Genomic DNA, 57671 nt, shown 5'->3' with positions numbered 1-57671 from the left:
CTTTTCGTGAAACTAGAAGTGATGAATGGTGAACTCTTACTGGTTAGGCCTAAGGGAAACTGGCTATTTGTGTTATGCCATCAAATAGATAGAAACACGAAAGTCTATGACACCCTGCTCGTAAATGGCGGTAAGCTTTCCTTTGAACGAGTTGATGAACGCAGAGCTCAAGATCTATTCCTGCTGGATTTACCACGGCAGCTTAAAAACAATGAGCATGCTGTTGTTGATTTAGCGTCGAGTGATGCCTTTATTTTTGAAGATACCAAGTATGTAGCACTACCTGAGTATCAACAGTTAGCGAAAGTAATGAGTGAGCTTGCGGACGGCTACGCCAGCGGCATTAAGCGCACTTGGGTTGAAGAATTTCTCGAACGACTTAATGCAGGTGATATTGAAGTGGTTAATCCTAAAATGGTAGCAGATCGCTTGCAAACGCTCCTACTTCGAAATCCAGCCTCAACGACCTTGTATAAAGAGGCGATTTTTAATGATAAAGACAACGCCATTGCCTACAAGGGTAGCCTACAAACCTTTTTCGATTGGGTTGCCGAAGAAAAAGGACTTCGTCTAGCGGCGTCATTGAAAGGGCAAGACTCTGGGCTTATAGAGGCGTCACTAGGTTTTTTCTATAACGATGAAGAAAAGCTGTATTTTGTTGGTGATAAAGACAATGTCAAAAGCTTACCTCGATTCTGCCGAATCAGACGAATTTTGACTGACGCTGCAGAAACCCCGGAGGAGTTACTTAAGATGATGAGAGTTTTCCATATTCGTCATAAGCAGGCAACGGTATACCCATTCCCATTTAAACATTTGAGAGAGCTGGCTTTGGCGGCAGGTACACCATCTCAGCTTAAGCATTGATACCTTTGTTTTTATCACCATGGACGTGTGCCCATAGTGGCACACATCATGTTATACTCTAACTTAAGCAGCGTGACTGCCTAAATCTGGTCCAATAAAAGAAGCTAGCTCTTCTACTGTGACAGCTGTTAGTTTCGGTGCTGAAGAACGGTACGAATTCAAAAACTCAATCGCTCGATCATGTTTCAACAACTCACTTCCGCCACAAACAACTAAGTAGTCATCATAAGAAGATCTCGCAGCGTCCATAACGGTATAGCCAAGTTTCTCTATTGCAGTACCACTGGATTCTTGAAACTTGGCAACAACCTGAATTGTACGCATTGGCGTAAGTACAACAAAGTGCGCATAGTCACTTTTCTCCGGAAAAATGCTCGGATATTTGACATTACGCTGGTATGTCATTGGTTGATTAGACATACTTTCAGAAAAGCCGAGTTCCTGAAAAGTACTAGAAATGTCGTTTAGTAGATCTTTTCTACACATTCGTAGTTACCTCAATAAAATTCATTCCCCCGGATACAGGGACGAATCCGGGGAAAACATGTCGCTCCTTCAAATTTTTGTTAAAGAAACGGCTCGTAATATTGAGGTGAACATTGAAGAAAGGTACTATCATCGTTCTCAAAGGTTGATAGTCTGTTCTTCAATGGACAAACACCTAGGTGTTGTGCCTTATTAGTTCTGTTGGCGCAGAAAAAATAAATCACCTCACAAGAAAAGCACTTTTCAGTCAAACTGATAAGTGCTTTTTTATTTTTCCTTTCTAACTCCTTTAAATGGTTTACCGTCACTTTTGACGTCCATGAATCGTCCAGTGTTTGCATCACGTTTAACCCAATAGCCAGAACCAGTTTGAGTTTGTGAACGTTCACGAACAGCACCATTGCGGCGGTTATCACCGACTTTTCCGTTAGTTGCCATAAGCAACCTCCTATCGTTTTATCCGTTGAAGACCCATTCTCCAACTTTGATCGATGGTATGATCAAAAAATAACCGCGTCAATGGTGACGTTTAATTTTTATAAGTGAAATAAAATAAGATTAATACTAACAAATAGAACAGACGAAAAATAAGCCCTATAAAGTAGACTCAAAATGAATGCTAGAGTAATATTTATATCACATATATAGAGAGAAACACCGACGATGCTTACCTACAAAGAACTTAAAGATAAACATACAAATAACGCAGATCGTCTAGCATATATAGACTTTATGCTGCGCTTTACCGGTATTGTTAAACGTTCTGACATCGGCGAGATGTTTAACTTATCCGACGCTGCCGCTTCAAAAGTTTTAGCAGATTACAGTAATGTTTGTGACAAGAATATTGAGTACAACAGAAGTGTTAGAGCTAACGCTATTGTTAGGGATACCTATGAGCCTCTTATCAATTTAGATGCGGAAACAGCATTGGGGATGCTTGCTAATGGCTTCAATAAGAACAAGCTATCTCAGCCAGCTAAAGCGACTATCCCATTTGAGAAAATAGGTCGGGTACCAAACAAACTCTCAACCAAATTTATAGCAAGAATAACTAGAGCAATTAATGGTAAATACGCAATTAGTTGCGAATATCGCTCAGAGAACAGTGATAATCATGACAGACGTACGATCATTCCACTTGCGATGATGCACGATGGTGTGAACTGGATGTTTAGAGGCTATCATCGGAGCGATGAAAGCAACGTATTCTTTAAGAACTTCCATTTTTCTAGAGCCCAAGAAGTAATTGAGCATTTTGATGATAAAGAATACAAGGCATTGCCTCATGAAAGCCTAGAATCTGACAAGGAATGGAACTTAGTTCTTCCTCTTCAATTGAGAATCCATCCTGATAGGGACGAAGATCAGAAAAGACGAATCAGAACAGATTTTGGTATCCTTGAAGGCAAAGACGATCTAACCACATCTGTACGTTGTGCATTTCTTTGGATTATGGAAAAAGAATGGTTCATCGATAGCAGAACCGATGAACAGAAATTAGACACAAAAACATCGAGATTCTACAAGTTTGAGCTTTTAAATGCGGAAATGCTGAAGCTTGTGAAGGCTAGTAATCTTTAAGTGGAACGCCTTGATTATAAAAGGAATACAAAATACCGATGCTTGGTGCCTCCGGTTTTAGGCAATTAAGTAATGATTAATACCTGTAAGCTCAAGTCTGAATTAGTACTGTTCAAACCGTGATCACCGTAAACAAAGAACTGATGCTCCGATCGACTAAGTACATGTACCCCTTACAAAGAATACATTTCGACATAAAAACAAACTTAAGTACATGTACTACTACATAAAAAACGTTAAGTAGAAATTTTATTTTACATTTAAAATCAAATTGTTACTGAAAAAAACCTTAATTGACGATGTTCAGGATTTTATCGTATCAACATTTCCGCGGTACATGGTTATACCGCTGGCTCTAGGTTAGCCAAAAACTCCGCTACACTCTCGGCAAGAATATCGCGTTTATCAGTACCCAATCGTTCGAGAATAACGTTACCTGTCAGGTTACAAATGGAAATCACGTCCAATTCTGCATCGGTTGCTGCGATGAAAACCGTTGGCTTCAGTTTCAATCGACGCTGAGTGACTAGGTGACCAAGAATGTTTTCCTGCAAACGAACAAAATCTTCATCACTCCATACCTGAAGTAGCGTCAGCTCGTTCCCATTCCAAGTCGCCTCCATATCCGCACTGTACTGCGAACCATAGAAGGTTTTAATGTCTTGATGCAGTGCCAGTTCGATACCGTTTTCAACATTAGTGAAATCCGCTGGATGCTCACGCTCATATGCCTGCCATTCAACGTAATCAGTCTGCTTTTCTTCAACGCAAGGTGACACGAGATCCACCAGCTCTTCGCTTCTTGGCAAATGTCCATGGGCGTCAAGACAGCTCTGACGGTACTTTTCACTGAACGAGCACAGCGCTTGCAAGGCAGTTTCAGCCATTAGATTCTCCAATTGAGTCTTCGAATGTTCGCTTTTAACGACAGGATTGCGTAAAATTCTCGCCATTCTAATCCAAATCTATGCAAAGTATGAGCAAATATTCTGACGCAAAGGAACTGGCGGGATTAACGCTCGGTCAAAAAACCGAATACGCCAACCAATACGACGCTTCTTTACTTCAACCTGTACCACGCAGCTTAAACCGCGATGACCTAAATCTGGGTGATGAGTTGCCATTTCAGGGCTGTGATATCTGGACACTGTACGAGCTGTCTTGGTTGAACGAGAAAGGCCTGCCACAGGTAGCCATTGGCGACGTGTCCATTCCTGCGACCAGTGCTAACCTGATTGAATCTAAGTCCTTTAAGTTGTACCTCAACAGCTTTAACCAAACCCGCTTTAGCTCATGGGATCAGGTTGAACAAACATTAGCGAAGGATCTCTCCCACTGTGCAGGTGAAGAGGTTTCAGTCACTATTCGTTCTGTCGTCGACTATACCGACAGTGTGGTCGTGACAATGGACGGTGACTGCATTGATGATCAGGATATTGAGATTGAGAGCTACGAGTTTGATACCAGCTTGCTAGAAGGTGCCGCCGAACAAGAACACGTCTCGGAAAGTCTGCATAGCCATCTTCTCAAATCCAACTGTCTGATCACTAACCAGCCAGATTGGGGCAGTGTAGAGATTCAGTATCAGGGTCAAAAAATCAATCGTGAAGCTCTGTTACGCTACCTAGTGTCATTCCGTGAACACAATGAGTTCCATGAGCAGTGCGTCGAACGTATTTTCACTGACATTATGAAATACTGTCAGCCAGAAAAGCTAACCGTGTACGCTCGATACACGCGCCGCGGTGGTCTGGATATCAACCCTTACCGTTCAACCGAGCAGGCTCTGCCTACTCATAACCAAAGTATGGCACGTCAATAAGGATTGGACTACAGAATGCAGATTTTGCGCTGGGAACGTTTGTTTGGACTATTGGTTTTGTTGCTATCATCTCAAGTGATGGCGTCAACCGTGTATTCATCGGCCATGCTCAATGAAGCCAGTACCTTGGTAGATATTGTGCCAAAACAGTCCAAACAGCTTGCGACCAGTTATCTCGCTCAGCGCAAACTGACCGACCAAACCGAAAAAAGCCCGTCGGCGATTTCCCGTGATGACTCCGATAGCCGAGTGCGAACGCCCGGCGGTACCATCGATGCACTGAAAATTCTTGCCCGTGCTGAATTCAACTTGGGTAATACCGATGCTGCGCTGAAATATCTGCATGAAGCCAAAGCACTGACAACCAAGTATCGCCTCCCATACTTACGTCTTGATTTACGATTGCTCGAAATTCGCTTGCGCTGGCAAATCGATGGTGATGCAGAAACCGCTAGAAAGGATATTGCGGAGGTTGAGCAAGCGTTTAATGCCATCCAGAATCCAGAACAACTGGCTAAGGGGCTCAATTATCAGCTGACAATGCTCAAAGCAGATATCGTATCTGCTGAAGGCCAGATCGAGCTCGCCAATCAGTTGTACGAGGACGTGATCCCTTATATCGAACAGTCGAATAATAAACACACCGTCATTGCCTACCATATCGCCTTGGGCAAGCACTTTCTGGCTCATAAGATCTACAACAAAGCCTTATCAGAGCTGCTAACCAGCTACTGGAGCGCAATTGAAGATACATCTGGTCTACAGCTGGCTGAAGTGAATCGCCTACTAGGACAACTTTTCTACGAGCGACGCGTACTGGACAAAGCAACGGATCACTTTTCGCAAGCTGCCGATTTTTACGACAACTATGAAAACTCGCCGATTCTGCCTCCAATTCTCAAACGTATGGGCGATATCTATTACCATCAGGGCAGATACAACCTCGCGTTAGTGCACTACTTCAATGCCATCGATCACGAGCGTATCCAGAATAATATTGAAAACGTCATCGCCATTCGTCTCGCACTGGCAGCCACCTACTTGCAACTGGTTAACTTCCCTCTCGCCGAGCAATATCTTGAGCGTGCCGAAGAGCTCCTGAGCTATGTTGATATTCCAAAGCTCAAAGCACAGGCGTTGCTGTTGGAGGCAGGTTTAGCCTCACATCAGAGGCATCCCCAAGAGGTCGTCGCCAAAGCCACCAAAGCATTAGACATCGCAGTCGAGCTCGAGGATCTCTCGATACAGAAAAATGCCTATCAGATGCTTAACGTAGGTAATGAACTACTGGGTAACTACAAAGCCGCGTTGCAATATCTCCAGCAATACAACGCGCTGGCGAATATTGAACAGCAAGAGTTGGATTTGATAAACGAGGATGACTTTCGACAGCAGAAAGATGTAGTGGAGCAAACACTGCACCTCGTGGGGCAAAAACAACAACTGGAGCAAACTGAAAACGAGTATCGCAAATTCCAGAAAATCTCTTTCACGTTGTTTGTCACCTGCGCACTGCTGTTTATATTTTTGCTCCGCCGTGGTCACATCATGAGTGTGCAAAAAGATGAAATCGATGAACTGAATGATGATCTCTATACTCACTCCCGTTCTGGCCTGAAAAACCTGCGTATGCTCAACGCCAAGCTTCCTGCATCGTTGGAGGCGAGCAGCCACAAGTTTGAAAAGTGGCATGTGGGTGAACTGATCCACGAACCACTGAATGATCGACTGCGCTTTGTGATGATAGATGTACCCTTCCTGCGCAATATGTACTTACAACATGGCTACTCAGATGGACTCAAGATTGAGAAAGCCTTCGGTCAGTACCTCAGAGAGAAGGTACAACGCCCAGCAAGGGTGTATCATTTCTCTGATGCGAACTTGCTCTACATAGAGCCGAACAGTGATAGCATGGCCGACCCAGAGCTGGTGTTTGAAAAGATTCAAAGCTGGGTAGATGAATTTGCGCAGAAGTATGGGCTAAATAACATCATTCGTATGGGCATGGCCGATTACCCGTTTTTGCCTCGTGCTTACACTGCAATCAATGACAAAGAATTGCTGGATATTTTGCTCATGTCGACCAGCGCTGCTCGTACTTTGAGTATGAAAGAACATTCAAGCCAGTGGGTGTATCTGAAAGCGATAGAGAATGCGCCTGCGGCCAGCCTAGCAACCGGTAATATTCGCAAAGCGTGCAAACATTCCATCAGTCAGGGGCTGATAAAAGTTCACTCTTCTTACAAGAATGAGGAGAGCATCAAAAAATTATTAAAAGATGAGTAAAAGCTGCTCAAACAGACCGTGTTGAACGTGACGCGGTAATTTTATTTGTTATTATCGTTTGATTAATTAATAAGATCGTCTTCGATCTTATCTTCATAAGCATAGATTTTCATGGGCGTCCTCGAGCAAGATATTCAGTCACAGCTGCACAATCTGAAATCTCAATTAGAGCAAGTTCGATTGACACAAAGAGATACCTCGTTCAAATTTAAAAGAGAACAAAAGGTATTGAAGCGCATCATTGCATCACTGAGTGATGCATGCGGCGGTGAAGATCCAAGACTGAAGGCAGGGCTAACCGAACTTAGACAAGCCATAGAGCAACAAAAAGATGTCAGTTCTCTTATCCCGAAGTTGGCAGTACTTGAGCGCTTGCTTAAGCAACAGAGTGTGGCTATGGAAAAACAAACGGAGCATCTGGATTCCCAGATAAAACACAGCGGTGAAACCCTGTTACGTGTGACTGGGCTACCTGCCAAAGTAAAGCGTGACCTGCGTGACCTGCTCAGCTACTCCAACGGTGTCGAACGCCCGAAAGCCGATTCGGCAATGAAGCTGCTTGCCATTTACGAACGCTCCCTGAAAATCATCACCTCCAACCCTGATACTGCCATCAATCAAATTACCAATAGTGCTGATAAAGAACTGCTATTGCGACTTTCTGATGAACTTCAGCATGTCATTACTGAGCTGGACTTTGAAGGCGAATCTGGTGACTTACTGACAGATATCCGCGCTAAGCTGCTCCTCGGTGTCAATACACACGTGTTGATTGAACTGACTCTGCAAGTACTTAAGCTGGTTATCGAAGGCACAAAATACGAGCGCAAGACCTCAGAACAATTTCTCGAGCAAGTTAATGCTTCCCTCTCCTCAACGCTGAAAAGCTCTTCGCAGAATGTTGATCAAAGTCAAACCTACTTTGAACATCGTCAGGAAATGAATGGCGAACTGGATGAATTAGTTGCTGAGACTAAGGCCAAAGTCGACGCGGCTAGCTCTCTCGATTCGTTGCAAACTCAACTCAACCCATTATTAGCCAAGCTAAGTTCTCTTTCTGAACGTCTTCATCATGCAGAGCAACGTGAACAAGCGCTGATCGAACGTATGGGCTATGGCAAGAGTCAGTTAGAAGCTTTATTCGAGGTGACACAAGATTACCGTCGACGTCTGGAAGACCAAGCTCAACGCGTCCTCTTAGATCCTTTGACCAAGGTTTACAATCGCACAGCGTTTAATGACCGCTTAGAGCTGGAATATCGACGCTGGATACGCTCGCAGAACAACTTGCGTATTATTTTGCTCGATATTGATGGCTTTAAAGCAATTAACGACAGCTTCGGCTACACTGCCGGAGACAAGGCGTTAAAAATCATCGCTCGTACCATCAAGAAAGAACTGTCTGACACCGACACTGTCGCCCGCTTTTCAGGTGAAGAGTTTATCGTACTGATGCCAGATAGCTCAGATAATGATTGTTTTAATACTATCCAGAGCATTCAGAGCAAAGTGGCCAAACTGCCGTTCAAATTCCGCGAACAAAACCTGGTCATTACCATGTCAGCATCCAGCACTGGTTTCAAAGAATCCGATACGCCAGAGGAAGTACTGGAGCGTTTAAATCGCGTTCTCAACGAAGCCAAAACCATTGGCCCTAACCAGCTTGTTTGGAAATAACCCTCAACCTTCCCCTTCAAAAAGCCATTCATGCAGTGATTGATGTAGATATATCAATCAGTTAGCCTTTTATATCCGTCAAAGCGTGCTAAGCTTGATAGTACCTCTCGCGATTCCATCGCTTGATTAGCAGCCATTATCGCGCTGAGGCACAACAACAATAAGAAGGGTTTTGTAGAGAAGTTTTCTCTCATCAAGGAGGTCACTATGATCACTCACATCAGTCCGGCTGGTAGTATGGATCTGCTTTCTCAACTCGAAGTTGAGCGTCTTAAGAAAACTGCCGCCAGTGATCTGTATCAGCTCTACCGAAATTGTACGCTTGCGGTGCTGAATTCAGGTAGCCACACAGATAACTCCAAAGAACTGCTCGATAAATACAAGTCGTTTGATGTCAACGTGGTTCGCCGTGAACGCGGCATCAAACTCGAACTCAGTAATGCCCCTGAGCACGCTTTTGTTGATGGGCACATCATCAAAGGGATTCAGGAGCATTTATTCTCCGTGTTGCGTGACATTGTCTACGTCAACATGCACCTTGCAGACAACCAACGCCTCAACTTAACCAATGCTAGTCACATTACCAATCTAGTGTTTGGCATCTTGCGTAACGCAGGCGCCTTAACCCCTGGTATTGAGCCTAACCTAGTGGTCTGTTGGGGTGGTCACTCCATTAATGGTACGGAATATCAGTACACGCGAGAAGTCGGCCATGAACTAGGCCTGCGCGAGCTTAACATCTGTACAGGCTGTGGCCCTGGTGCGATGGAAGGCCCAATGAAAGGCGCTGCAATTGGTCACGCAAAACAGCGTTACTACGATCAACGTTACTTGGGCCTGACAGAGCCATCTATCATTGCGGCTGAGCCACCAAACCCCATTGTCAACGAACTGGTCATCATGCCAGATATCGAAAAGCGTCTCGAAGCGTTCGTGCGTATGGCACATGGCATTGTTATCTTCCCTGGCGGCGCAGGGACAGCAGAAGAGCTGCTTTATATTCTTGGCATCATGATGCACCCAGATAATGCCCACCAGCCTCTGCCTATCGTCCTAACAGGTCCAAAGGAAAGTGAAGAGTACTTCCGCTCCATTGACCGTTTCATTGGCGAGACATTAGGCGAAGAAGCTCAGCGCCATTATGAAATAGTGGTTGATGACCCAGAAAAAGTCGCGCAAATCATGAAACGTGGCATGAGCGATGTTCGCCAACATCGTAAAGACACAGGCGATGCTTACAGTTTCAACTGGTCGCTGAAGATTGAGCCAGAGTTTCAGCTGCCATTCGAACCAACACATGACAATATGGCCAGTCTGGATCTGCATCTCAATCAGCGTCCGGAAAACCTGGCAGCGGCTCTAAGGCAGGCCTTCTCAGGCATTGTTGCGGGTAACGTCAAAGCCGAAGGGATTCGTGAAATTGAACGGCATGGTCCATTTGCCCTTGATGGCGATGCTACGCTAATGAAGAAAATGGATAAACTTCTGCGTGACTTTGTCGAGCAAGATCGCATGAAATTGCCTGGTGGAACCGCGTACGAGCCTTGTTACCAAATCAAGACCTAGTTTAACAACTAGCAATCTCCCCCCCATGCTTTACAATAAGGGCTTCTCAGCCCTTATTTTTTGATTTTCATGTCTATTCATCTTGTTATTATCGACGCTCTGAATCTCATTCGACGTGTCCACTCAGCGCAACCAGACCCAAACGACATAGCAAGAACCATTACCACAACGACACGAACACTGAATCGAATCATCAACGAATCGCAACCAACGCACATCATCGCGGTATTCGATCATCACCTCCAAGAAAGAGGTTGGCGTGCTGACGTCCTCCCTGAATACAAGCAAAACCGAAAACCCATGCCAGAGCCGTTACTTAACGGCTTGGATGCAATTCAGCAAGCATGGTGGGAACTGGGGATTGATTCTCTGCTGTCTGAAGGCGATGAAGCAGATGATTTGGTGGCAACATTGGCAATGAAAGTGGCGAGCCACAAAGAAAAGGTGACGATCATTTCAACAGATAAGGGCTACTGCCAGTTGCTGTCACCAACTTTGCAGATCCGCGATTACTTTCAACATCGCTGGCTTGATGCACCTTTTATTGATAAAGAATTCGGCGTCAAACCCTCTCAGCTGGCTGACTACTGGGGGCTGGCAGGCGTGAGTTCTAGCCAAGTGCCAGGAGTTCCAGGTGTTGGCCCGAAGGCGGCCAAAGAAATCCTTACACAGTTTGAAGATATTGAACAAGCCTATACATCCGATGAGCTGGTTGCTAAATATCGCAAGAAACTGGATGAGCACATTGATTCAGCCCGCCGATGTAAAAAAGTTTCTGCACTGAAAACAGACATTGAGTTAGGTTTCAATCTACAAGATATTCGCTTTACCGGTGCCAATACTCCAACAACCTAACGCCTGACTAACATCAAGCCTTTGATTATAAAACAATGTTTATAAAATCTGTTGTGAAATCCTTTGCTTTCACACAGTTAACATTCATTTAATCAATACCAGATTAAGTGTTGATTAAATTTCAATCAACATCACAGCACTACTGACTAATTTCTCTATTTTTCATAGCTCCAATAACAAGGAGCATAATAATGAAAAATACTATTTTACTAAGTCTTGCTGTTGTCTTTTCACTGCCAGCCGTAGCACAAACCTGCGGTCAGCACCTCGACGTTGGCTTACCTTCCTATCAATCTGATCAAATCCTTTGCCGCGACGGCTACGCGGTAGGCTACAACTACCAGATGAAAAACGCAGACTGGGTTGCTTACCACATTACGGCAGACAGTGTGAACACCAGCTATAAACGCAGCAACAACTTCAAAGAAGATACTGAACTGCCTGATTACGCACGCTCAACCCTCGCCGATTACAGTGGCTCTGGTTACGATCGTGGACACCTTGCCCCTTCCGCGACAATGGACTTTAGTCAGGAATCAATGATACAAAGCTTTTTGATGAGCAATATGTCACCTCAGCTTCCGGGCTTTAATCGAGTCGGCTGGCGTATTTTGGAGGAACATGTCCGCGATCTCGCCAATGAATATAACGAACTGTACGTCGTTACTGGGCCAATTTATCAAGGCGGTGAAAGCAGCATTGGCGACAATGTCGTGATTCCAAGTGCATTCTATAAAGTCATTCTTGACCCCCACTTCAACGATGCAATTGCGTTTGTAGTCCCTCATCGTGATGTTTCCAGTAGCGAACTGGCAAGCTTTGTCACCACTATTGACGATGTCGAACAACAAACCGGGCTGGACTTCTTCTCACTACTTAGTGATAGCGTTGAGAATTCAATGGAGTCTCAGCTTTGGGAGATGTGGCCGACATCTGAGTAAATGTAAAAAACGCTCCCGAGGGAGCGTTTTCTTATCTGGGTGAGATGTTTGATAAGCACTGAACATGTACCGTGATCTCTTCACGATCATGGTAAAGGTGTTTCGCCTGAAGCTTAAATTTCACTTTGTTCTCAATCAGGAAGATCTTAAGATTTTCAATATCTTCCAGAACTTCATCGTAACGACCTTTCATAGGCAATTTCAGGTTAAATAACGCTTCTTTGGCCCATCCGCTGATGATCCACTCGCCCATTAATTGAGCAACGCGAGACGGCTTCTCAACCATGTCACAAATAAGCCAAGTCACGTTTTTACGTGCAGGTTCAAATTTGAAGCCATCTTCCTGATGATGCTTAACCTGACCAGTTTCCATCAAGCTGTCGGCCATCATGCCATTATCCACTGCATGAACAAACATCGATCGCTTAACCAACTGATAAGTCCAGCCTCCTGGACACGCGCCCAAATCGACACCCCACATACCAGCAGCAAGACGTTCATCCCATTCTTCTCGTGGAATGAAGACATGAAACGCTTCTTCTAACTTAAGCGTTGAGCGGCTTGGTGCATCTGCTGGGAATTTGAGACGTGGAATCCCCATAAAAAACTGTGAGTTATTGCTCGGCAGAGAGTAACCAACAAAGCAGTGGCCAGGAGCAACAAAACAAATATGCAGTACAGGCTTTTTAGGGCTGTCTTTCGGGAACAAAACACCTTTGCCACGCATGGCTTGGCGCATAGGAACCGTGAACTTACGACAAAACTTAAGCAGCTCTTTCGCTTCATTGGTATCCGGTGTTTCGATGCGGATATCGCCACAACGCGGGAAAGACTCAACCTCGCTGAGTTCCTCTAAAATAGGAGAAATACGATCTTCACGTGGAAGGTCTTTAATCTCCACCGCAACCGCAAACATCTGACGTGCGAAAATCAGCAACTTAAAGTCGAGTTCTTTCGCCAGACGTTCTGCATCACCCGGCTGATAACATTCAAACAGTACGTAACCAGTGTTATTTTTTACACGAGGGAAGCCAAACACTTCAAGTTGGGTAGCGCGATCCTGAATCTCTCCAGCACACTCTTTTTCAAAACCAGCTCGGCAGTAGAGCATTAAGTGTTTCACTGATTCACCTCTTTAATCTGTAACGCTGCGAAAACAAACAGTCCCCAGCCAAGCATAAAGGTTAAACCGCCAAATGGAGTAATAGGTCCAAACCATTTGATTCCGGTTAATGCAAGGGCATAGAGGCTGCCACTAAAACAAAAGATGCCGATGATAAAGCAATTTGCAGCAAGGGCGAAATATTTTTGCGCTTTCTCAGCCATCCCCATCGAGAGTAAGACTCCACAGAGCAAAATCGCTAGGGCATGAATAAATTGATACTGGACGCCTGTATTAAAGACCTCCAGTAAATAAGGTGACAATGATTGCTTTAACCCGTGTGCGGCGAAAGCGCCAAGTGCGACGCCAACTCCGGCAAATATTCCACCAACGGTAAGTAACTGCTTACTTTTCACCATAACTCTCCAATATAAAATCAGCTAAATGCTCAACCGCCAAAGCGATATTGCCCGCTTCGGTGTGACCAGAGCTCTTTCTAGGTTTGAAACTATGATCACCATCAGGGATAAATTTCACCTTGATGTCATCTGAGAGAGCGAAATCTTTGAACTCTTCTTGCTTACCAAAAGTATCCCTCTCTCCTTGAAGGATTAAACACGGCTTATCTAGCGTCGCTAGATGCTCACCTTTGTACTTTTCGGGCTTACCCGGCGGGTGAAAAGGAAAACCTAAACAAGCAATCGCTGCTACATTACCGTCTTCAGCAAGCAAGCTAGCCATGCGCCCCCCCATGGATTTCCCGCCAATCACAACTGGCACATCAGAAAACTTGGCAATCACAGCCTGATACGCTTCCAAAAGCTTAGGCGCTCGATCTGGCGGGCGGCGTTTTCCATCTTCAGCACGTTTAACCATATAAGGGAAGTTAAAACGGACAACTTGTATCCCTTTATGCGCTAACCCTTTTGCCACTGCCGCCATGAAATCATGCTCCATGCCAGCTCCCGCACCGTGAGCAAAAATAAAAACAGGGTTGCCTTGCTCACCATCAATCAGGAAATCAGTCATCAAGCAACTCCTCTTGCTCACTTTGTGCCTTGGCAAGCATCCAGTCACGGAATGTAGCAATACGCCCCATGTCGGCCTGTTTATCATGGCACACCACGTAGAACGCGTTCTTAGACACTAACACTTCATCAAATGGCGCAATCAATCGCCCAGCTTCCATTTCCGGTTGAGCTAACACGTTGTTGCCTAGCGCTACCCCTTGCCCGTGAGCAGCGGCTTGTAACACCATCGTAGAGTGGCTAAAGATAGGCCCGTGGTTGACATTGATCCCTTCAATACCATGTTCTTTCGCAAACTGTTTCCAGTCTTTACGTGAAGTGTCATGTAGCAAAGTATGTTTCTTCAAGTCAGTTAGAGTTTCTAATGGTTTATTGCTCAATAACAGGGATGGTGAACAAAGCGGAATAAGGAATTCCTGATAGAGTTTATCCGCACGCAGACCCGGCCAATTTCCTCGACCATAGTAAATTGCCACGTCAACATCGTCGGTAAGGGAGCCTTCATCCATATCCACCGCTTTAATACGAACATCAATATCCGGTTCCTGCTGATTAAAGTCAGCCAGACGCGGAACCAACCATTGGATCGCAAAGCTTGGCGGCAAACTGATCGTCAATGCGCCCTTCTCACTGCGCTCTAGCACTTTATCTGTGGCTTCTGAAAGAGAAGTAAAAATATCTTTTATATCCAGAAAATAGCTTTGACCTTCTTCAGTCAGCAGCAATGAACGGTTGCGTCTCCTAAAAAGCTTCAGGCCAAGAAACTCTTCTAACGCTTTGATTTGATGGCTAACTGCAGCCTGAGTCACAAATAACTCCTCCGCAGCTCTAGTAAAGCTCAAATGACGTGCAGCAGCTTCGAACACTTTCAGGGAGTTCAAAGGTGGCAATCTTCTAGACATGGTGCCCTTCCATAAATTGGATTAGTTTTTTTAATCTGAAACATTATAAAATGTCCATTGCCTGACGACCAGAGAAATTCTATATTTCCTCCCGCAGCAAGAGCCAGAACGGCTTGATTCCTTCGTGGAATCAATTGGCATATTGTTGCGATGTTGTGTTTGCAAACTCGTATTTCGAGTTAGGTAGGTTTCTACCAAGTTTCGCCTCTCTAACTAGAGACGAAACACATACTTCCTGTATTTATTTTGACCTGTCTGTCAAATTATTTAGCACCGCCTTATGGCGGTGTTTTTTTATCTGTTTAACTTACCCTAGATACCATTTTGGTATCATGACAAAGTCATCAAAAAGCCATACAAATAAAAAAGCGCAAACCGAATGAACGATTTGCGCTTTCTAGACTCGTAAAGCCTCTATTAAGGGCGGTAAACCTTAACGTTAGCAAAACCTTGCTCTTGAAGGTATAACGCTTGTAGGCGGCTCATGACGCCACGATCACAGTACAGCAGGTAAGTCTTCGACTGATCTAAATCACCAAACTGTGTACCCAACTTATAGAAAGGCAGGTGTTTCACTTCAACACCGTCAATCTCAAGTGGATTATCTTCTTCTTCTTCTGGGCTACGGATATCAAGAACAATCGCGTGTTGCTCAACCGCCTGCACCTGCTCTACTTCCGGTGCTGCCGCTTCCGTTTCTTTAGCAATATCACGGATGTCCATCTGACGGGCATCACGAACCACTTGCTCAAGAATACTGAAATCGAACTTGTCTTCTTCTGCATCAAGTTTAGCTTTGACTGCTTTCACTGTTGGCTTCTTCGAAATCACACCACAGTACTCAGGCATAGTCTTCGCGAAATCTTCAGTACCGATGTCGCGCGCTAGGTTGATGATGTCTTCTTTATCCCAGTTGATAAGCGGACGCAGAATCAACGTATCTGTCACGTTATCAATATGGCGCAAGTTCGTGAGCGTCTGGCTTGATACCTGACCCAATGCTTCACCGGTTACCAAAGCTTGAATACCAAACTTCTCAGCAACCATACCAGCGGCACGCATAAACATACGCTTGAGGATAACGCCCATTTGACCATCATCGACCTTCTCAAGAATCTCAGCCACAACTGGCTCAAAATCAATAGAGATAAAACGTACCTTGGCAGAAGAGCCGTACTTGTTCCAAAGGTAGTGAGATACCTGCTTAACACCGATTTCGTGTGCTGGACCACCAAGATTGAAGAAACAGTAATGAACTTTAGAGCCACGTTTGATGTGCAGATAGCTTGACACACCAGAATCAAAGCCGCCGGAGATCAGGCTCAATACGTCTTCCTGAGTGCCTAGCGGGAAACCGCCCAGACCTTTGTGACGTTTAATTACTTGGTTGAGCTTCTCGTTTGCCACTTCCACTTTAACCGTCACATCTGGGTTACGCAGTTTCACGCTCGCGCTTTCAATCGCTTGGTTCAGACCACCACCAACATAACGCTCTAGTTCAATAGAAGTGAAATCATGCTTACCACGACGCTTAGCTCGAACAACAAAGGTTTTGCCCTCAAGGCTAGGACGATTGAGCTCAAGTACTTGCTCGAAGATATCGTGCAAATCTTTAAACTCTGATTGCTGAACTTCCAGAACATGATGAATACCTGGAGTTTGAGTCAACACTTCCACTGTTTCTTTGTAGAATTCATCCGTTTCAGATGTGACTTCAATATGGTCGCGACGATTGAAAACAGCTACAGACTCTGTACGACTCTTAATAATGTTACGAATATTACATTCAAGAATCTTTGTGAAGCGCTTACGCACAGACTCACTTTTTACAAAAATTTCTGGATGGGGCTTTACGATAAATTTCATAATTCACTTCACAAGTTAACTGTTTCGCTATTTTCACGCTCTACGGAGCCTAGCAGCTGGGTTTAGCTTTAAGCTGCCTCTAAGGGCGCAAGATTATACATGAAGCAAAGACCATAAAAAAGACGAGCATTTCGCTCGTCTTTTCTTAATTCGTACTTGGTAAGGATGGAACTTCATCACTATAGAGAGGTTCCCCTTGCATAATACTTATTTCAACGCGGCGGTTACGTGAACGCTGCGCTTCAGTATCATTTGGCCCAAGCGGCTGCGTATCTGCCATACCGCGGACTTGAAGACGCTGATGAGAGAAACCACGAACTTTTTCCATCTCCTGTGCGACTGATACCGCTCGTTGAGCGGAAAGATCCCAGTTGGAGCGATACAACTCAGAGTCAATGCGCTGGTTATCGGTATGACCAGAGACACGCACTATCCCCGGAATATCTTTGACTAACTCCGCAATCTGTCTGACTAGCGGACGGAACTTAGGCTGAAGGAATGCAGAGCCTTCAGGGAATGCCCCTTTCTCACGAATACGGATATCAATCTGCTGGCCTAAATTCTCAACTTCAATCGCGCCTTGCTCAATTTCACGTTCTAAAGCTTTCTTGATGCTTTCCATCAGAGTTTCAAGTTCCTGAGAAAGCTCAGCTGACTGCTGCTGCTCGCTATCTGATTCCGAGTTTTGACTATCCTGTGTCGAAGTATCCGGTGATTTACCACCTGTTTGCTTACCCTTATCACGCTGCGTACCACCAGCACGATCAGATTCACCTTCGTGAAACTCCAGAGTCTGCTGGGTAATATCAATGGTTTGCTGCATGATGACATCAATCGGGGTCGGCTCAGGTCGGCCTGGGCGAAACTCCTGCGCAATGATACTGGTGCCCTTAGGAATATCTTTTACTTCCAGTCGGTTCTGTACACCGAACGCAAACTTCATTGAACCTGCAATCTGCTTGAACTTCAGTACGTCCATCTCAGAGAATGACAACAGAAGTACGAAGAAGCACATCAACAGTGACATCAAGTCAGCAAATGTTCCCATCCATAACGGTAAACCGGGGGGCGGGCATTTTGGTTCTTCCTCTTCCATACCAGCGACCTTACTCGTTATCTACGTCAAGAGCACGCTTACCTTCGTTGAGGTAATTCTTCAGATAGCTGTCGATAACGCGTGGGTTCTGTCCATCCTGAATAGCGAGCACACCATCCATGATTAGACGACGGTTGAGTTTTTCCTGATCGCGGCGCAGTGACAGTTTGTCTGCAATAGGGAAGAACACCATGTTAGATAAGATTGCACCGTAGAGCGTCGTCAGAAGTGCGACCGCCATTGCTGGGCCGATCGCTTTCGGGTCATCCATGTTGGACAGCATGGCAACCAGACCAACTAGCGTACCGATCATCCCCATTGCAGGAGCAACGTCGCCGAAAGCTCGGAATACACTAGCACCAAAGTCATGGCGCTCATCAGTCAGGACAATATCTTTTTGCAGTGCCGCACGCACGACATCAGCATCATGGCCATCGACCAGTAAATCAATGCCTTTTTGCATGAAGTTGTTAGTGATCTCCATTTCTTCGAGAGCCAGAAAGCCACCTTTACGTGCTGCGTCCGCCATTTCGACCACTTTAGCAATCAGATCTTCAGGTTCATCGACTTTGAACATGAAGGCTTTGCCCGCAATCTTAGCCGCGCCGAAAAACTGCCCCATGGTAAATTTCATCAGGACAACGAAGGTCGAGCCACCAACTACGATTAGAATAGAGGTCACATCGACGAACATCATTATGCTTCCGCCCAGAATCATCGCCATGATTACGAAAGCAAAGCCGCCAATGAGCCCTATCAGCGTTGCTAAATCCACAAAGCACTCCTCATGCTATCTTTTAAGCTTCTGGTAAATTATATCGGCAACATCTTCAGATCTTTAGTGTTTTATTGGTATCGCACTCACACAAATATAGATGTTATGGCGACAGAGTAAACTAGACTAAAGCAGTGACGTGACCTTTATAGATAATATTGACCGCGCCAACTCGATTTTTCTGTCAATTTTCCTCGGTTAAATTTGACCATCATTACCTGCTAAGGTAACTTTCGTGCATCTTTTCAAATGTAGAAATATTATGGCGAGCAAGAAACCTGAAAACATGTCCTTTGAGGCAGCAATTGAAGAACTCGACTCTATTGTTGAACACCTTGAAAACGGTGATCTGGCTCTTGATGACGCACTGAAAAAGTTCGAACGTGGTATCGCACTAGCTCGTGAAGGTCAAAGTAAGCTAAGCGATGCAGAACAACGTGTCAGTATCTTACTTCAGAACGACGATGAGACCCCGCTTTCAGAGTTCTCGACTCAGCCAGAATAATTACCACAGAAGAATTGCTCCTATGCACGAGGCGTTAACCTCTCTACAACAAAGAAACAATCGACAATTAGAGCGCTGGCTAAACCAGCTTCCTCATCAGGAACAGCCTCTGATTGAAGCCATGCGCTACGGCCTGCTATTAGGTGGAAAACGCGCGCGCCCGTTTCTGGTCTATATCACAGGCCAGATGTTGGGCTGTAAGCTGGAAGAGTTAGATACCCCAGCATCGGCGATTGAATGCATCCATGCATACTCGCTTATCCACGATGATTTACCTGCGATGGACGATGATGAGCTTCGTCGTGGACAACCAACCTGCCATATCAAATTCGATGAAGCCACAGCGATCCTGACTGGCGATGCCCTGCAAACCTTGGCATTTACTATTCTTGCCGATGGCGAATTGAGCCCTGAGGCAGAAACCTATCGTATAAAGATGGTGAAAGCACTGGCAGAAGCATCCGGCGCAAATGGTATGTGTCTAGGACAAGCTTTGGACCTAGCGGCAGAAGGTCAAAAGGTATCGCTTGCAGAGTTGGAAAACATTCACCGTAATAAAACCGGTGCACTAATGAAATGTGCAATCCGGCTTGGAGCGCTTGCTGCAGGGCAGAAAGGCTCTGAAATCTTACCTCAGTTAGACCAGTTTGCTGACGCTATTGGCCTAGCGTTTCAGGTTCAAGACGACATTTTAGATATTATCAGTGACACAGAGACCTTAGGTAAACCTCAAGGTTCTGATCAGGATTTAGACAAAAGTACTTATCCTGCACTGCTTGGATTAGAAGGCGCTATTAACAAAGCTCACACTCTGTTAACGGAAGCTCTTCAAGCTTTAGAAGCAATCCCATACAATACAGAATTACTCGAAGAGTTCGCCCGATACGTCATCGAGCGCAAGAACTAAACTAAAAGCGCGCATACATATGACTCTTGATATTTCGAAATATCCAACACTGACTCTGGCAAATACTCCAGATGAACTACGTAGCCTTCCTAAGGAAGCTTTGCCTACGCTGTGTGACGAATTACGCACCTACTTACTGAACTCTGTCAGTCAATCCAGCGGTCACCTAGCCTCAGGCTTAGGTACTGTGGAGCTTACAGTGGCGCTTCACTATGTGTACAACACCCCGTTTGATCAACTGGTGTGGGATGTTGGCCATCAAGCATATCCGCACAAGATTCTGACAGGTCGCCGAGACCAAATGTCGACTATCCGTCAGAAAGACGGGCTACACCCTTTTCCTTGGCGCGAAGAAAGTGAGTATGACACGCTATCTGTCGGTCACTCATCAACCTCTATCAGCGCTGCGCTAGGTATGGCTATCAGTGCGGAGAAAGAAGGTGAAAACCGCAAAGTGGTCAGCGTGATTGGTGATGGTGCAATTACCGCTGGTATGGCATTTGAAGCTATGAACCACGCAGGCGACGTTCATTCGGACATGCTAGTCGTGCTGAATGACAACGAGATGTCGATCTCTGAAAATGTCGGAGCACTGAATAACCACCTTGCTCAGGTGCTTTCAGGCAGCCTCTACACCTCTATTCGTGAAGGCGGAAAAAAAGCACTGTCAGGCGTTCCACCAATCAAAGAACTGGTTCGCCGGACTGAAGAACATCTTAAAGGCATGGTCGTACCCGGCACTCTGTTTGAAGAGTTGGGTTTTAACTATATAGGACCAGTTGACGGTCACGATGTTAACGAACTGGTCAAAACATTGAAGAACATGCGTGAACTAAAAGGCCCGCAATTCCTTCATATCATGACTAAGAAAGGCAAAGGTTACGAGCCTGCTGAGAAAGACCCTATCGGTTATCACGGCGTGCCTAAATTCGACCCTGCTCATACTTCATTGCCAAAGAGCAGTGGCAGTAAACCAACCTTCTCAAAGATTTTCGGTGATTTCTTGTGTGATATGGCCGCTCAGGACCCTAAATTGATGGCCATCACACCAGCGATGCGTGAAGGTTCCGGCATGGTTCGCTTCTCTAAGGAATACCCACAGCAGTATTTTGATGTGGCGATCGCGGAACAACATGCCGTCACCTTGGCAACAGGTATGGCGATTGCGGGCAACAACCCAATTGTCGCGATTTACTCTACTTTCCTTCAACGCGGTTACGACCAGTTAATTCACGACATCGCCATCATGGATCTCCCAGTGATGTTTGCGATTGACCGTGCTGGGTTAGTCGGTGCTGACGGTCAGACTCACCAAGGAGCGTTTGATCTGAGCTTTATGCGCTGTATCCCAAACATGGTCATCATGGCGCCAAGTGATGAGAACGAATGTCGCCAAATGCTCTACACAGGGCATAAACACACAGGGCCAAGTGCTGTACGTTACCCTCGCGGCAGCGGCATCGGCACTGAGATTGAGCAAGATTTCACTGCGTTAGAAATTGGCAAAGGTCGAGTCGTACGAAAAGGTGAAAAAGTGGCGATTCTCAGCTTCGGTACCTTCCTGGGCAATGCACTGGAAGCGGCTGAAAAACTCAATGCGACTGTTGCTGATATGCGTTTTGTCAAACCACTTGATGAAGCTTTGATCAAACAGCTTATTGATGAGCATGATGTGATTGTCACATTAGAAGAAAATGCCATCGCAGGCGGTGCTGGTGCTGGTGTGATTGAGTTTATGATGCAAGAAAAACTCATTAAACCAGTACTGAACCTAGGCCTTCCTGACCAATTCATTGCTCAAGGAACTCAAGATGAGCTGCACCAAGCGCTCGGATTAGATGCCAAAGGCATTGAGCAGTCAATTCGAAATTACCTCGAAAAATAGCGCTCAGTTCAACTTACATTACTGCTAAAAAGCTCTCTTTCGAGAGCTTTCTTCATTCTATTCAGGCATCTGCCAAGCAAACTCATCGCAAATCTTCTGCCATGTATCATCGACTTTCGCTTTAATCAGCACCGTCTGGTTAGTAAACGGGTGTACAAACTCCAAGCTTGAGGCATGCAGAAGCAAGCGGTGGGAGTCATACACTTCTCTAAACAGTTTGTTGTGCTTGCCATCACCATGCGTGGTATCACCGACTATTGGATGACGAAGGTGAGCCATATGGCGTCTGAGCTGATGTTTACGCCCAGTCAGAGGCTTTAATTCCATCAAACAGTAACGAGTCGTGGGAAACTTTCCTGTTGAATAAAGGATCTCTGCTTTTGCCAATGTGTGGTAATCGGTGATCGCCTCCTGAGCCTCCTTCTCTTGGCTCGCATGCTTATCGGCGATCTTATCCAGCTCAACCTTTAAGGCATAATCTAATCGTCCCGCCTCTTCAATCCAACCTCGCACAATGGCGTGATAGGTCTTGACCATTTCATGGTTGGCAAACATAGGCATCACTTGAGAGGCCACATCACTCGACAAGGCAAAAATCAACACTCCCGATGTCGGTCGATCAAGACGATGGAGTGGAAATACATGTTGACCAATTTGGTCACGCAATGTCTGCATCACAAACTGAGTTTCGTGTTTATCTAACCAACTACGGTGAACCAACATCCCAGCAGGCTTGTTCACGGCAACAAAGTACTCGTCCTGAAAAACAATATCTAATATCACGCACAGGCCTCATCTATCGCTCTAAGTAGATCAAGTAATGGAGTATATGCCCCATGCTCTTTCCAACACTCTTCAAAGTAAGGCGTAATCGCAAAGCCCGCGGGTAAAGGCATCTTCTGCTCGAGAAGATATGCCATTTTTGGTAAAAATACCCACTGTAACCATTGTTCTGGTTGTAACGTATCGACCGCAAAAGGTTCAGCACTTTGTAGTGCTTGGTCAGCAGGCTTGTGTCGTTGCCATAGTTTTAGCTCGCGCATGACAGAGGGTAACTGGTCTAGAAGTGGTACTAATTGCTGTTCTTTTGTCATAAACCTGAGGGGAAACCTTGAAATTAGGCATAAGAGTACCATTTATAGAGGAAAGAAAGTTAGGACTATTCAGCAATGGACACCATTCATACCCTCAGCCAGTTATTAACCAATAGTGAATGCCAATATCAGGTTTACGATCTAGGGCGCCGAATCAAACACATAGACAGCAAAGTGTTTGCCGATGTAGAAAAAGGCCTTCTACCCTATCCGTTCCCTTTACAACGCAAAGCGCATCTCGCGATTGCTTACTGGAATGAACACAAGCAACCGTGGATTTGGTTCTTAAAGTTTGAGCTGGATGAGCGTGGTCTATTGAAGCAGGCTGATGTAGGCAACTTCATTAAATATGTCGTTGAGGCGATGGGAACGCGCTTGAGTCAGGAAATGACGGAAGAGCAGCAACAAAAGCTATCGAATAATCCTTATACCTTTAAGCCTGCTGAAGATAAAATGGCTGTGTTTCACAGTCAGATAAGAGCTCAACTCGACTTACCATGCAGTCAGTACTATGAGCACGCACAGCACTACTTTTCTGGAGGTCTCGGCTGGGACAAATGGCAGACCGTCGGCCTTCAAGGTGTAACCGATATCTGTGCTCGCCTTGGACACAACCAAAACGGCGTCAACTTACGTAAAGCACTAAAGTACCTGCCTAATGAGCCCCTTTATGCCTTGTTAGGAGCGCTGGAGCACACTCCTTTGCCGGATAAACTGGCAGAGCGTCTACAAGAAATGGCCCTTGAGCAGATAGACAGCAATGACCCAGATATCTTCCTCCTCGGCGCTCTCGCACGAGCACTGTCTGGAGCTAACACGACGTATTCAGGAGTGATACTCGACAATATACTCGCGTCTCCTCGCTTAAGTCATCAAGAAGTGTTGATTGGTGTAGCAGGCCGCAGTTGGCACCTTCTCCGCGACCCACAACGTGCGCAGCAATTTCTTCTGCGTTTAGCTCAGACTGGAAATCAGGCACTATTTAATCAACTGTTTGCCGATCTGGTGATGCTGCCTGAATTGAGAATGGTGTTATTACCCCTGCTTCATTCTGCACCATCTCAGGAGCTGGCAGAGGCACTGGTAAAACTTCAACAAGCGACTAAGGGCTAAAAGATGATCGGTGACCTTCTAGCCATTCTGGGATTGGTATTCGGCTGTTTTTTATTCTGGCAACAGAGAAGACAAGCTGAGTTAGCCAAATCAATCGCGGCCAACAAATGTAAGCAGCTCGATCTGCAATTGATCAGCGTCGCGCTAAAAGGTCATAAACTGAAAACGCCAGACGGAATCTGGCGTTGGCACTCTGTTTATCAATTTGAGTTTTCATCGCTTGGTGATGACTGCTACCAAGGCAAGTTGGTCATGCAAGGCTTTCGACTGATAAAGGTCGATCTGCCACCTCATCGGATGTAAATACATACTCATTATACGGGCCAAATGCATCACGATTTTGACCGCATAACTCAAAACCCAGCTTGCCTAGAATACGAATCGATGGCGTGTGCTCAATGTTGGCTGTTGCTGATACGCGAGTTAAATTGAGATCCCGCACCGCCTTAGGGAAAAAGGCCTTCAGTACTTCACTGGCGTATCCCTTCCCCCAATAGGCTTTATCAAAGATATACCCTAATTCCGGCCCACTATCCAAATGATAGATAAATACATGCCCGATATATTCTCGTGAATGACTGTCTAAAACAGCCAACGCATAAATGGTGTGATCATGTAAAACTTGCTGGAAAAGTTGTTTTGCTGAAGAAACAGTGTGCGGTCCATTCATCTCAGCTCGATTCTTGGCACAACAGTTAAGCATCAAGAATTCTGACTGTAATGATTCATTGTATGGCACCAGTAATGTTCGGCGAGTTACGATAGTCACAACACATCCTTATTGACAGCATGCCCCCGAAGCACAGGGGCTATTTTTTGTTTCCAAACGTAGAAACAAAGCCGAAAAGTTATACCAATTGATAGGTTTAGTTATTGATCTAGATTGTTATTTTGACGTTGTTAGTGTGAGTTGTGCCTAAGGTTAAAGAAAAGCCCCGATACGCAAATATCGGGGCTATAGTCTTACTCGTAGCAGTCCGGCCACAAAAGGTGCTCCATGCATCTTCCTTAATAGTCACAGAATCTTTCAGTGTTATCCTGGCTTCGCCGTCCTAGCGGTGTCCTAATCGTCCTGATAGCTAACTGACCTGTTAGCGCACGTCACTTGTTCCTTGAGCGGTGTCCTTTGTATCATCCTGATACTGTCACGCCTCTTCCCAGAGAAGTCCTATCCGTCCTTAGTACTGAATTCCCATCAGTAGCTGCTTCCGTACAGTATCCTTTGCTCCTTGCTGACTAGCACTCCTTACTAGCCAAATCTTCGTCCCGAAGATGTTCAGTCCTTAACGTTCCTGTTCCGTGTCAGCATCCCGTCCAACACTTGGTAATTTACCCTACCTCTTTCTATAAGCAATGCGATAAACGAATGCTCAGGTTACGTGAATACGCTATTTAGATTTAATATCAAACAAATTCAACAACATAAAATAACAATGCGTTTATCACACCAGTGTAAGACTGTTTTATCGCACACTAAGCGTAAGAGATCTCGCACATTGCAAGCGTGCATTTTCTATTCGCATTCACAGGATACGTTGAGTATCATGACGCTAAACGCATTCAAGGAGGTCACATGCTCACTCAAGATGTTAGTCAGGAGCTTAAGGAAGTTTTAGAACAGCTCCAAAAAGAGGGTAAGGAGCCAACCGTCGCCTTGGTGAAAGCACGCCTTAGTACAGCCATCCCTATGCCCGCTCTTATAACGACAATTAAAAGCTGGAAAAGTGCTAACCGTGTACCCAAAGTAGAAGTCGCTGCTAAAACAGCTAATGACGCATGCAGAATTACTGAGCTGGAAAAACAAGTCGCTGAGTTGACCACTAGGTTGGCACTATTAGAAGAGAAGATGGCGAACTCGTAAGTGAGTTTATCTCGCTGATAAGACCCAGAATAAAAAAGGCTTGGCGCAATGCCAAGCCTTTGTTTGTTTAGGCAGATTGGTGAATTACCAACCTGTTACTTCACGTAGACCTTTACCGATGTCTGCTAGAGACTTAACCGTCTTAACGCCTGCTGCTTCTAGAGCTGCAAACTTGTCTTCCGCTGTACCTTTACCACCAGAGATGATTGCACCAGCGTGGCCCATACGCTTACCTGGAGGCGCTGTAACACCAGCGATGTAAGAAACAACAGGTTTAGTCACGTTCTCTTTGATAAACGCCGCTGCTTCTTCTTCTGCTGTACCACCGATCTCACCGATCATTACGATAGCTTCAGTTTCTGGATCTTCTTGGAACAGTTTTAGGATATCAATGAAGTTTGAACCTGGGATTGGATCACCACCGATACCAACACAAGTAGACTGACCGAAACCTTCATCTGTAGTTTGCTTAACCGCTTCATACGTTAGAGTACCAGAGCGAGAAACAATACCTACTTTACCTTTCTTGTGGATATGACCAGGCATGATACCGATCTTACACTCGTCAGGAGTGATTAGACCTGGACAGTTAGGACCGATCATGCGAACGCCAGTTTCTTCCAGCTTCACTTTCACGTCGATCATATCTGTTGTAGGGATACCTTCAGTGATAGTTACGATAAGCTCGATACCTGCATCAATCGCTTCTAGGATTGCATCTTTACAGAAAGGTGCTGGAACGTAGATAACTGTTGCTGTTGCGCCAGTTGCTTCTACTGCTTCACGTACAGTGTTGAATACAGGAAGACCAAGGTGCGTTTGACCACCTTTACCTGGAGATACACCACCAACCATCTGTGTACCGTATGCGATAGCTTGCTCAGAGTGGAAAGTACCTTGACCACCAGTAAAACCCTGACAGATTACTTTGGTGTCTTTATTAATTAGTACAGACATTATTTGCCCTCCGCAGCAGCAACAACTTTCTGAGCTGCGTCAGTTAGTGACTCAGCAGCGATGATATCAACATCAGAATTAGCAAGAACTTCGCGACCTAGGTCTGCGTTAGTACCTTCAAGACGAACAACAACAGGTACGCTTACACCTACCTCTTTAACTGCACCAATAATACCTTCTGCGATCATGTCACAACGCACGATACCACCGAAGATGTTTACTAGTACTGCTTTTACATTGTCATCAGATAGGATGATCTTGAATGCTTCTGCTACACGCTCTTTAGTCGCGCCGCCACCTACGTCTAGGAAGTTAGCTGGCTTGCCACCGTGTAGGTTTACGATATCCATTGTGCCCATTGCTAGACCCGCACCGTTAACCATACAGCCAACGTTGCCATCTAGAGCAACATAGTTCAGTTCCCACTGAGCAGCATGTGCTTCACGCTCATCTTCTTGTGAAGGATCGTGCATTTCACGCAGCTTAGGCTGACGGTACATTGCGTTTGAATCGATGTTAATCTTGCCATCTAGACAAAGCAGGTTACCTTCACCAGTAACAACTAGTGGGTTGATTTCTAGTAGTGCTAGATCGTACTGAGCAAACATAGAACCAAGACCCATGAAGATCTTAACGAACTGCTTGATCTGGTCACCCGCTAGACCAAGTTTGAACGCAAGTTCACGACCTTGATAAGCTTGAGGACCAACCAATGGGTCAATCGCAGCTTTATGGATTAGCTCCGGTGTTTCTTCCGCAACTTTCTCAATCTCTACACCGCCTTCCGTTGAAGCCATGAAAACGATTTTACGGCTTGCACGGTCAACAACCGCACCAAGGTAAAGTTCGTTAGCAATATTAGACGCTTCTTCAACAAGAATTTTTGTAACAGGCTGACCATTTGCATCTGTTTGGTAAGTTACCAGGTTCTTACCTAGCCATTTTTGCGCAAATTCTTTTACGCCATCTTTTGTGTCATGTAGCTCTACACCACCCGCTTTACCGCGGCCACCAGCGTGAACCTGACATTTAACAACTTTTTTCTCTGTGCTAATGCGTCCCGCAGCTTCGAAAGCTTCTTGAGGGGTATCACACGCATAGCCTTCCGGTACAGGCAAACCGAATTCTGCAAACAGCTGTTTGGCTTGGTATTCATGCAAATTCATTTTGATATTCCGTTTGTTTTCCCTTGAGGGATTATTATGTCCATGACGCTTTGATCGAAACGACCTAACGTCTGTAGGGTCTTCTCAAATAAACCACTAGCTATCCAATTCAATAACGAGTGCTTCAAATGAAGGCTGAGCGTTGAGCGTGCTCAGCCTTAGAAACTTTAGGCACCAGATTACCAAAATCAATCCGGTGCCTGAGTTAATTACACGTCAAGAAGTAGACGTGCTGGATCTTCCAGTAGCTCTTTGATGGTAACCAAGAAACCAACTGACTCACGACCATCAATCAAACGGTGATCGTAAGAAAGTGCAAGGTACATCATAGGTAGAATTTCTACTTTGCCATCAACAGCCATTGGTCGCTCTTGGATCTTGTGCATGCCAAGAATCGCTGATTGCGGCGGGTTGATGATTGGCGTAGACATTAGTGAACCAAAGACACCACCGTTAGTGATAGTAAAGTTACCACCCATCAGCTCGTCTACTGTCAACTTGCCGTCACGACCTTTGATCGCTAACTCTTTGATGCCTTTTTCTACATCAGCAAAACCTAGTGTATCGCAATCTTTTAGGACTGGAGTAACTAGACCACGAGGCGTAGAAACCGCCATACTGATGTCGAAGTAGTTGTGGTAAACAATGTCATCGCCATCAATAGAAGCGTTTACTTCTGGGTAACGTTTCAGTGCTTCGGTAACCGCTTTCACGTAGAAAGACATGAAACCAAGACGGATGCCGTGGCGCTCTTCGAATTGATCTTTGTACTGCTTACGAAGATCCATGATTGGCTTCATGTTTACTTCGTTAAACGTAGTCAGCATTGCCGTGTTGTTTTTCGCTTCAAGCAGACGATTTGCAACAGTTTTGCGCAAACGCGTCATAGGAACGCGTTTCTGGCTGCGAGCTGCTGCTGGCGCTTCGGCAACAGGAGCGTCTGCTTTCGGTGCAGCTTTGGCATTCGCAAGGTGCGCTTCAATATCTTCGCGCGTAATACGACCACCAACACCTGTACCTTTCACTTGGCTTGCTTCCAAATTGTGTTCAGCAAGAAGACGACGTACAGCTGGGCTCAGCGCATCGTTGCTTTCTTCACTCAGAGACGCTTTGTGACGCTTATCTGGAGACGCTTCCGCTTCCTCAGTGGTATCTTTTGTTGGCTCACCAGCAACAGCACCAGGTTTAAGTTTGGCAATCAGTTGCTTAGAAAGAACGGTAGCACCTTCTTCTTCGATGATAGCTTCTAGAACACCCGCTTCAGGAGCTGGTACTTCTAGAACTACTTTATCAGTTTCAATATCAACCAGAACTTCGTCACGCTCTACCGCGTCACCTGGTTGTTTGTGCCATGTTGCTACTGTCGCATCAGCAACAGATTCAGGTAAATCTGGAACCAGAATTTCAATTGTCATATCTGTTTCTTCCTTTCACTTCAGTTCTTAGTCTGAAGCTTTTGTATTCACGGTAAGTGCGTCTTCAACCAACGCTTTCTGTTGTTTCAAGTGTACTGACATGTAACCTACTGCAGGTGATGCTGACGCTGGACGTCCAGCGTATTTAAGATCTGCACCTGCCGGAATAGCAGCACGGAAGTTGTGTTGGCTTGAGTACCAAGCGCCTTGGTTTTGCGGCTCTTCCTGACACCAAACGAAATCTTCTACATTTGTGTATTGCTCGATGGCAGCTTTAACCTCTTCCAGAGGGAATGGGTAAAGTTGCTCAATCCGCACAATCGCTACATCTTCTTGCTCGTTGTTACGACGTTGTTCCAATAGGTCGAAATACACCTTACCCGAACAGAAAACGACGCGTTTCACTTTCTTAGCATCCAACTTGTCTATCTCAGCAATCGCTGGCTGGAAGGTACCTTCCGCAAGCTCTTCAATCGATGAGGTACATAGAGGATGACGAAGCAATGACTTAGGAGACATCACGATAAGAGGACGGCGCATCGGGCGCACAACCTGACGGCGAATCATGTGGTACACCTGAGCTGGCGTAGATGGCACGACAACCTGCATGTTTTGCTCAGCACAAAGCTGTAGGTATCGTTCCAAACGTGCGGAAGAGTGCTCTGGTCCCTGACCTTCATAGCCATGTGGCAGCAACATTGTCAGGCCACACAGACGCGCCCATTTTTGCTCACCTGAGGATATGAACTGGTCAATCACTACCTGAGCACCATTAGCAAAGTCGCCAAATTGCGCTTCCCAAATAGTTAGACCGCTTGGCTCTGCTGTGGCATATCCATACTCAAATGCCAGCACGGCCTCTTCTGACAAAACAGAGTCATAAACTTCAAACGGACCCTGCTTGTCATGAATATTGGCCAATGGCACAAATGTACTTGCATCCGTTTGGTTGTGCAGAACTGAGTGACGGTGGAAGAAAGTACCACGACCCGAGTCCTGTCCAGAAATACGAATACGTTTACCATCATCAACAAGAGTCGCATATGCCAGTGTTTCTGCCATACCCCAGTCAATCGCTTTCTCACCACTTAACATCGCTTTACGATCATTGTATAGCTTGTTAACACGGCTCTGTAGCTTGTGGCTTTCTGGGTACTGACAAATGCGCTGTCCCAACTCTAGCAAACGTTCTTTTTGGAACTCACTGTCCCACTCAACGTCCCAATCATGCCCAATGTACGGAGCCCAGTCGACAGAGTGAAGTACCATTGGACGCCACTCTTTAACAACGACTTCACCACGATCCAGAGCATCACGATATTCATTTACTAGCTGAGTCGCAGTATCAATACCAAAGTCCCCACGCTCAATTAACACGTCAGCGTAAAGCTTACGTGGCGTTGGATGCTTCTTAATTTTTTGATACATCAATGGCTGAGTAGCGTTTGGCTCATCCGCTTCGTTGTGACCATGGCGACGGTAACAAACCAAATCAATCACAACATCACGCTTAAACTCGTTACGATAATCAAGAGCAATGCGAGTCACGAATGCAACTGCCTCTGGATCATCAGCATTAACGTGGAAAATTGGTGCCTGTACCATTTTCGCAATATCAGTACAGTACATAGTCGAACGCGTATCGTTCGGGTTTGACGTAGTGAAACCAACCTGGTTGTTCACAACAATGCGAACAGTACCACCAACCCGGAAACCACGAGACTGAGACATGTTAAATGTTTCAGCAACAACACCCTGACCTGCAACTGCAGAGTCACCATGAATAGTGATAGGAAGAACAGTACTTCCCTCAGTATCACCAAGACGATCTTGACGCGCGCGAACCGAACCAATAACTACTGGATTAACAATCTCAAGGTGAGACGGGTTGAAAGCCAGTGCTAAATGCACATCGCCGCCTGGGGTAGCAAAATCTGCAGAGAAACCTTGGTGATACTTAACATCACCAGTACCCCATGTTTCGTCATGTTTACCCGCAAACTCGTCGAACAGATCCTGAGGCTTTTTACCTAGAACGTTGACCAGCATATTCAAGCGACCACGGTGTGCCATACCAATAACAACTTCGCGCATGCCGTTTTTACCCGCGTGGCGGATTAGTTCTTTCGTCATTGGAATGAGCGCATCACCACCCTCTAGCGAGAAACGCTTCGCACCTGGGAACTTAGCGCCCAAGTATCGCTCTAGGCCTTCTGCAGCGGTCAGCTCTTCAAGAAACTCTTGTTTCTCTTCTTTTGAAAAAGAAGGCTTACCTACCACTGATTCTAAACGTTGCTGGATCCAACGTTTTTGCTCAGTGTCTGTCATGTGCATGTATTCTGCACCAACGGAGCCACAGTAGATTTTATTGAGAGAGGAGTAGATGTCTTTCAGCAACATGGTCTCTTGACCAATTGCAAAAGAACCGACGTTAAACGATTCTTCGAAGTCATCTTCGGTGAGATTGTGGAATGCTGGGTCTAGCTCCGCCACTGTTGGACGTTGCCATAAACCGAGTGGATCAAGTTCTGCAGCTTCATGACCGCGGAAACGGTATGCGTTAATAAGTTGAAGAACTTTTACTTGCTTAGCGTCGACATCTGGATCACTAACTTGGACATTGTAATGCTTTGTTTCTTGAGCGAGTCGTCGGAAGTAGTCGCGGACACGCGAATGAGGCTGCTCAACAACCTCTTCAGAAGGCTTGGGCAAGCCATCAAATACACGTTTCCACTCCTCACTTACCAGATCGGGATCACTTAGATACAGTTCGTAGAGATCTTCTACATAAGTTGCATTGGCGCCAGCCAAGTGTGAAGACTCGAGCCATGCCTTCATCACGCCGTTGTGCATATTTTCCCTTAACCAGTAGTTTTCACGTTTGCTTCGGTCTATGCCGAGCTATAAAGAGCCGATCACCAGAGTGATCGGCAATTTTTATTGTTTATTAAACCGAACGATTGACCAGCATTGTCTTAATGTGACCGATAGCCTTCGTTGGGTTTAGTCCCTTAGGACAAACACTTACACAATTCATGATGCCATGGCAACGGAAAACGCTAAATGCATCATCAAGATTTGACAAACGTTCATCTGTTGCCGTATCGCGGCTGTCGATCAGCCAACGATAAGCAGCAAGCAACCCTGCAGGACCGATAAATTTATCTGGGTTCCACCAGAACGATGGGCACGAGGTAGTACAACATGCACACATGATACATTCGTACAATCCATCTAAATGAGCACGCTCATCAGGAGATTGAAGGTTCTCGCGTGATGGTGGCAACGCATCATCATCAATCAGGAATGGTTTTACCTTCGCGTAGTTATCGTAGAACTGAGTCATATCGACAATCAAATCACGAACAACTGGTAAGCCCGGTAACGGACGAATCACTAGCTTATCGCCTGCTAGCGCAGACAGTGGAGTGATACAGGCCAAACCGTTTTTACCATTCATATTAAGGCCGTCTGAACCACAAACCCCTTCACGACATGAACGACGGAATGCAATTGTTGGATCTTGTTCTTTGAGCAGAATCAAGGCGTCCAAAACCATCATGTCAGAGCCTTCGTCTACTTCAAGGATATAATCCTTCATGTATGGCTTATCATCGACATCTGGGTTGTAACGATACAAAGAGAAGTTTAGTTTCATCATTTATTCCTCCCTTAGTATGTACGTACTTTCGGCGGGAAAGCTTCACGATGAACTGGCGTCATGTTGACATCACGTTTAGTCATCGCTTCTGTTTCCGGGTTGTAAATAGAGTGACATAGCCAATTCTGGTCATCACGCTCTGGGTAATCAAAACGAGCATGTGCTCCACGACTCTCTGTACGGTAGTTTGCCGCAACTGCTGTCGAGAACGCTGTTTCCATTAGGTTGTCTAGCTCCAGACACTCGATACGCTGAGTATTGAACTCAGACGATTTATCGGCAAGATGTGCGTCTTTCAGGCGCTCACGAATAACTTTTAGCTCTTCTAGACCCGTTGCCATTGCGTCACCTTCACGGAAAACCGAGAAGCTGTTTTGCATACAAGTTTGTAGATCTTTACGAATCTGTACTGGATCTTCACCACCTGTGCTGTTTTCCCAACGCATAGTACGCGCTAGAGAGGCTTCAATATCAGATTCTGTCGCAGGACGAGCTTCTGTTTGAGCCGCCAACGTTTCGCCAAGGTGCAAACCAGTAGCACGGCCAAATACAACCAGATCAAGCAGTGAGTTACCACCCAAACGGTTAGCACCGTGAACAGATACCGAAGCAATTTCACCACAGGCAAACAGACCTTGAACTTCAGATTCGCTGCCGTCAGCCGCTTGTTTAATCGCCTGACCTGAAACCTGAGTTGGTACACCACCCATCATGTAGTGACAAGTTGGAATAACCGGGATTGGTTCTTTAACTGGATCTACGTGAGCAAACGTACGTGAAAGCTCACAAATACCTGGTAGGCGAGACTCAAGAACATCTTTACCTAGGTGATCCAGCTTAAGCTTAATGTGAGGACCCCATGGGCCATCGCAGCCACGGCCTTCACGGATTTCGATCATCATTGAACGTGCTACAACGTCTCGACCCGCAAGGTCTTTCGCGTTAGGCGCATAACGTTCCATGAAGCGCTCACCATCTTTATTAAGAAGATAACCACCTTCACCACGACAACCTTCGGTAACCAGTACACCAGCACCGGCAATACCTGTTGGGTGGAACTGCCACATTTCCATGTCTTGCATTGGCACACCTGCGCGCAGTGCCATACCAACACCATCACCGGTATTGATGTGTGCGTTAGTTGTTGAAGCGTAGATACGACCAGCACCACCAGTGGCTAGAACGGTAGCTTTAGATTTGAAGTAACAAATCTCACCCGTTTCCATACAGATTGCAGTACAACCCATAATGGCACCGTCTTGGTTCTTAACCAGATCAAGCGCGTACCATTCAGAGAAGATAGTGGTTTTGTGTTTTACATTTTGTTGGTACAGAGTATGAAGCAGTGCGTGACCAGTACGGTCAGCGGCAGCAGCGGTACGAGCGGCTTGCTCGCCACCAAACTCTTTCGACTGGCCGCCAAAAGGACGTTGGTAAATCGTTCCGTTATCAAAGCGAGAAAATGGAAGACCCATTTTTTCTAATTCAATAACCGACTCAGGACCATTCTTACACATATACTCGATAGCATTTTGGTCACCGATGTAATCCGACCCTTTTACTGTGTCGTACATGTGCCATTGCCAATCGTCTTTGTGTGAGTTGCCCAGAGCTACGGTAATGCCGCCTTGAGCAGATACAGTGTGTGAACGAGTAGGAAATACTTTAGATAGCAAAGCACAGGTCAGGCCTTGCTCAGAAATTTGTAGCGCAGCACGCATGCCTGCACCACCAGCGCCGATTACTACGGCATCAAATTCGCGAACTGGAATAGACACTTACGCACCCCACAGAATAAATAGACCAGAGAAGAAGTAACCAAATAGCACTGCAATAACACCTAGCTGTAGAAAGCCGCGAAGCTTAGCGCATTTGACGTAGTCTGTAAGAACTTGCCATAGACCAATCCAAGCGTGGATAAGAACGGATACCAACGCAAGCATGGTAAAGACTTTAGTAAAAGTCCCACCAAAGAACTGTGTCCAAGATACGTAAGAAATATCTGAGAAAGCACAGAAGCTCACCAGATAGATAGTATAAAGCGTCATAATGATTGCAGTCGCACGAATTAGTAGGAAATCGTGCACACCATTACGACCAAAAGATGAAATGTGTTTTACCATACCAGAATCCCCGCAAGTACAGACAGAACGGCCGTCGCTGCGAATGCAACCTTAGCGCTCATTGCGCCAGATTCCAGCTCTTCAAAATGACCTAGGTCCATCAACAAGTGACGAATACCACCTGCTATATGGTAGGCCAAAGCCGTCAAAATACCCCACAAAATAAATTTCACAAAGAAACCGTCAACGATGTCGACAGCTTGTGCGTAACCTACAGGGGAAGACAGGGAAATGGATAATAACCAAAGAAGTATCCCGATCGCGACAAACGTAATTACACCTGAAACTCGGTGCAGGATAGATGCGATTGCTGTGATCGGAAAGTTGATAGTCTGCAAATCTAAATTAACAGGTCTTGACTTTCTTTCTTTCACGGGCTTGCTCACTCAGCTCCATTGAAGCATTTATTGTTATGAACGAAATTTGATTGCAAACCTACAAAAGTTAACATTTATTTAACAACAAGCAGGCAAAAAACCGGGGTAAATTTGTAAAATATTTGTTAACAACAAGATTTGAAACATCACCTCACATTTGTTTCAAACCTTGAATTTATAAGGTTTCCACCAAAATTTACGGCGCCACTATACGGCTGGAAACATTTTAGCACAATTGATGTAACAATTTTTGCTACACAGAACAGATTTTTAACCTTATACGTATAAAAAATCAAAACAAGTGCACAAGTCGGAGGAGAAAAATTGACTTTGATAACGAACACACGTACAAAAATGTCACACAAACATCCTGGACGGATTAAATAATAAACAAAGGAGATTGTTATGGCAGATAAGAAAGCGACCCTTCATGTTGAAGGTCAAGCGCCTATCGAACTGCCAATTATGGAAGGTGCCCTTGGCACGCCTGTAATTGATGTTCGTAAACTTGGAGCAAATGGTTATTTCACTTTTGACCCAGGTTTTCTTGCCACTGCATCCTGTGAATCTCAAATCACCTACATCGACGGCGGCAAAGGTATCCTTTTGCACCGTGGTTACCCTATTGATCAGTTAGCTAATAATGCTGATTATTTAGAAGTATGTTACATCCTTCTTTACGGTGAAGCCCCTACACGAGAACAATACGAGCAATTCAAAGTTACTGTCACTCGCCATACTATGGTGCACGAGCAGATCGCGAGCTTTTTCCACGGATTCCGCCGCGACGCACACCCAATGGCAGTAATGTGTGGTGTAGTTGGCGCTTTGGCAGCCTTCTACCACGATTCACTAGACATCAACAACGACACTCACCGCGAGATCACGGCTTATCGTCTACTGTCGAAAATGCCGACGCTTGCTGCAATGTGTTACAAGTACTCTATCGGTCAACCATTTATCTACCCACGTAACGACCTAAGCTACGCGGAAAACTTCCTACACATGATGTTTGCTAACCCATGTGAAGAATATGAAGTAAACCCAGTGGTTGCGCGTGCGATGGATAAGATCTTCACCCTTCACGCAGACCACGAGCAAAACGCTTCAACATCAACGGTTCGTCTTGCTGGTTCTTCAGGTGCAAACCCATTCGCATGTATTGCCGCGGGTATCGCATCACTTTGGGGCCCTGCACACGGCGGTGCTAACGAAGCGTGTCTGAAGATGCTGGAAGAAATCGGCAGTGTCGACAACATTCCTGAGTACATTGATCGTGCTAAAGACAAGGATGATCCATTCCGCCTAATGGGCTTTGGTCACCGTGTCTACAAGAACTACGATCCACGTGCGACAGTAATGCGCGAAACGTGTCATGACGTACTGAAAGAACTGAACATTGACGATCCTCTACTGGATGTGGCGATGGAACTTGAGCGTATCGCTCTGTCTGATGAGTACTTCGTATCTAAGAAGCTGTACCCGAACGTAGATTTCTACTCAGGTATTATTCTGAAGGCGATTGGTATTCCGGTTTCTATGTTCACGGTAATCTTCGCACTTTCACGTACGATTGGTTGGATCGCTCACTGGAACGAAATGCACAGTGATCCACTGAACCGCATTGGTCGTCCGCGTCAGCTTTACACTGGTGAAACTCAGCGTAACTTCAAGCCAATTCACGAACGCGAATAAGAAGCTAGAAAATTAAGGGTTGATGCTTTCGCATCAACCCTTTTAATATTTTTGGAGTTATAAAGCGAGGTTTGAATCGCTTCGCCCATATTGGAGACTCTTTTCATAAGTATAGACTCCGATTGGTTCTGCTCCTTTAGCGATTGTGAACCTTAAACTGGGTTGTTAATATCGATAAACTCAACATCCAAGTCGTGTTCTTTAGCTAACCACTCACCAAGAGCTTTGATACCATAACGCTCTGTTGCGTGATGCCCTGCTGCAAAATAGTGTATATCCATTTCTCTGGCTGTATAGGTAGTGCGCTCAGAGATTTCACCCGAAATAAACGCATCCAGACCATGTTTTACTGCTAACTCGATAAAGTCTTGCCCACCACCGGTACACCAACCTACAGTTTCAATTACTTTATCTGCATTGTCAGGTGAAATATGTAAAGGATTACGACTCAGTACTTTTTCTATCTTGGCTGAGAAGTCTGCACCAGTCATCGGCTGTTCCAGACGACCAAACATTGCCACTGATTGCGGATGTCCTTCCAGGCCACCTTCCACGTCAATCTCTAATAATCGTGCTAGCTCTGCGTTGTTACCGAGTTCAGGATGAATATCCAAGGGCAAGTGGTAGCCGAACAAGTTGATATCATTTTTGATTAGCGTTCGGATGCGATTCCCTTTCATTCCACGAATAGGCTCAGGTTCTCCTTTCCAGAAGTATCCATGATGAACGAGCAATGCATCCGCCTTCAACTCAACCGCTTTGTTAATCAGAGCTTGAGAGGCCGTCACCCCCGTTACCACACGTTTAATGTCTGTTTTACCTTCGACCTGTAAACCGTTCGGTGCGTAATCTTTGATGAGTTGAGGAGCAAGCTTTTCGTTAAGAATCTGTTCCAGCTGTATATTGTTCATTGTAACTTCCAGTAACTGCACGATTTGCAAAGTGTATTGCAACTATATAAAGGATGCTAGTTTCAATCGGTTGCGGTTACAATAGCGTCAATTTTGTTTTAAAGGATCAGAGATGAATCAGCTACAGCGTTTTTACCATTGGATTGCCTCTTCACCATCTCTGTTTACTCTAACTCCACCATTCGAGTCTCTGCAGACTTTGCCAATACATCCCTTAAATGACCCAAATTATCACGGTAACCCTAGACTCGGTTTTCTATACCAACATTTATGTACCCAACTTCTCGTCAATAGTGGTCGATATTCTGTAGAGCTAGAAGAGGTCCAAATCCATCGGGAAAATGGCCAGACACTTGGGGCCATCGATCTGATTTTGAAAAATGAAAGTTCGAATCAGTTAGAGCACTGGGAAGTGGCAATTAAATTCTATTTATTGCATCAAGGCATTTGGTACGGCCCTAACGCCCATGACCAGCTGGATAAAAAACTCGATCGCATGCTCTCTCATCAATTAAAAATGAGCAGTTCAAAGCAATTTTCATCTAAGTACCCAGAATTAGACAATTTAACTGAGCATCTCCTGCTTCAGGGGAGGCTCTATATTAATCCATTTTCCACCGAGCCCATTCCCACACACTGCCTAGGCTATGAGATCGACACAACCCAAATATCAGGGTTTTGGTGCTATGAAAGCCAGTGGGAACTCATTGATGAGCCTTTATACCAGCTAGACAAACCTTTCTGGGCAACAGGTAGGCAAGATTTTGAGCAGCCAATTACCAAACCTGATGGCCGATTTGTTCACGCACAAACTGAACAAGGGCAATTTTGGTTTGTGGTTCCAGACCACTGGCCTAACGGATAGCCAAATGAAGCACAGTTCTCTCCATATAATGAGAGTTCTAACCCGCAAAAAAGAAAAGGCTGACACTCGGTCAGCCTTTTCTTAAGCTTAAGTATTTAATTTACAAGCCAGCGTCAGCAAACACTTGATTCACGATCTCTTGCGCTTCGGATTCAATGTGCTTTAAGTGCTCTTCACCTTTAAAGCTTTCACAGTAAATCTTATAGATATCTTCCGTACCTGATGGGCGCGCCGCAAACCAACCGTTATCAGTCGTGACTTTGAGGCCACCAATCGCAGCACCGTTACCCGGAGCATGCGTCAAGCGAGCAGTGATCTTATCTCCCGCCAACGTCTCTGCTTTGACCATTTCTGCAGACAGCTTTTTCAGCACCTCTTTTTGAGGCCCACTTGCTACGGCTTGAATACGATTATATTGAGACTCGCCATGCTTAGCGGCCAACTCTTCATAATACTCTTGTGGGTTCTTGCCAGTGACTGCCGTAATTTCAGCAGCTAGCAGACAAAGGATGATGCCGTCTTTGTCTGTTGACCATGGTGTACCATCTTTACGCAAGAACGAAGCGCCTGCACTTTCTTCACCACCAAAGCCGAACTTACCTTGATATAAGCCATCAACAAACCACTTGAAGCCAACTGGCACTTCACACAATTCGCGGCCTAAGTCTGCCACTACACGATCAATCAGTGCACTGGAAACTAGTGTTTTACCCACTGCAACTTCACTTCCCCAACCTTGGCGATGGCGATACAGGTAATCAATGCACACAGCTAAGAAGTGGTTCGGGTTCATTAAGCCTTTAGGCGTCACGATACCGTGGCGGTCATAATCGGGATCATTACCAAAAGCGAGATCATACTCGTCTTTCAGCGCCAACAAACCAGCCATAGCGTAAGGTGACGAACAATCCATACGCACAACGCCGTCCTTATCCAGAGACATAAACTGGAAAGAAGGGTCAATCGCTTCACTAACTAGAGTGAGATCCAAGTTATACGCCACTGCAATTTGTCGCCAATAGTCGATCCCGCTGCCGCCAAGTGGATCAACCCCGATCTTGAGGTTTGCTTTTTGGATTGCATCCATGTCAATCACATTCACAACATCGTCAACGTATGGCTTAACTAAGTCTTTCTCTGTGAAAAGCGCTGATGCTTTTGCTTCCGCTAATGGCATACGCTTAACACCTTGTAAGCCTTCAGCAATCAGGACATTTGCTCGGTCTTGTATCGCCTGAGTCAATTCACCTTCTGCCGGACCACCATGCGTTGGGTTATACTTGATACCACCATCTTGCGGCGGGTTGTGCGATGGCGTGATAACAATGCCATCAGCTTTATCTTGATGTTTAAGGTTATGAGTCAAAATCGCGTGTGACACCCCTGGCGTTGGCGTGTAACCATTGTCCTGCTGTACAACAACTTCAACACCGTTTGCAATCAACACTTCCACAACACTGGAGAAGGCAGGCTCCGACAGAGCATGCGTATCTTTGCCTACAAATAGAGGCCCGGTCGTTTCTTTCTCAGCACGCACCTCCGCTATCGCTTGAGCGATCGCCAAGATATGATTTTCGTTGAAGGTAGATTTATCCGCTGTACCGCGGTGTCCAGAAGTGCCGAATTCAACTTTGTGTTGTGGATTAGCAGGGTCAGGTTGAAGTAGGAAATAGTTCGCGACAAGTGCAGGAATATTATGCAGGTCCTGCTGTTGGGCTTTTTGTCCCGCGCGTGGGTGCATAGCCATTTTGACATCCTTTCTTAAAAATTATCAGAAACAAAAAAACCTCATAATACTCAGAGCTATTTGAACATTATGAGGTTTAAATCAGAATTCTTAAATTGAGTTCGTGACCTTCTCAATTAAATCAGCGGGGAAGTTCATTCTCGCCATCAACTGATCAACCATTTGGCGCTTGCGACTGGTGTTGTTGTTAGTAATCACCCAGAAAGGCGAGCCAGGAATCGCTTTTGGTTTTGTCGTGTTACCGCTCTCTAGCAGCGTTTGCTCATTGTTAGCAAAATACACACGCTTACGACCTTTGACTTGAGTTGCTTCTGAAAATCCCTGCGGGTCAATGCGGTTCAGAGTCGACAATACCAACATGAATCGATCGATGGCCTTTTTCAGACCAGCAAACTCATCAGAAATGAGCAGCGAGCGCATTGCTTTTACGCTGTCTACTTTCTCTTCTTTTGCAGCATCACGGCTTACCACAATTCCTTTAGGTTGTGCGGCTTGGACTACAGGTGTTGATGGCTTATTCTGCTCATCAACCGCGAGAAGGCGACGTAAAATATCTGATGCACTTTCACCAATGTGTTGGGTTTGACCTGCGATGTAACGGTATAGATCCTCATCAACCTCAATTGTTTTCATTCGCTTTTCACAATCTCTATGTTTAAACTCTGTGGGATTATATACCCAAGTCCCCTCAATATGCGAGTTCCAGATTTGCTATCTGAAGCAGATCAATGGCCGAATGAGGCACTACGTTAAACCAGTCACGAATATAGTAAAATGTCACAACTGCTCAACTACAAGATCGAAGGTGAGGGTCACACCATAGTTTTGATCCACGGCTTATTTGGCAACCTAGATAACCTTGGTCTGCTAGCCCGAGATTTACGCCAAGATTTTCAAGTGGTCAGCATTGATCTGCGCAATCATGGTTTGTCTTTTCAATCTTCTCAACACAATTATGAGTTGATGGCTCAAGACGTGTTGGACACGCTGCAACACCTTGGTCTTCAACGCTACATTCTGATTGGTCATTCGATGGGCGGCAAAGTCGCAATGAAATTAGCAGGGCTTGCCCAAGCTCAAGTTGAAAAACTATTGGTCTTAGATATGGCGCCGGTCGCTTACCGCCAACGTCGACACGACAATGTTTTTGCGGGCCTAAAAGCAGTCCTTGAACAGAAACCGACTTCACGTAAGCAAGCTCTGGACATTCTCGCGCAGCATATCGAGATGGAAGGCGTCAGGCAGTTTCTTGGCAAGTCGCTATACAACAATGGTGAACATTTAGAATGGCGGTTTAACGTTTCAAGTCTTTGGGACAATTACTCTCAGATTCTAGGTTGGAATCCAATAGATAAAATCACCACTCCGACTCTAATGGTGAAAGGTGGAGATTCAGACTACCTCACGGCAGAGCATCAAGGTGAAGTGCAAAAACAGTTTGCTAACGTAAAAGCGCATGTCGTCGCCAATACTGGTCATTGGTTACACGCAGAAAAGCCTCAGGAAGTTCTGCGCGCTATACGCAAATTTATCGCTTAAAAACAGAATGAGAGGTCTGTTGCGCCCTGCCCGTTAACTTTATCTTTTAACAGTGGTATAGTGCGGCGCAAGTAATCTGGCATAAAGGGATTCCATGCTTTACGACTATATGAACATGCTCGAGTCAATTGGTCTCGATTTACTTTTTGCGTCTATCTTCTTCTTTATTGGTATGGCGATAAAAGATGTCCTCAAAGCGGGGAATGTTCCACCTTTCGGTCGTCGTATAGTTTGGCTCGTTCTATTCCTTGGCTGCGCTGGTTTTGTCGCTAAAGGCCTCATTCAGCTGAGCTGGGAAGGAACTGGGTTGGGTTGATCCCTCTTTGATTGGCCACAACAGAAAATAGTAAAGGTAACGAATCTATGGCAAGTGTAGGTATCTTCTTTGGTAGCGACACAGGTAACACTGAAGCTGTTGCAAAGATGATTCAAAAGCAACTAGGTAAACAACTAGTTCACGTACAAGATATCGCGAAAAGCAGTAAAGAAGATATCGATAACTTCGATCTTCTGTTGCTTGGTATCCCAACTTGGTATTACGGTGAAGCACAATGTGACTGGGATGATTTCTTCCCTGAGCTTGAGCAAGTCGACTTCTCAACTAAGCTTGTTGCTATCTTTGGTTGCGGAGACCAAGAAGATTACGCAGAGTACTTCTGTGATGCAATGGGCACCGTACGTGATATCGTCGAAGCGAAAGGCGGTACTATTCTTGGTCACACTTCGACTGAAGGCTACGAGTTTGAAGCTTCAAAAGGCCTAGTTGAAGGTGATGATAGTCTGTTTGTTGGTTTATGTGTCGATGAAGATCGTCAGCCAGAATTGACTGACGAACGCGTGAGTAACTGGTGTAAACAGATTCACGAAGAAATGTGCCTAGCCGAACTAGAAGGCTAAGCCCGAAATTTTGAAAAACCTCCCCCTGCGGAGGTTTTTTTATGCCACTTGTTCTTCACCTTCATCGTCTTCACGGTATTGGGGCTTCTTGCGAACATACAGTTTACGTTGGACTTCAGAAACGACATTGCCATTTTTGTCTTTGACATAAATGATGAACTCTGGGAAACACTTATCGCCGTTGGCCGTTTGACTTAAGATGTCATCAAGTAAGTCTTGAGGAACAATAAAGTCCGCATACAGATCGCTTTGTCCCGGTTTAATAAAATTGATACTCGCTTCTTTATCCCACACAAAATAGCGCTCACCTAAAATTCCCATCAGCATCAGCGAGTAGACAGGGTCAGTGAGAGAAAAGATACTTCCGCCATATTGGGTCCGATTGGCGTTCTTGTTCCACCAACGCAGTTTAAGTTTCATCTTTACCTGACGGAAATCTTCGCTGATGGAAATGATCCGAATCCCAGCCCCCCAGAAGGGCGGCCATATGTTAAGGGCAAATTTTACGATTCCGGGCTTGTATATTTTTGCCAGCGATTTATTCATTCTTCCATCCCTGAAAATAGAGTGTTAACAACAAGATGTTAATTAATTGTAACTGGTCTGATGTGTTTTATCAGTGACGTTGCGCGAGTTTACAAAAAAATACTAGTAACCCTTTGAAGTTCGTGGTTTATTGTTATCTTGTACTACCCTATAATGATAGGAATATTGAACTCTGTTATTTACTGCAGATCATCAACAGGAAAGTATATGTCAGACAATAACCAAGCTCTTAAGGACGCTGGTCTAAAAGTTACCCTTCCGAGACTGAAAATTTTAGAAGTATTACAACAGCCGGAATGCCAACATATCAGCGCCGAAGAACTGTACAAAAAGCTTATTGATCTTGGTGAAGAGATCGGCCTGGCAACAGTATATCGAGTTCTGAACCAATTTGATGATGCAGGTATTGTCACTCGCCACCATTTCGAAGGCGGCAAGTCAGTGTTTGAACTGTCAACTCAACATCACCATGATCACCTTGTATGCCTAGACTGTGGTGAAGTTATTGAGTTTGCGGACGACATTATCGAAGAACGCCAAAAAGAGATCGCTTCACAATACAATGTGATTCTGACAAACCACAGTTTGTACCTTTACGGCAAGTGCGCAGATGGTAGCTGTCGAGATAATCCAGACGCTCACAAGAAGAAATAATAAAACGCTCCCAATCGGGAGCGTTTTTCTATGCAACGTTTTTTACTTGTTGAGAACCTTCACTGACCTTGAGTTCACGTTCTCAGACAAGGAGAAATGCTATGTCGCCACACGACAAATTTTTGGATAAAAAATGCCCGTACTATGACGGGCATTTTCATTGTTTAGTATTTATTAAACGAAGTTTATTTCGCTTCAATCTTAGCCCAAGTATCACGTAAGCCAACCGTGCGGTTGAACACTAGAGCTTCAGGTTTAGAGTCTTTCGCATCAGTACAGAAGTAACCCATACGTTCGAACTGGTAACCTTTCTCCGCTTCAGCAGACACTAGGCTTGGCTCAACAAAACCCTTCATCGTAACTAGCGACTCTGGGTTGATTGTTTCTGCGAAGTTATCCGCCGCAGCTGGGTTAGGCACTGTAAATAGACGGTCGTATAGACGAATCTCAGCAGGCAGACCTTTATCAGCCGATACCCAGTGAATTACGCCCTTCACTTTACGGCCATCTTCTGGGTTCTTGCCTAAAGTATCGGCGTCATAAGTACAGAAGATTGTAGTGATGTTGCCTTCAGCATCTTTCTCGATGCGCTCAGCTTTGATCACGTACGCACCGCGTAGACGAACTTCTTTACCTAAAACAAGACGCTTGTACTTCTTGTTAGCTTCTTCACGGAAGTCTTCACGTTCGATCCAAACCTCACGAGTGAACGGTACTTCGCGCTCGCCCATTTCTGGTTTGTTAGGGTGGTTAGCTACGGTTAGTGTTTCCACCTTATCTTCATCGTAGTTTTCGATAACAATCTTAACGGGATCAAGAACCGCCATCGCGCGTGGCGCGTTCTCGTTAAGATCATCACGAATACAAGATTCTAGCGAACCCATCTCGATCATATTGTCTTGCTTAGTGACACCAATACGCTTACAGAACTCACGGATTGAACCAGGCGTGAAGCCACGACGACGCAAACCAGAAATCGTTGGCATACGTGGGTCATCCCAACCGTCAACGAGGTTTTCAGTCACAAGTTGGTTTAGCTTACGCTTAGACATCACTGTGTATTCAAGGTTTAGACGACTGAATTCGTACTGATGCGGCTGGCAATCAATGGTGATGTTTTCCAGCACCCAGTCATACAGACGACGGTTATCTTGGAATTCCAGCGTACACAAAGAGTGCGTAATGCCTTCCAGCGCATCAGAAATACAGTGTGTGAAGTCGTACATTGGATAAATGCACCACTTATCACCTGTCTGGTGATGTTCAGCAAAACGTACACGGTAAAGAACCGGATCGCGCAGCACAATGAAAGATGACGCTAGGTCAATCTTAGCGCGCAGACACGCCTTACCTTCTTCGAAACCACCAGCGCGCATTTTCTCAAACAACGCTAAGTTTTCTTCAGGAGTACGATCACGATATGGGCTTGGCTTACCTGGCTGGGTAAGAGTACCGCGGTACTCACGGATCTGCTCAGGACTTAGCTCTTCAACATACGCTAAGCCTTTCTCAATTAATTCAACCGCGTAGCCGTAAAGCTTATCGAAGTAGTTTGATGAGTAACATACTTCACCATCCCACTCGAAGCCTAACCAGCTCACATCATTCTTAATAGACTCAACGTATTCGACGTCTTCTTTTTCCGGGTTAGTGTCATCAAAACGCAGATTACACTGACCCTGATAGTCCTGAGCAATACCAAAGTTTAAGCAAATTGACTTAGCGTGACCGATATGCAGGTAACCGTTCGGTTCCGGCGGGAAACGAGTATGCACGCTAGTGTGTTTACCATCCGCTAAATCTTTATCGATGATTTGGCGAATGAAGTTCGATGGACGAGCCTCAGCTTCACTCATCTATAGCACCTCAATTGTTTAGTATTGTCAGATAAAAGTTCTCTGGGACAGCTCTTAGCAATACCAGATATATAACGGCTAATGATCCACAATTCTTTGCAGTTACACAACTATAACCGCAGTTTAAATGGCAATAATTAGCAAATTGATAGGATTGTTTACCGGCTTTGCTCAGGAATTCATCAGTTCGGCACTTAAGGCTAAATGCAAAAAGCCTCCCATGAAGGGAGGCTTTTGTCTTATCCAGTGTAATTCAATGTGATTATGGCAGTTTTACGTCAGATAAATCTTCGTTTACACCGATGGCTTTCATCTCACCAGCCACAATTTCTGCCAAAGGACCAAGAATAACTTGAAGGTTGTTCTCACCCAGTTTCACTACACCTTTAGCACCAAGTTTCTTCAACACATCTTCATTTGCAACTGAGCGATCTTTCAGCGTCAGACGCAGACGTGTGATACAAGCATCAATCGTTGTTAGGTTCTCGTGACCACCTAACGCTTTTAGGTATTGGCGAGCTAGGTCACCTTTACCTGCGTCACCGCTTGCAGTAGCCGCTACTTCTGTATCGTCATCTTCACGGCCTGGAGATTTCAGGTCAAATGCGCGAATCGCGAACGTGAAAGTGAAGAAGTAAAGCGCACCAAAACCAAGACCAATCAGTAGTAGTGTGAATGGCTTAGTTGCTAGACCCCAGTTCAAGATGAAGTCGATTAGGCCCGCAGAGAAACCGAAACCATGCAGAGTACCGAACATGTTCGCTACAACCAGTGACAGACCAGTAAACACAGCGTGGATTGCATACAGTGCAGGCGCTAGGAAAACAAACATGAACTCTAGAGGTTCAGTGATACCTGTAAGGAAAGAACAGAAACCCACAGAGAACAACGCACCGCCTACTTGGCTGCGCTTTTCAGCAGGAGCCGCTAGGTACATTGCGAGTGCTGCACCTGGTAGACCAAACATCATTACAGGGAAGAAGCCGTTCATGAATACACCAGCGCTCTTATCGCCGCCGAAGAAACGGTTTAGATCACCAGACTTGATAGTTTCAGTTACTTCTTTCACTGTTGCTGTAATTTCTGGTGTTACAGAGTTCACAAATTCGAAGGTGTGAGTCTGACCAGCAACTAGAGTCTTAGCAATGCTTGGGTCCACACACAGCAGCTGTAGAGAAGGAAGAGCTTGACCTGCCGCCTGAGCACCTGTCACCAACACTTCTTGACATGTACCCATACCGAACCAGAAGTAAGAGTTAAGTACATGGTGAAGACCAACAGGGATTAGCGCACGGTTTAGCGTACCGTAGACAAATTGACCAATCGCACCAGAAGTAGAGACTGCGTGCGCCAATGTATCTAGACCGCCCTGAATCGTTGGCCAAACAACGCCAGAAATAGCACCCGCGACAACTGCGAACAGGCCAGCCATGATAGGTACAAGACGTTTACCCGCAAAGAAGGCTAGCCACTCTGGAAGACGTGTTGCATGGAAAGCGTTGTATGAGTGACCTGCAATGATACCCGCGAAAATACCACCGAAGAATGACATGTTAACTGAAGCATCGATTGTCGTTGCTGTTGCAGTTAGAACAAAGTAAGCAACCGCACCTGCTAAACCCGCAGCACCAGAGCCATCTTTAGACAGACCAATCGCGATACCTAGGCCGAATAGCAACGGCAGGTTACTAAAGATTGCGTTACCAGCTTGCGCCATGAACGCAATATCAAGAAGGTCTGGTTGACCTAAGCGTAAGAGCAAAGCCGCAACTGGAAGCGTTGCGATAGGTAGCATAAGAGCTTTACCTAACTTTTGCGCATATCCAAGAATATTCACCTTAAGTTCCCCCTATAGGATTTTGTATTTTGGCTGAGCTACTTTTTTTAGTCGCTCAATTTAGTCCTGCTCAGTTTATGCCATTAATTTTGCCCCGCAAATTAAAACCTTATCAATTGTGATCATAATCACCAGAAAACGGCATAGTTCAAGGATTTTGCTAGCGAGATCATAAAACTTATTTTACAATACAAAAAAATAGCAACGCACACGCAATATTCACGGTATTCTTAAGGTGTACTCATCAACATCACGCTGATAGAGCAAGGGGTTTACCAGATTTCATATCGGTTATCGTCTCTATACTCAGCAGGCTCTTAGATGAGGATAAAACTAATTTCATATAGAATATTTTCTGCTTGCTAAAGATATTTTGCGACCTAATTGAAGCTCACAAATAAAGTATAAAGATACGTGGTAAATGTTTCAGTTGGACGAATAGAAGTATTAAAAATCAAACTTATAAGGATTAGCTAACCATGTATGCGCTAACTAACTGTAAGATCTACACCGGCAACGACGTACTTGTTGACCACGCAGTAGTCATCAAAGACCAACTGATAGATTCAGTATGCCCGGTAGCTGACCTTCCTCAAGGCCTTGAAACTCTTGATTTAAATGGCGCAAATGTCAGCCCAGGCTTCATTGACCTACAACTTAATGGTTGTGGCGGAGTCATGTTCAATGATGAAATCACCGCTGAAACAATGCAGGTTATGCATAAGGCGAACTTAAAGTCGGGTTGCACCAGTTACTTACCGACTCTTATTACATCCTCTGATGAAGACATGCGCCAAGCGATTGCAGCCGCGCGCGATTATCATGCGCAGTACCAAAACCAATCTCTGGGTTTACACCTTGAAGGCCCATATTTAAACGTAATGAAAAAAGGTATCCACAGTGTGGATTACATCCGTCCTTCTGACGACAGCATGATTAACTTCATCTGTGAAAACGCAGATGTCATCACTAAGGTTACACTGGCTCCTGAGCATAACGCCCCAGAACATATTCAACAGCTTAAGGATGCAGGCATCATCGTTGCTATTGGTCACACCAATGCGACATATGCTGAAGCAAGAAAAGGCTTTGAGTCAGGTATTACGTTTGCCACGCATTTGTTTAACGCCATGACCCCGATGGTGGGCCGCGAACCAGGCGTAGTTGGCGCTATTTACGACACACCTGATGTCTATGCCGGCGTCATCGCGGACGGGTTCCACGTCGATTATGCAAACATTCGTATCGCTCACAAAATTAAGGGCGAAAAATTAGTATTAGTGACAGATGCCACAGCTCCTGCAGGCGCTGACATGGATTACTTTATTTTTGTTGGTAAGAAAGTATATTACCGAGATGGTAAGTGTGTTGATGAAAACGGCACACTAGGCGGCTCAGCACTGACAATGATAGAAGCAGTACAGAACACCGTTGAGCACGTCGGTATCGCTCTGGATGAAGCACTTCGTATGGCAACCTTATACCCCGCGAAAGCAATCGGGGTCGAAGAGCAGCTAGGCCGAGTTAAACAAGGCATGGTTGCAAATTTGGCCATATTTGATCGTGACTTCAAAGTTCAGGCGACGGTTGTTAATGGACAATACGAGCAAAGTTAAGAATGAATGGCGGACAAATAGGTAACGTAGACTTAGTAAAACAGCTAAACAGCGCAGCAGTTTACCGGCTGATTGATCAGCAAGGGCCAATATCGCGAATCCAAGTCGCCGACGTCAGTCAGTTGGCACCTGCGAGCGTTACAAAAATTACCCGCCAATTACTCGAGCGCGGCCTTATCAAAGAGGTCGCTCAACAAGCCTCTACCGGCGGACGCCGAGCAATCTCACTAACCACTGAAGTCGAACCCTTTCATTCTGTCGCAGTGCGTCTAGGTCGCGATTATATTCAGTTCAGTTTGTATAACCTTGGTGGCAAAGAACTTGTATCCGAATATCAAGAGTTCTTCTACACCACTCAAGAAGACTTAGTCGACGGTCTGACTTCTCACCTAAAAAGTTTTATTCAATCTAACCAAACCGTGATCAATCAGTTGATTGCGATTGGTGTTGCCTTGCCTGGCCTAGTCAACCCAGAAACTGGGGTTGTCGAATACATGCCGAATATCAGCATCGATAACCTTGCGTTAGCAGAGCTGATCGAAAACACCTTCCATGTTCAATGTTTCGTCGGTAACGATGTGCGCGGAATGGCACTGGCTGAGCATTACTTTGGTGCCAGCAAAGATTGCCAAGACTCTATCCTAGTCAGCGTTCACCGCGGTACTGGTGCTGGTATCATCGTTAATGGTCAGGTTTTCCTTGGCTTCAATCGCAACGTCGGAGAGATTGGTCATATTCAAATAGACCCTCTTGGTGAACAATGTCAATGCGGCAACTTTGGATGTTTAGAAACTGTTGCAGCTAACCCGGCGATCGTTGATCGAGTGAATAAATTGATCAAGCAGGGTTATGAATCAAGTTTGACCGAACTCGAAAACATCACCATCCAAGACGTTTGTGACCATGCCAATATGGGTGATGAGTTATCTAAGCAAAGCTTAGTTCGTGTTGGCAATCAGCTCGGTAAGGCGATTGCTATCACGATCAACTTGTTCAATCCGCAGAAGATTGTTATCGCAGGGGACATCACTCGCTGCGAAGAGATTATCTTTCCAGCGATTCGTCGCAACGTGGAAAACCAATCACTGACCACCTTCCACAGCGGCCTGCCTATTGTGGCTTCAGAAATTGATAAGCAGCCTACCATTGGCGCCTTTGCAATGATAAAACGTGCGATGCTTAACGGCGTTTTGTTACAAAAATTGCTCGAAGATTGATCTAGTAAGCAATCAGTTGAGCTACAATAACGGGTTACAATATGTAGCCCGTTTTTTATTAGGACAAGAATAAGAATCATATGGAACTCATCTTAATCTCTGCCGCATTTCTGGCCGGATTCATAACGCTCAAATGCAACTTGCCACCTTTAGTTGGCTTCTTACTAGCTGGTTTTGGTTTGCATGCTGTCGGCTTCGAGAGTAACGACACCATAGTGACATTGGCTGATCTTGGCGTCACTTTGCTGTTGTTCACCATTGGTTTAAAGCTCGATATAAAAACCCTGTTGTCTAAAGAAATTTGGGCTGGTGCAACTCTACATAACCTTTTATCTACTCTACTTTTTTGCGCTGCCCTATTCTGTTTTAAATTTCTCGGTGTCAGCTCTCTAGCCAGCATGTCAATTGAGCAATTATTGTTGCTTGGTTTCGCTCTCTCTTTCTCCAGTACCGTATTTGCCGTTAAATCACTGCAAGAAAAAGGCGAAATGAACTCAACCTACGGTACGATGGCCATTGGCATTCTAGTCATGCAGGACATCTTCGCAGTAGTCTTCCTGACAGCTTCAACTGGCAAGCTACCTGAGTGGTACGCCATTGCACTCTTTGCTCTGCCATTATTGCGCCCTGCTTTTTATAAGATGCTCGACTGGGTTGGCCACGGTGAAATGTTGGTCCTATTCGGTATTTTCTTTGCGCTTGTCGTAGGAGCTGGGTTGTTCGAGCTTGTAGGCATGAAACCTGATTTGGGTGCTCTGATTCTAGGTATGCTTCTCGCTGGGCACCATAAGGCCTCTGAGCTGTCCAAATCGCTATTTAACTTGAAAGAGCTATTTCTAGTTTGTTTTTTCCTTAATATCGGACTCGCAGAACAGCCAACCATGTCAGGTTTTGCTTTAGCAATCTTGTTCCTGCTATTACTGCCTTTGAAAGGCATCCTGTACTTTGTGGTACTCAACGCGTTTAAATTCCGCGTCAGGACCTCACTTTTGACCACCTTAAGCCTATTTAACTTTAGTGAATTTGGCCTGATCGTAGGTGGACTGGCCTTTAAAATGGGCTGGATGGGAGGCGACATACTCGTCGCTTTAGCATTGGCAGTCTCGATTTCCTTTGTTCTGGCATCACCACTTAATCGTAAAGGTCACGAGTTATACCGCCGCTCTGGTCGTTGGTTAAAAGAGCATGCAGCAGAAAAGCTCCACACACGAGATCAGCTTATCAATCCGGGGAATGCGCAAGTGCTTATCCTCGGCATGGGACGCATTGGTACAGGTGCCTACGATGAGCTGCGTGCGCGCTACGGCAAAATTAGCTTAGGTATCGAGGTAAGAGACGATGCAGCACTCCAGCATCAAGCGGAGGGTCGTAACGTCATTGCAGGTGATGCGACCGACCCAGACTTTTGGGAGCGTATTCTCGATACTGCCAACGTAAAATTGGTGCTTCTCGCTATGCCTCATCACCAAGGGAACCAAATTGCACTAGAGCAGTTACAGAAAAAAGAGTTTAAAGGACAGATTGCTGCTATTGCCGCCTACCCTGACCAACTCGAAAGCCTGAATGAGGGAGGCGTTGACGCGGCGTTCAACATCTACAGTGAAGCGGGCAGCGGTTTTGCTCGACATGTGTGTGAACAGCTTAAACCAACCTTCAATACCCCCTAATTTCTCTTTTATAAAGGCAGCACTCACGCTGCCTTTTTCTTTACTGACACCTCAAGTCGTTCAAAAAACGAACCAAACATAGATTTCATTCACCAGGCGGTGGTTAATATTAGATAAAATTTAACAACAACCTTACTAGTTAAACTTTTTCATCAGTGACTGTTGATTTTTTTAATCAAAATGGCAAATTGAAGTCAGCAGATTAAATAAGGTTTATAAGGAAGTTGTATGTGTTCTATCTTCGGTATTCTAGACATCAAAAGTGACGCTCAAGCTCTTCGCCCTGTAGCGCTAGAAATGTCTAAGAAACTTCGTCATCGTGGCCCTGACTGGTCAGGTATCTACTCTTCAGAAAAAGCAATTCTAGCTCACGAACGTCTAGCCATTGTTGGCTTGAACAGTGGCGCACAGCCTCTGTACAGCGCCGATAAGAAACACATCCTTGCTGTAAACGGTGAAATCTACAACCACAAAGAAATCCGTGCGCGCTATGAAGGTAAGTACGATTTTCAAACCGACTCTGACTGTGAAGTCATCCTGGCGCTTTACCAAGATATGGGTGCAGACCTTCTCGAAGAGCTCAACGGTATTTTCGCATTCGTCCTATACGATGAGGAGAAAGACACATATCTCGTTGGTCGTGACCACATTGGCATCATTCCGCTTTACCAAGGTTACGATGAGCACGGTAACTACTATGTCGCTTCTGAAATGAAAGCACTGGTGCCAGTATGTAAAACCGTCAGCGAGTTTCCTCCTGGTTGTTACTACGGCAGTGGTGATGCAGAGCCTCAACGCTATTACATCCGTGACTGGAATGAGTACGCGGCAGTTCAAGGCAACTCCACCAGCAAAGAAGAACTGACTGAAGCACTTGAAGCTGCAGTTAAGCGCCAGCTCATGACAGACGTACCTTACGGTGTACTTCTCTCTGGTGGCCTGGATTCTTCTATTACTTCAGCGGTTGCAAAGCGCTTTGCTGCAATGCGTATTGAAGACGATGAAAAATCAGAAGCATGGTGGCCGCAACTTCACTCGTTTGCGGTAGGTCTTGAAGGTGCTCCAGATCTAAAAGCAGCACGAGAAGTGGCAGACAAGATCGGCACGGTTCACCACGAGATGACCTACACGATTCAAGAAGGTCTCGATGCCATCCGTGACGTTATTTATCATATTGAAACCTATGACGTAACAACCATCCGTGCTTCAACGCCAATGTTCCTAATGGGTCGTAAGATAAAAGCGATGGGCATTAAGATGGTACTGTCTGGTGAAGGTGCCGATGAAATCTTCGGTGGTTACTTGTACTTCCACAAAGCGCCAAACGCAAAAGAGTTCCACGAAGAGACGGTTCGTAAGCTGCTTGCTCTCAACATGTTCGACTGTGCACGTGCGAACAAATCACTTGCGGCATGGGGCGTTGAAGGTCGAGTGCCTTTCCTAGATAAAGAATTTATCGATGTGGCAATGCGCCTAAACCCAGAAGATAAGATGTGTGGTAACGGTAAGATGGAGAAACACATCCTGCGTGAGTGTTTCGAACACTACCTACCAGATTCAATCGCATGGCGTCAGAAAGAGCAGTTCTCTGATGGTGTCGGATACAGCTGGATCGATACACTCAAAGAAGTGGCTGAAGCAAAAGTCTCTGACCAGCAAATGGAAACGGCTGCTTACCGCTTCCCTTACAACACGCCGACCACAAAAGAAGGCTACGTGTACCGTGAAATCTTTGAAGAGCTGTTCCCGCTTCCATCAGCGGCAGAATGTGTCCCTGGTGGCCCATCAGTAGCTTGTTCTTCAGCGAAGGCGATTGAATGGGACGAGTCATTCAAGAACATGGCTGACCCATCAGGTCGTGCTGTACAAAGTGTTCACAACGACTCATATTAATCAAGATAAATTCTAGAGAGGCTCATTGAGCCTCTTTTTTTATTGCACTACAAACGTATTCAATCACTGAAGCACAACCCGTTTGCTCACTTCCCAATCGCCTTCTCTCAGCACCACCTACTTCTGTTTGCTTTCTAATGTGACAGCGTATTGTAAAAATAATAACCTCGATTTTGGAAACTAAGTTTGTAGCACGTTATTTTTCAAGCAACCCAGAAAAATATCTCTTTTATATCAGCAACTTAATTTAAAACCATAAATAAAACTTATAACCCAAGCTATTGCAGATATATCCACTGAGGAGTATACGTAACAACAAATAAAATCTTTAATAACAATCATTAGTAATACTTATGACAAACCAACATCAACAATTTTTTGGCCACCCTCGTGGCTTGTTCCTTTTGTTCGGTACCGAGCTGTGGGAGCGTTTTTCCTACTATGCAATGCGTGCAATCCTTGTTCTTTACCTTACCGATGCAACACTTGACGGTGGTTTAGGCTGGTCGACTAAAGATGCTTTGGATCTCTACGGCATCTATACTGGACTCGTTTACATCACTCCACTTATTGGCGGATGGCTAGCCGATAACTACCTCGGACAACGCCATTCTATTCTTATTGGTGGCGCTTTAATGGCCGTCGGCCAATTCACCTTAGCCATGCCAGCAGATATGTTGGGACTAGGTACTGTACACACCTTTTACCTCGGCCTTGCGCTTTTAATTGCGGGTAATGGCCTATTTAAGCCAAACATCTCAACGATGGTGGGTGACCTGTATCAGGAAGGTGACAATCGTCGCGATGGTGCGTTTACCATTTTCTACATGGGCATTAACTTAGGTGCGCTGCTAGCGGGCGTCATTGCAGGTTCTGTTACTGATGAATTTGGCTGGAAATCTGGCTTTATTGTCGCGGGTATCGGTATGCTTATTAGCCTGGTTATGCAGATGACTCTTGCTCAGTCATGGCTTGGAGACATTGGCCGCGAGCCAGCTGCCAAGAGAGATTTGGCAATCAAAAAATCCTCTAAAAAAGAGCCACTGACGAAAGAAGAATTTGACCGCATCAAAGTTATTTTAGTGATGAGTCTGTTCACTATTGTCTTCTGGGCTGGTTTTGAGCAGGCGGGTGGCCTGATGAACATCTACACCCAGCAGTACACAGATCGTATGATTGGCGGCTTCGAAGTGCCTGCGGCTTGGTTCCAATCCCTCAACCCATTCTTCATCATTACACTTGCTCCTTTGCTTGCGGTGCTTTGGGTTAAGCTCGGTAAACGTGAACCTAACTCACCAGTCAAATTTGCACTCGCTATGTTCTTCCTCGCACTTGGCTTCCTATGTATGGTCGGTGCCGTGATGGAGCAAGGTGGCGACACCACTGTCAAAACCTCCATGCTATGGCTAGTTGGCGCTTTCTTCTTCCATACCCTCGGTGAGCTTTGCTTGTCTCCAATCGGTTTGTCATTAGTCACTAAGTTAGCCCCACTCCGTCTGGCCTCTCTGATGATGGGCGCGTGGTTCGGCTGTAATGCGATTGCTAACTATGTTGCTGGCTACGTTGGCTCACATGTTGGCGAACTTGGCGCATTTGCTATCTTTAGTGGCATCGCGGTAACCGCGATCATATCTGGTGTCATTTTGCTCTTGTTCTCAAACACACTAGTTCGATGGATGCACGGCGCAGAATCGCCAATCAGCAATGCTGAGCAAATCGAAGAGCAGCAAACTCAAATCGCTTAGTCGCTGCTTCAGATATAAAAACGCCCGGCCAATAAGTGGCCGGGCGTTTTTGTTTGCCTTTCCCCTACCGGAAAGGGAGAGAAATCATTTCACGCTAGTCACGCGGCTTGTCTTCTCGCCTGTTGCAGATACAGAGCGAATAAACACTTCACCTTCCACATTTGGACGAGCATTATCTGCATAAGTTAGCCAGTTTTTGCCGTCTAGAGAGTATTGAAGCTTCACACCAGGGAACTGAACGTTCATTGAAAGCGTTCCATCTTCTACTTTCGCACCTGGTACAGGTAGGCGGTAGTCGATACCTGATTTCTCTAGCTTAGCCAGTTCACGTTGACCAAGTACGTTCGCAAAGCGGTTGTAGTCTTGTTTTAGCGCAGCTTTGTCTACTAGGTTAGAATTTTGCGAGTATTCAACACCCACTTTGTAGTCGTTTTCCCAATCAGCATGGTGCCATGCACGCTCAGCGGCTGCTAGTACGCGAGGGAATACCATGTACTCGTATTGCTCATCGTTACGTACTGTCTCAGACCAAAGCTGTGCTGATAGACCGTAGAAAGGTTTCGCTTCGATTTCACCTTTACCAGTGAAGCCATTGCCATCACGGTCTACAGAGGTTTCTGCGTTCTGAGGCATGTTCTCTGGTGCAAAACCAAACATCTTACGAGTATCTGTTGCACGCGTTGCCCAGTAGTAACCACGCTCTTTCGGGTCAACTTCGTATGGCATGTCCATGTACACGTAGTCTGGGTTAGAAACGATCACGTCGTAACCTTTCTTAGACCACTCGTACACTGATGATGTGCCACCCCAGTAAAGAACGTCCCAGAAGTTAACGCGCGTGTTTTCTGTTGCGAACGCTTTCTCACCTTCACTGTATTTAAGGCCATCTTGCCAAGCTTGGAAGTTTGGAATGCCCTTCTCTGCCACAATCTTAGACACTTCTTCTGCAAAGTGGCTTGGTAGATGAGCAAAGTCGCTTACTGTACCGTCTGCAATTAGCGTCTGACATTGTGGAGATTGTGCGAATGGCTTGTCTTGTTTCGACAGGTCAATCGTACCCTTCCAACTT

General features: G+C 45.4%; 53 protein-coding genes (2 of these 53 only partly in view). 25 read left to right on the top strand and 28 right to left on the bottom strand.

The annotated features are described in order from the left end of the window. Positions 1–867 carry the 3' portion of a hypothetical protein gene (locus tag IX95_RS02945; protein WP_038156630.1) on the top strand. Its footprint begins 1113 nt before the window's first position, so only the last 867 of its 1980 coding nucleotides appear in the window; its start codon lies off the left edge, out of view; the stop codon is at positions 865–867. Between the two features lie 63 nt (positions 868–930). On the opposite strand, the gene IX95_RS02940 is transcribed toward IX95_RS02945, so the two are convergent. Both IX95_RS02940 and IX95_RS26610 read right to left on the bottom strand, forming a co-directional pair. After that, entirely contained in the window at positions 931–1353 is a 423-nt protein-coding gene (locus tag IX95_RS02940; RefSeq protein ID WP_038156627.1) for a PD-(D/E)XK nuclease superfamily protein, read from the bottom strand. Positions 1354–1620: 267 nt separating this feature from the next. Then, complete coding sequence (locus IX95_RS26610; RefSeq protein ID WP_200876929.1) at positions 1621–1791, bottom strand: hypothetical protein; 171 nt, start codon at positions 1789–1791, stop codon at positions 1621–1623. Between the two features lie 225 nt (positions 1792–2016). Between IX95_RS26610 and IX95_RS02935 the strand changes: the two genes are divergently transcribed. Continuing rightward, positions 2017–2937 (top strand): WYL domain-containing protein, encoded by a 921-nt coding sequence (locus tag IX95_RS02935; protein ID WP_038156625.1) that lies wholly within the window; start codon positions 2017–2019, stop codon positions 2935–2937. 341 nt (positions 2938–3278) lie between these two features. Here IX95_RS02935 and syd read toward each other — a convergent pair whose 3' ends face one another. After that, on the bottom strand, positions 3279–3824 hold the full coding sequence (syd, locus tag IX95_RS02930; protein ID WP_038156623.1) for a SecY-interacting protein: 546 nt from the start codon (positions 3822–3824) through the stop codon (positions 3279–3281). Between the two features lie 89 nt (positions 3825–3913). Here syd and queF point away from each other — a divergent pair, with 89 nt between their 5' ends. From queF to IX95_RS02900, 6 genes are all read left to right on the top strand, one after another. Next, a complete protein-coding gene (queF, locus tag IX95_RS02925) occupies positions 3914–4759 on the top strand; it encodes an NADPH-dependent 7-cyano-7-deazaguanine reductase QueF (protein WP_038156677.1) in 846 nt (281 codons plus the stop codon). Positions 4760–4774: 15 nt separating this feature from the next. Further along, positions 4775–7045, top strand: a complete 2271-nt coding sequence (locus IX95_RS02920; RefSeq protein WP_038156622.1) for a tetratricopeptide repeat protein — start codon at positions 4775–4777, stop codon at positions 7043–7045. A 111-nt stretch (positions 7046–7156) separates the two neighbouring features. Further along, complete coding sequence (locus IX95_RS02915; RefSeq protein WP_038156620.1) at positions 7157–8722, top strand: GGDEF domain-containing protein; 1566 nt, start codon at positions 7157–7159, stop codon at positions 8720–8722. 207 nt (positions 8723–8929) lie between these two features. Further along, positions 8930–10288 (top strand): nucleotide 5'-monophosphate nucleosidase PpnN, encoded by a 1359-nt coding sequence (gene ppnN, locus IX95_RS02910; protein WP_006959551.1) that lies wholly within the window; start codon positions 8930–8932, stop codon positions 10286–10288. A 69-nt stretch (positions 10289–10357) separates the two neighbouring features. After that, positions 10358–11143, top strand: a complete 786-nt coding sequence (xni, locus tag IX95_RS02905) for a flap endonuclease Xni (protein WP_038156618.1) — start codon at positions 10358–10360, stop codon at positions 11141–11143. A gap of 191 nt (positions 11144–11334) precedes the next feature. After that, the gene (locus IX95_RS02900) at positions 11335–12084 is read left to right on the top strand and encodes a DNA/RNA non-specific endonuclease (RefSeq protein ID WP_038156616.1); all 750 of its coding nucleotides are present in this window, start codon (positions 11335–11337) and stop codon (positions 12082–12084) included. A 31-nt stretch (positions 12085–12115) separates the two neighbouring features. Here the strand turns inward: IX95_RS02900 and rlmM are convergent, their stop codons facing one another. The 7 genes from rlmM to pomA all read right to left on the bottom strand — a co-directional run bounded on the left by rlmM (position 12116) and on the right by pomA (position 18853). Further along, entirely contained in the window at positions 12116–13207 is a 1092-nt protein-coding gene (gene rlmM, locus IX95_RS02895) for a 23S rRNA (cytidine(2498)-2'-O)-methyltransferase RlmM (protein WP_038156614.1), read from the bottom strand. Next, a complete protein-coding gene (locus tag IX95_RS02890) occupies positions 13204–13602 on the bottom strand; it encodes a DUF423 domain-containing protein (protein WP_029236195.1) in 399 nt (132 codons plus the stop codon). Before IX95_RS02890 ends, rlmM begins: the two co-directional genes overlap by 4 nt. Beyond that, positions 13592–14215 carry an alpha/beta fold hydrolase gene (locus tag IX95_RS02885; protein ID WP_038156612.1) on the bottom strand — a complete coding sequence of 208 codons (624 nt, stop codon included), beginning with the start codon at positions 14213–14215 and terminating at the stop codon, positions 13592–13594. The genes IX95_RS02890 and IX95_RS02885 overlap by 11 nt, the downstream gene beginning before the upstream one ends. Then, complete coding sequence (locus tag IX95_RS02880; protein WP_019276541.1) at positions 14208–15116, bottom strand: transcriptional regulator GcvA; 909 nt, start codon at positions 15114–15116, stop codon at positions 14208–14210. Before IX95_RS02880 ends, IX95_RS02885 begins: the two co-directional genes overlap by 8 nt. Before the next feature lie 417 nt (positions 15117–15533). Next, positions 15534–16982, bottom strand: coding sequence for a tRNA uracil 4-sulfurtransferase ThiI (gene thiI / locus IX95_RS02875; RefSeq protein ID WP_021456494.1), 1449 nt, complete (start codon positions 16980–16982; stop codon positions 15534–15536). Between the two features lie 145 nt (positions 16983–17127). Then, the gene (locus tag IX95_RS02870; protein WP_019276543.1) at positions 17128–18078 is read right to left on the bottom strand and encodes a flagellar motor protein MotB; all 951 of its coding nucleotides are present in this window, start codon (positions 18076–18078) and stop codon (positions 17128–17130) included. A 10-nt stretch (positions 18079–18088) separates the two neighbouring features. Then, positions 18089–18853, bottom strand: a complete 765-nt coding sequence (gene pomA / locus IX95_RS02865) for a flagellar motor protein PomA (protein ID WP_019276544.1) — start codon at positions 18851–18853, stop codon at positions 18089–18091. Positions 18854–19115: 262 nt separating this feature from the next. Between pomA and xseB the strand changes: the two genes are divergently transcribed. Genes xseB through dxs form a run of 3 tightly spaced genes read left to right on the top strand, consistent with a single transcriptional unit; the run spans position 19116 to position 22150 of the window. Further along, entirely contained in the window at positions 19116–19358 is a 243-nt protein-coding gene (gene xseB, locus IX95_RS02860; protein WP_006959561.1) for an exodeoxyribonuclease VII small subunit, read from the top strand. Between the two features lie 22 nt (positions 19359–19380). After that, positions 19381–20265, top strand: coding sequence for a (2E,6E)-farnesyl diphosphate synthase (gene ispA, locus IX95_RS02855; protein ID WP_021456493.1), 885 nt, complete (start codon positions 19381–19383; stop codon positions 20263–20265). A gap of 19 nt (positions 20266–20284) precedes the next feature. Further along, positions 20285–22150: a 1-deoxy-D-xylulose-5-phosphate synthase gene (dxs, locus tag IX95_RS02850; protein ID WP_038156610.1), complete on the top strand. Its 1866-nt coding sequence runs from the start codon at positions 20285–20287 to the stop codon at positions 22148–22150. Positions 22151–22207: 57 nt separating this feature from the next. Here the strand turns inward: dxs and truC are convergent, their stop codons facing one another. Further along, positions 22208–22930: a tRNA pseudouridine(65) synthase TruC gene (truC, locus tag IX95_RS02845; RefSeq protein WP_038156675.1), complete on the bottom strand. Its 723-nt coding sequence runs from the start codon at positions 22928–22930 to the stop codon at positions 22208–22210. Then, on the bottom strand, positions 22930–23244 hold the full coding sequence (locus IX95_RS02840; protein WP_006959565.1) for a YqcC family protein: 315 nt from the start codon (positions 23242–23244) through the stop codon (positions 22930–22932). The genes truC and IX95_RS02840 overlap by 1 nt, the downstream gene beginning before the upstream one ends. Before the next feature lie 75 nt (positions 23245–23319). Between IX95_RS02840 and IX95_RS02835 the strand changes: the two genes are divergently transcribed. Together IX95_RS02835 and IX95_RS02830 are read left to right on the top strand one after the other, a co-directional pair. Beyond that, positions 23320–24357 carry a DUF3549 family protein gene (locus IX95_RS02835; RefSeq protein ID WP_038156608.1) on the top strand — a complete coding sequence of 346 codons (1038 nt, stop codon included), beginning with the start codon at positions 23320–23322 and terminating at the stop codon, positions 24355–24357. A 3-nt stretch (positions 24358–24360) separates the two neighbouring features. Further along, complete coding sequence (locus IX95_RS02830) at positions 24361–24660, top strand: DUF3301 domain-containing protein (protein ID WP_038156606.1); 300 nt, start codon at positions 24361–24363, stop codon at positions 24658–24660. Here the strand turns inward: IX95_RS02830 and IX95_RS02825 are convergent. Continuing rightward, complete coding sequence (locus IX95_RS02825; RefSeq protein ID WP_038156603.1) at positions 24608–25126, bottom strand: GNAT family N-acetyltransferase; 519 nt, start codon at positions 25124–25126, stop codon at positions 24608–24610. The genes IX95_RS02830 and IX95_RS02825 overlap by 53 nt on opposite strands. A gap of 804 nt (positions 25127–25930) precedes the next feature. Between IX95_RS02825 and IX95_RS02820 the strand changes: the two genes are divergently transcribed. Continuing rightward, positions 25931–26218, top strand: coding sequence for a hypothetical protein (locus IX95_RS02820; protein WP_006959568.1), 288 nt, complete (start codon positions 25931–25933; stop codon positions 26216–26218). A gap of 84 nt (positions 26219–26302) precedes the next feature. Here the strand turns inward: IX95_RS02820 and sucD are convergent, their stop codons facing one another. From sucD to sdhC, 8 genes are all read right to left on the bottom strand, one after another. Next, complete coding sequence (sucD, locus tag IX95_RS02815) at positions 26303–27175, bottom strand: succinate--CoA ligase subunit alpha (RefSeq protein ID WP_006881309.1); 873 nt, start codon at positions 27173–27175, stop codon at positions 26303–26305. Then, on the bottom strand, positions 27175–28341 hold the full coding sequence (sucC, locus tag IX95_RS02810; RefSeq protein ID WP_038156599.1) for an ADP-forming succinate--CoA ligase subunit beta: 1167 nt from the start codon (positions 28339–28341) through the stop codon (positions 27175–27177). Before sucC ends, sucD begins: the two co-directional genes overlap by 1 nt. Positions 28342–28550: 209 nt before the next feature. Next, positions 28551–29756, bottom strand: coding sequence for a 2-oxoglutarate dehydrogenase complex dihydrolipoyllysine-residue succinyltransferase (gene odhB, locus IX95_RS02805; RefSeq protein WP_006959571.1), 1206 nt, complete (start codon positions 29754–29756; stop codon positions 28551–28553). A gap of 27 nt (positions 29757–29783) precedes the next feature. Next, on the bottom strand, positions 29784–32609 hold the full coding sequence (gene sucA, locus IX95_RS02800) for a 2-oxoglutarate dehydrogenase E1 component (protein WP_038156596.1): 2826 nt from the start codon (positions 32607–32609) through the stop codon (positions 29784–29786). 94 nt (positions 32610–32703) lie between these two features. Continuing rightward, positions 32704–33414: a succinate dehydrogenase iron-sulfur subunit gene (locus tag IX95_RS02795; protein ID WP_006959575.1), complete on the bottom strand. Its 711-nt coding sequence runs from the start codon at positions 33412–33414 to the stop codon at positions 32704–32706. A 14-nt stretch (positions 33415–33428) separates the two neighbouring features. Further along, on the bottom strand, positions 33429–35195 hold the full coding sequence (sdhA, locus tag IX95_RS02790) for a succinate dehydrogenase flavoprotein subunit (protein ID WP_019275577.1): 1767 nt from the start codon (positions 35193–35195) through the stop codon (positions 33429–33431). After that, positions 35196–35540: a succinate dehydrogenase, hydrophobic membrane anchor protein gene (gene sdhD / locus IX95_RS02785; protein WP_038156595.1), complete on the bottom strand. Its 345-nt coding sequence runs from the start codon at positions 35538–35540 to the stop codon at positions 35196–35198. Next, positions 35534–35926 (bottom strand): succinate dehydrogenase cytochrome b556 subunit, encoded by a 393-nt coding sequence (sdhC, locus tag IX95_RS02780; RefSeq protein WP_006959581.1) that lies wholly within the window; start codon positions 35924–35926, stop codon positions 35534–35536. The genes sdhD and sdhC overlap by 7 nt, the downstream gene beginning before the upstream one ends. A 396-nt stretch (positions 35927–36322) precedes the next feature. On the opposite strand from sdhC, the gene IX95_RS02775 reads away from it, so the two are divergent. Further along, positions 36323–37612, top strand: coding sequence for a citrate synthase (locus IX95_RS02775; protein ID WP_006959582.1), 1290 nt, complete (start codon positions 36323–36325; stop codon positions 37610–37612). Positions 37613–37764: 152 nt separating this feature from the next. Here the strand turns inward: IX95_RS02775 and IX95_RS02770 are convergent, their stop codons facing one another. Then, the gene (locus IX95_RS02770) at positions 37765–38523 is read right to left on the bottom strand and encodes a Nif3-like dinuclear metal center hexameric protein (RefSeq protein ID WP_038156593.1); all 759 of its coding nucleotides are present in this window, start codon (positions 38521–38523) and stop codon (positions 37765–37767) included. A 112-nt stretch (positions 38524–38635) separates the two neighbouring features. Between IX95_RS02770 and IX95_RS02765 the strand changes: the two genes are divergently transcribed. After that, on the top strand, positions 38636–39388 hold the full coding sequence (locus IX95_RS02765) for a DUF1853 family protein (RefSeq protein WP_038156590.1): 753 nt from the start codon (positions 38636–38638) through the stop codon (positions 39386–39388). 100 nt (positions 39389–39488) lie between these two features. Here IX95_RS02765 and pgm read toward each other — a convergent pair whose 3' ends face one another. Both pgm and seqA read right to left on the bottom strand, forming a co-directional pair. Continuing rightward, complete coding sequence (gene pgm, locus IX95_RS02760; protein WP_038156589.1) at positions 39489–41135, bottom strand: phosphoglucomutase (alpha-D-glucose-1,6-bisphosphate-dependent); 1647 nt, start codon at positions 41133–41135, stop codon at positions 39489–39491. A gap of 90 nt (positions 41136–41225) precedes the next feature. Then, entirely contained in the window at positions 41226–41768 is a 543-nt protein-coding gene (gene seqA / locus IX95_RS02755) for a replication initiation negative regulator SeqA (protein WP_021456483.1), read from the bottom strand. A 141-nt stretch (positions 41769–41909) separates the two neighbouring features. On the opposite strand from seqA, the gene IX95_RS02750 reads away from it, so the two are divergent. The 3 genes from IX95_RS02750 to fldA all read left to right on the top strand — a co-directional run bounded on the left by IX95_RS02750 (position 41910) and on the right by fldA (position 43571). After that, entirely contained in the window at positions 41910–42674 is a 765-nt protein-coding gene (locus tag IX95_RS02750) for an alpha/beta fold hydrolase (protein ID WP_038156587.1), read from the top strand. A gap of 94 nt (positions 42675–42768) precedes the next feature. Then, on the top strand, positions 42769–42990 hold the full coding sequence (locus IX95_RS02745) for a DUF2788 domain-containing protein (protein ID WP_006959589.1): 222 nt from the start codon (positions 42769–42771) through the stop codon (positions 42988–42990). A gap of 47 nt (positions 42991–43037) precedes the next feature. After that, on the top strand, positions 43038–43571 hold the full coding sequence (gene fldA, locus IX95_RS02740) for a flavodoxin FldA (protein WP_031342743.1): 534 nt from the start codon (positions 43038–43040) through the stop codon (positions 43569–43571). Between the two features lie 39 nt (positions 43572–43610). Here fldA and IX95_RS02735 read toward each other — a convergent pair whose 3' ends face one another. Further along, the gene (locus IX95_RS02735; RefSeq protein ID WP_038156581.1) at positions 43611–44117 is read right to left on the bottom strand and encodes a DUF4442 domain-containing protein; all 507 of its coding nucleotides are present in this window, start codon (positions 44115–44117) and stop codon (positions 43611–43613) included. Between the two features lie 207 nt (positions 44118–44324). On the opposite strand from IX95_RS02735, the gene fcrX reads away from it, so the two are divergent. Further along, positions 44325–44771 (top strand): ferric iron uptake transcriptional regulator FcrX, encoded by a 447-nt coding sequence (gene fcrX / locus IX95_RS02730; protein WP_006959592.1) that lies wholly within the window; start codon positions 44325–44327, stop codon positions 44769–44771. Between the two features lie 185 nt (positions 44772–44956). Here the strand turns inward: fcrX and glnS are convergent, their stop codons facing one another. Both glnS and nagE read right to left on the bottom strand, forming a co-directional pair. After that, complete coding sequence (gene glnS / locus IX95_RS02725) at positions 44957–46627, bottom strand: glutamine--tRNA ligase (RefSeq protein WP_006959593.1); 1671 nt, start codon at positions 46625–46627, stop codon at positions 44957–44959. Between the two features lie 262 nt (positions 46628–46889). Continuing rightward, positions 46890–48464: an N-acetylglucosamine-specific PTS transporter subunit IIBC gene (gene nagE, locus IX95_RS02720; RefSeq protein ID WP_038156578.1), complete on the bottom strand. Its 1575-nt coding sequence runs from the start codon at positions 48462–48464 to the stop codon at positions 46890–46892. Positions 48465–48943: 479 nt separating this feature from the next. Here nagE and nagA point away from each other — a divergent pair, with 479 nt between their 5' ends. The 5 genes from nagA to IX95_RS02695 all read left to right on the top strand — a co-directional run bounded on the left by nagA (position 48944) and on the right by IX95_RS02695 (position 56602). Further along, the gene (gene nagA / locus IX95_RS02715; RefSeq protein WP_019275568.1) at positions 48944–50080 is read left to right on the top strand and encodes an N-acetylglucosamine-6-phosphate deacetylase; all 1137 of its coding nucleotides are present in this window, start codon (positions 48944–48946) and stop codon (positions 50078–50080) included. 2 nt (positions 50081–50082) lie between these two features. Next, positions 50083–51297 carry a DNA-binding transcriptional regulator NagC gene (gene nagC / locus IX95_RS02710; protein WP_038156576.1) on the top strand — a complete coding sequence of 405 codons (1215 nt, stop codon included), beginning with the start codon at positions 50083–50085 and terminating at the stop codon, positions 51295–51297. Positions 51298–51377: 80 nt separating this feature from the next. Further along, positions 51378–52964 (top strand): cation:proton antiporter family protein, encoded by a 1587-nt coding sequence (locus IX95_RS02705; RefSeq protein ID WP_021456477.1) that lies wholly within the window; start codon positions 51378–51380, stop codon positions 52962–52964. A 228-nt stretch (positions 52965–53192) separates the two neighbouring features. After that, complete coding sequence (asnB, locus tag IX95_RS02700) at positions 53193–54857, top strand: asparagine synthase B (RefSeq protein WP_038156573.1); 1665 nt, start codon at positions 53193–53195, stop codon at positions 54855–54857. Between the two features lie 353 nt (positions 54858–55210). Further along, on the top strand, positions 55211–56602 hold the full coding sequence (locus IX95_RS02695) for a peptide MFS transporter (RefSeq protein ID WP_038156571.1): 1392 nt from the start codon (positions 55211–55213) through the stop codon (positions 56600–56602). Positions 56603–56686: 84 nt separating this feature from the next. Here IX95_RS02695 and IX95_RS02690 read toward each other — a convergent pair whose 3' ends face one another. Beyond that, positions 56687–57671: the 3' end of a beta-N-acetylhexosaminidase gene (locus tag IX95_RS02690; protein ID WP_038156569.1), read on the bottom strand. The gene runs 1667 nt beyond the window's last position; 985 of the gene's 2652 nt are visible here — the last part of the coding sequence; its start codon lies off the right edge, out of view; it ends in the stop codon at positions 56687–56689.

This window comes from Vibrio sp. B183 (assembly GCF_000740665.1).
Taxonomy (GTDB): domain Bacteria; phylum Pseudomonadota; class Gammaproteobacteria; order Enterobacterales; family Vibrionaceae; genus Vibrio; species Vibrio coralliilyticus.
Note: the sequence above shows the minus strand (reverse complement) of the source record. Positions and strands in the feature narration are given on the sequence as shown.

What these genes read in the sequence shown, in the direction of transcription:
- IX95_RS02940 (WP_038156627.1), bottom strand. Translation starts at nt 1,353, where the DNA reads ATGTGTAGAAAAGATCTACTAAACGACATTTCTAGTACTTTTCAGGAA.
- IX95_RS26610 (WP_200876929.1), bottom strand. Translation starts at nt 1,791, where the DNA reads ATGGCAACTAACGGAAAAGTCGGTGATAACCGCCGCAATGGTGCTGTT.
- IX95_RS02935 (WP_038156625.1), top strand. Translation starts at nt 2,017, where the DNA reads ATGCTTACCTACAAAGAACTTAAAGATAAACATACAAATAACGCAGAT.
- syd (WP_038156623.1), bottom strand. Translation starts at nt 3,824, where the DNA reads ATGGCTGAAACTGCCTTGCAAGCGCTGTGCTCGTTCAGTGAAAAGTAC.
- queF (WP_038156677.1), top strand. Translation starts at nt 3,914, where the DNA reads ATGAGCAAATATTCTGACGCAAAGGAACTGGCGGGATTAACGCTCGGT.
- IX95_RS02920 (WP_038156622.1), top strand. Translation starts at nt 4,775, where the DNA reads ATGCAGATTTTGCGCTGGGAACGTTTGTTTGGACTATTGGTTTTGTTG.
- IX95_RS02915 (WP_038156620.1), top strand. Translation starts at nt 7,157, where the DNA reads ATGGGCGTCCTCGAGCAAGATATTCAGTCACAGCTGCACAATCTGAAA.
- ppnN (WP_006959551.1), top strand. Translation starts at nt 8,930, where the DNA reads ATGATCACTCACATCAGTCCGGCTGGTAGTATGGATCTGCTTTCTCAA.
- xni (WP_038156618.1), top strand. Translation starts at nt 10,358, where the DNA reads ATGTCTATTCATCTTGTTATTATCGACGCTCTGAATCTCATTCGACGT.
- IX95_RS02900 (WP_038156616.1), top strand. Translation starts at nt 11,335, where the DNA reads ATGAAAAATACTATTTTACTAAGTCTTGCTGTTGTCTTTTCACTGCCA.
- IX95_RS02885 (WP_038156612.1), bottom strand. Translation starts at nt 14,215, where the DNA reads ATGACTGATTTCCTGATTGATGGTGAGCAAGGCAACCCTGTTTTTATT.
- IX95_RS02880 (WP_019276541.1), bottom strand. Translation starts at nt 15,116, where the DNA reads ATGTCTAGAAGATTGCCACCTTTGAACTCCCTGAAAGTGTTCGAAGCT.
- thiI (WP_021456494.1), bottom strand. Translation starts at nt 16,982, where the DNA reads ATGAAATTTATCGTAAAGCCCCATCCAGAAATTTTTGTAAAAAGTGAG.
- IX95_RS02870 (WP_019276543.1), bottom strand. Translation starts at nt 18,078, where the DNA reads ATGGAAGAGGAAGAACCAAAATGCCCGCCCCCCGGTTTACCGTTATGG.
- xseB (WP_006959561.1), top strand. Translation starts at nt 19,116, where the DNA reads ATGGCGAGCAAGAAACCTGAAAACATGTCCTTTGAGGCAGCAATTGAA.
- ispA (WP_021456493.1), top strand. Translation starts at nt 19,381, where the DNA reads ATGCACGAGGCGTTAACCTCTCTACAACAAAGAAACAATCGACAATTA.
- dxs (WP_038156610.1), top strand. Translation starts at nt 20,285, where the DNA reads ATGACTCTTGATATTTCGAAATATCCAACACTGACTCTGGCAAATACT.
- IX95_RS02840 (WP_006959565.1), bottom strand. Translation starts at nt 23,244, where the DNA reads ATGACAAAAGAACAGCAATTAGTACCACTTCTAGACCAGTTACCCTCT.
- IX95_RS02835 (WP_038156608.1), top strand. Translation starts at nt 23,320, where the DNA reads ATGGACACCATTCATACCCTCAGCCAGTTATTAACCAATAGTGAATGC.
- IX95_RS02830 (WP_038156606.1), top strand. Translation starts at nt 24,361, where the DNA reads ATGATCGGTGACCTTCTAGCCATTCTGGGATTGGTATTCGGCTGTTTT.
- IX95_RS02820 (WP_006959568.1), top strand. Translation starts at nt 25,931, where the DNA reads ATGCTCACTCAAGATGTTAGTCAGGAGCTTAAGGAAGTTTTAGAACAG.
- sucD (WP_006881309.1), bottom strand. Translation starts at nt 27,175, where the DNA reads ATGTCTGTACTAATTAATAAAGACACCAAAGTAATCTGTCAGGGTTTT.
- sucC (WP_038156599.1), bottom strand. Translation starts at nt 28,341, where the DNA reads ATGAATTTGCATGAATACCAAGCCAAACAGCTGTTTGCAGAATTCGGT.
- odhB (WP_006959571.1), bottom strand. Translation starts at nt 29,756, where the DNA reads ATGACAATTGAAATTCTGGTTCCAGATTTACCTGAATCTGTTGCTGAT.
- sucA (WP_038156596.1), bottom strand. Translation starts at nt 32,609, where the DNA reads ATGCACAACGGCGTGATGAAGGCATGGCTCGAGTCTTCACACTTGGCT.
- IX95_RS02795 (WP_006959575.1), bottom strand. Translation starts at nt 33,414, where the DNA reads ATGAAACTAAACTTCTCTTTGTATCGTTACAACCCAGATGTCGATGAT.
- sdhD (WP_038156595.1), bottom strand. Translation starts at nt 35,540, where the DNA reads ATGGTAAAACACATTTCATCTTTTGGTCGTAATGGTGTGCACGATTTC.
- IX95_RS02775 (WP_006959582.1), top strand. Translation starts at nt 36,323, where the DNA reads ATGGCAGATAAGAAAGCGACCCTTCATGTTGAAGGTCAAGCGCCTATC.
- IX95_RS02770 (WP_038156593.1), bottom strand. Translation starts at nt 38,523, where the DNA reads ATGAACAATATACAGCTGGAACAGATTCTTAACGAAAAGCTTGCTCCT.
- IX95_RS02765 (WP_038156590.1), top strand. Translation starts at nt 38,636, where the DNA reads ATGAATCAGCTACAGCGTTTTTACCATTGGATTGCCTCTTCACCATCT.
- pgm (WP_038156589.1), bottom strand. Translation starts at nt 41,135, where the DNA reads ATGGCTATGCACCCACGCGCGGGACAAAAAGCCCAACAGCAGGACCTG.
- seqA (WP_021456483.1), bottom strand. Translation starts at nt 41,768, where the DNA reads ATGAAAACAATTGAGGTTGATGAGGATCTATACCGTTACATCGCAGGT.
- IX95_RS02750 (WP_038156587.1), top strand. Translation starts at nt 41,910, where the DNA reads ATGTCACAACTGCTCAACTACAAGATCGAAGGTGAGGGTCACACCATA.
- IX95_RS02745 (WP_006959589.1), top strand. Translation starts at nt 42,769, where the DNA reads ATGCTTTACGACTATATGAACATGCTCGAGTCAATTGGTCTCGATTTA.
- fldA (WP_031342743.1), top strand. Translation starts at nt 43,038, where the DNA reads ATGGCAAGTGTAGGTATCTTCTTTGGTAGCGACACAGGTAACACTGAA.
- IX95_RS02735 (WP_038156581.1), bottom strand. Translation starts at nt 44,117, where the DNA reads ATGAATAAATCGCTGGCAAAAATATACAAGCCCGGAATCGTAAAATTT.
- fcrX (WP_006959592.1), top strand. Translation starts at nt 44,325, where the DNA reads ATGTCAGACAATAACCAAGCTCTTAAGGACGCTGGTCTAAAAGTTACC.
- glnS (WP_006959593.1), bottom strand. Translation starts at nt 46,627, where the DNA reads ATGAGTGAAGCTGAGGCTCGTCCATCGAACTTCATTCGCCAAATCATC.
- nagA (WP_019275568.1), top strand. Translation starts at nt 48,944, where the DNA reads ATGTATGCGCTAACTAACTGTAAGATCTACACCGGCAACGACGTACTT.
- nagC (WP_038156576.1), top strand. Translation starts at nt 50,083, where the DNA reads ATGAATGGCGGACAAATAGGTAACGTAGACTTAGTAAAACAGCTAAAC.
- IX95_RS02705 (WP_021456477.1), top strand. Translation starts at nt 51,378, where the DNA reads ATGGAACTCATCTTAATCTCTGCCGCATTTCTGGCCGGATTCATAACG.
- asnB (WP_038156573.1), top strand. Translation starts at nt 53,193, where the DNA reads ATGTGTTCTATCTTCGGTATTCTAGACATCAAAAGTGACGCTCAAGCT.
- IX95_RS02695 (WP_038156571.1), top strand. Translation starts at nt 55,211, where the DNA reads ATGACAAACCAACATCAACAATTTTTTGGCCACCCTCGTGGCTTGTTC.